The organism is Acinetobacter pollinis, from assembly GCF_015627175.1.
GTDB classification, from domain to species: Bacteria; Pseudomonadota; Gammaproteobacteria; order Pseudomonadales; family Moraxellaceae; genus Acinetobacter; species Acinetobacter pollinis.
This window is the reverse complement of the sequence record NZ_VTDQ01000003.1, coordinates 115,344-166,115: the sequence shown is the minus strand read 5'-3', so window position 1 is coordinate 166,115 and position 50,772 is coordinate 115,344. Positions and strand designations below refer to the sequence as shown.

65 protein-coding genes, 4 tRNA genes and 2 pseudogenes (1 of these 71 cut by a window edge) are annotated in these 50,772 nt (G+C 38.4%); 18 read left to right on the top strand and 53 right to left on the bottom strand.

From position 1 onward, the window contains the following. Positions 1 to 226: 226 nt before the first annotated feature. Genes I2F23_RS02660 through I2F23_RS02650 form a run of 3 tightly spaced genes read right to left on the bottom strand, consistent with a single transcriptional unit; the run spans position 227 to position 3,023 of the window. Entirely contained in the window at positions 227 to 1,279 is a 1,053-nt protein-coding gene (locus I2F23_RS02660; protein WP_195771023.1) for a hypothetical protein, read from the bottom strand. Between the two features lie 24 nt (positions 1,280 to 1,303). Continuing rightward, positions 1,304 to 2,131, bottom strand: coding sequence for a CDP-diacylglycerol--serine O-phosphatidyltransferase (pssA, locus tag I2F23_RS02655; RefSeq protein ID WP_195771022.1), 828 nt, complete (start codon positions 2,129 to 2,131; stop codon positions 1,304 to 1,306). A gap of 34 nt (positions 2,132 to 2,165) precedes the next feature. Continuing rightward, positions 2,166 to 3,023: a 23S rRNA (adenine(2030)-N(6))-methyltransferase RlmJ gene (locus tag I2F23_RS02650; protein ID WP_195771021.1), complete on the bottom strand. Its 858-nt coding sequence runs from the start codon at positions 3,021 to 3,023 to the stop codon at positions 2,166 to 2,168. 112 nt (positions 3,024 to 3,135) lie between these two features. Between I2F23_RS02650 and I2F23_RS02645 the strand changes: the two genes are divergently transcribed. Next, on the top strand, positions 3,136 to 3,738 hold the full coding sequence (locus tag I2F23_RS02645) for a 2OG-Fe(II) oxygenase (RefSeq protein ID WP_195771020.1): 603 nt from the start codon (positions 3,136 to 3,138) through the stop codon (positions 3,736 to 3,738). Between the two features lie 57 nt (positions 3,739 to 3,795). After that, positions 3,796 to 4,314: a hypothetical protein gene (locus I2F23_RS02640; RefSeq protein ID WP_195771019.1), complete on the top strand. Its 519-nt coding sequence runs from the start codon at positions 3,796 to 3,798 to the stop codon at positions 4,312 to 4,314. A 47-nt stretch (positions 4,315 to 4,361) separates the two neighbouring features. On the opposite strand, the gene I2F23_RS02635 is transcribed toward I2F23_RS02640, so the two are convergent. The 3 genes from I2F23_RS02635 to I2F23_RS02625 all read right to left on the bottom strand — a co-directional run bounded on the left by I2F23_RS02635 (position 4,362) and on the right by I2F23_RS02625 (position 8,185). Beyond that, entirely contained in the window at positions 4,362 to 5,348 is a 987-nt protein-coding gene (locus I2F23_RS02635; RefSeq protein WP_195771018.1) for a malate dehydrogenase, read from the bottom strand. Positions 5,349 to 5,495: 147 nt separating this feature from the next. Next, positions 5,496 to 6,170, bottom strand: a complete 675-nt coding sequence (locus I2F23_RS02630) for a ribonuclease T2 family protein (RefSeq protein WP_195771017.1) — start codon at positions 6,168 to 6,170, stop codon at positions 5,496 to 5,498. A 50-nt stretch (positions 6,171 to 6,220) separates the two neighbouring features. After that, a complete protein-coding gene (locus I2F23_RS02625) occupies positions 6,221 to 8,185 on the bottom strand; it encodes a lytic transglycosylase domain-containing protein (RefSeq protein ID WP_195771030.1) in 1,965 nt (654 codons plus the stop codon). Positions 8,186 to 8,423: 238 nt separating this feature from the next. On the opposite strand from I2F23_RS02625, the gene miaB reads away from it, so the two are divergent. Genes miaB through ybeY form a run of 3 tightly spaced genes read left to right on the top strand, consistent with a single transcriptional unit; the run spans position 8,424 to position 11,475 of the window. Continuing rightward, entirely contained in the window at positions 8,424 to 9,878 is a 1,455-nt protein-coding gene (gene miaB, locus I2F23_RS02620; RefSeq protein ID WP_195771016.1) for a tRNA (N6-isopentenyl adenosine(37)-C2)-methylthiotransferase MiaB, read from the top strand. Positions 9,879 to 9,918: 40 nt separating this feature from the next. Further along, complete coding sequence (locus I2F23_RS02615) at positions 9,919 to 10,986, top strand: PhoH family protein (protein ID WP_195771015.1); 1,068 nt, start codon at positions 9,919 to 9,921, stop codon at positions 10,984 to 10,986. 9 nt (positions 10,987 to 10,995) lie between these two features. Then, positions 10,996 to 11,475, top strand: a complete 480-nt coding sequence (gene ybeY, locus I2F23_RS02610; protein WP_195771014.1) for an rRNA maturation RNase YbeY — start codon at positions 10,996 to 10,998, stop codon at positions 11,473 to 11,475. A 4-nt stretch (positions 11,476 to 11,479) separates the two neighbouring features. Here ybeY and I2F23_RS02605 read toward each other — a convergent pair whose 3' ends face one another. Further along, positions 11,480 to 12,346 (bottom strand): energy transducer TonB, encoded by an 867-nt coding sequence (locus I2F23_RS02605; RefSeq protein WP_195771013.1) that lies wholly within the window; start codon positions 12,344 to 12,346, stop codon positions 11,480 to 11,482. A gap of 203 nt (positions 12,347 to 12,549) precedes the next feature. Here I2F23_RS02605 and I2F23_RS02600 point away from each other — a divergent pair, with 203 nt between their 5' ends. The 3 genes from I2F23_RS02600 to I2F23_RS02590 all read left to right on the top strand — a co-directional run bounded on the left by I2F23_RS02600 (position 12,550) and on the right by I2F23_RS02590 (position 14,641). Beyond that, positions 12,550 to 13,182, top strand: coding sequence for a hypothetical protein (locus I2F23_RS02600; RefSeq protein WP_195771012.1), 633 nt, complete (start codon positions 12,550 to 12,552; stop codon positions 13,180 to 13,182). Between the two features lie 94 nt (positions 13,183 to 13,276). Continuing rightward, a complete protein-coding gene (locus I2F23_RS02595; protein WP_195771011.1) occupies positions 13,277 to 13,969 on the top strand; it encodes a DUF3108 domain-containing protein in 693 nt (230 codons plus the stop codon). Between the two features lie 96 nt (positions 13,970 to 14,065). Next, a complete protein-coding gene (locus I2F23_RS02590; protein WP_195771010.1) occupies positions 14,066 to 14,641 on the top strand; it encodes a xanthine phosphoribosyltransferase in 576 nt (191 codons plus the stop codon). A gap of 27 nt (positions 14,642 to 14,668) precedes the next feature. Here the strand turns inward: I2F23_RS02590 and wrbA are convergent, their stop codons facing one another. Next, positions 14,669 to 15,265: an NAD(P)H:quinone oxidoreductase gene (gene wrbA, locus I2F23_RS02585; RefSeq protein WP_195771009.1), complete on the bottom strand. Its 597-nt coding sequence runs from the start codon at positions 15,263 to 15,265 to the stop codon at positions 14,669 to 14,671. 111 nt (positions 15,266 to 15,376) lie between these two features. Between wrbA and I2F23_RS02580 the strand changes: the two genes are divergently transcribed. Beyond that, positions 15,377 to 16,624 (top strand): YhjD/YihY/BrkB family envelope integrity protein, encoded by a 1,248-nt coding sequence (locus tag I2F23_RS02580; protein ID WP_195771008.1) that lies wholly within the window; start codon positions 15,377 to 15,379, stop codon positions 16,622 to 16,624. Between the two features lie 34 nt (positions 16,625 to 16,658). Here I2F23_RS02580 and I2F23_RS02575 read toward each other — a convergent pair whose 3' ends face one another. The 6 genes from I2F23_RS02575 to I2F23_RS02550 all read right to left on the bottom strand — a co-directional run bounded on the left by I2F23_RS02575 (position 16,659) and on the right by I2F23_RS02550 (position 18,513). Next, positions 16,659 to 17,294, bottom strand: a complete 636-nt coding sequence (locus tag I2F23_RS02575; protein WP_195771007.1) for a fumarylacetoacetate hydrolase family protein — start codon at positions 17,292 to 17,294, stop codon at positions 16,659 to 16,661. Positions 17,295 to 17,344: 50 nt separating this feature from the next. Further along, positions 17,345 to 17,848 carry a YcxB family protein gene (locus tag I2F23_RS02570; protein ID WP_195771006.1) on the bottom strand — a complete coding sequence of 168 codons (504 nt, stop codon included), beginning with the start codon at positions 17,846 to 17,848 and terminating at the stop codon, positions 17,345 to 17,347. A gap of 123 nt (positions 17,849 to 17,971) precedes the next feature. Further along, positions 17,972 to 18,048 (bottom strand) — tRNA-Arg (locus I2F23_RS02565). A 172-nt stretch (positions 18,049 to 18,220) separates the two neighbouring features. Continuing rightward, positions 18,221 to 18,297: transfer RNA gene (locus tag I2F23_RS02560), tRNA-Arg, on the bottom strand. Between the two features lie 38 nt (positions 18,298 to 18,335). Then, a tRNA-Arg gene (locus I2F23_RS02555) sits at positions 18,336 to 18,412 on the bottom strand. 11 nt (positions 18,413 to 18,423) lie between these two features. Further along, positions 18,424 to 18,513: transfer RNA gene (locus tag I2F23_RS02550), tRNA-Ser, on the bottom strand. Positions 18,514 to 18,766: 253 nt separating this feature from the next. Between I2F23_RS02550 and rnr the strand changes: the two genes are divergently transcribed. Continuing rightward, positions 18,767 to 21,187, top strand: coding sequence for a ribonuclease R (rnr, locus tag I2F23_RS02545; RefSeq protein ID WP_195771005.1), 2,421 nt, complete (start codon positions 18,767 to 18,769; stop codon positions 21,185 to 21,187). A 28-nt stretch (positions 21,188 to 21,215) separates the two neighbouring features. On the opposite strand, the gene I2F23_RS02540 is transcribed toward rnr, so the two are convergent. Next, positions 21,216 to 21,782 carry a TetR/AcrR family transcriptional regulator gene (locus tag I2F23_RS02540; RefSeq protein ID WP_195771004.1) on the bottom strand — a complete coding sequence of 189 codons (567 nt, stop codon included), beginning with the start codon at positions 21,780 to 21,782 and terminating at the stop codon, positions 21,216 to 21,218. A gap of 94 nt (positions 21,783 to 21,876) precedes the next feature. Here I2F23_RS02540 and I2F23_RS02535 point away from each other — a divergent pair, with 94 nt between their 5' ends. The 4 genes from I2F23_RS02535 (at position 21,877) to I2F23_RS02520 (ending at position 25,047) form a co-directional block, all read left to right on the top strand. Continuing rightward, positions 21,877 to 22,413 (top strand): HPP family protein, encoded by a 537-nt coding sequence (locus I2F23_RS02535; RefSeq protein ID WP_195771003.1) that lies wholly within the window; start codon positions 21,877 to 21,879, stop codon positions 22,411 to 22,413. A 74-nt stretch (positions 22,414 to 22,487) separates the two neighbouring features. After that, positions 22,488 to 24,524 (top strand): M3 family metallopeptidase, encoded by a 2,037-nt coding sequence (locus I2F23_RS02530; protein ID WP_195771002.1) that lies wholly within the window; start codon positions 22,488 to 22,490, stop codon positions 24,522 to 24,524. 37 nt (positions 24,525 to 24,561) lie between these two features. Next, complete coding sequence (locus I2F23_RS02525; protein WP_195771001.1) at positions 24,562 to 24,768, top strand: YheV family putative zinc ribbon protein; 207 nt, start codon at positions 24,562 to 24,564, stop codon at positions 24,766 to 24,768. Positions 24,769 to 24,783: 15 nt separating this feature from the next. After that, the gene (locus I2F23_RS02520; RefSeq protein ID WP_195771000.1) at positions 24,784 to 25,047 is read left to right on the top strand and encodes a hypothetical protein; all 264 of its coding nucleotides are present in this window, start codon (positions 24,784 to 24,786) and stop codon (positions 25,045 to 25,047) included. 525 nt (positions 25,048 to 25,572) lie between these two features. On the opposite strand, the gene I2F23_RS02515 is transcribed toward I2F23_RS02520, so the two are convergent. The 30 genes and pseudogenes from I2F23_RS02515 to I2F23_RS02370 form a co-directional block, all read right to left on the bottom strand. Then, a complete protein-coding gene (locus tag I2F23_RS02515) occupies positions 25,573 to 25,827 on the bottom strand; it encodes an FAD assembly factor SdhE (RefSeq protein ID WP_195770999.1) in 255 nt (84 codons plus the stop codon). Positions 25,828 to 25,896: 69 nt separating this feature from the next. Beyond that, positions 25,897 to 26,274, bottom strand: a complete 378-nt coding sequence (rplQ, locus tag I2F23_RS02510) for a 50S ribosomal protein L17 (protein ID WP_195770998.1) — start codon at positions 26,272 to 26,274, stop codon at positions 25,897 to 25,899. An 18-nt stretch (positions 26,275 to 26,292) separates the two neighbouring features. Beyond that, on the bottom strand, positions 26,293 to 27,300 hold the full coding sequence (locus I2F23_RS02505; RefSeq protein WP_195770997.1) for a DNA-directed RNA polymerase subunit alpha: 1,008 nt from the start codon (positions 27,298 to 27,300) through the stop codon (positions 26,293 to 26,295). An 18-nt stretch (positions 27,301 to 27,318) separates the two neighbouring features. Continuing rightward, complete coding sequence (rpsD, locus tag I2F23_RS02500) at positions 27,319 to 27,942, bottom strand: 30S ribosomal protein S4 (RefSeq protein WP_195770996.1); 624 nt, start codon at positions 27,940 to 27,942, stop codon at positions 27,319 to 27,321. A gap of 12 nt (positions 27,943 to 27,954) precedes the next feature. Then, positions 27,955 to 28,341 carry a 30S ribosomal protein S11 gene (gene rpsK, locus I2F23_RS02495; protein WP_023273382.1) on the bottom strand — a complete coding sequence of 129 codons (387 nt, stop codon included), beginning with the start codon at positions 28,339 to 28,341 and terminating at the stop codon, positions 27,955 to 27,957. 19 nt (positions 28,342 to 28,360) lie between these two features. Continuing rightward, complete coding sequence (gene rpsM, locus I2F23_RS02490) at positions 28,361 to 28,717, bottom strand: 30S ribosomal protein S13 (protein ID WP_023273383.1); 357 nt, start codon at positions 28,715 to 28,717, stop codon at positions 28,361 to 28,363. Between the two features lie 107 nt (positions 28,718 to 28,824). After that, positions 28,825 to 28,941: a 50S ribosomal protein L36 gene (gene rpmJ, locus I2F23_RS02485; protein WP_000867907.1), complete on the bottom strand. Its 117-nt coding sequence runs from the start codon at positions 28,939 to 28,941 to the stop codon at positions 28,825 to 28,827. A gap of 21 nt (positions 28,942 to 28,962) precedes the next feature. After that, complete coding sequence (gene secY, locus I2F23_RS02480) at positions 28,963 to 30,282, bottom strand: preprotein translocase subunit SecY (RefSeq protein ID WP_195771029.1); 1,320 nt, start codon at positions 30,280 to 30,282, stop codon at positions 28,963 to 28,965. A gap of 45 nt (positions 30,283 to 30,327) precedes the next feature. Next, a complete protein-coding gene (gene rplO, locus I2F23_RS02475) occupies positions 30,328 to 30,768 on the bottom strand; it encodes a 50S ribosomal protein L15 (protein ID WP_195770995.1) in 441 nt (146 codons plus the stop codon). Positions 30,769 to 30,771: 3 nt separating this feature from the next. After that, entirely contained in the window at positions 30,772 to 30,948 is a 177-nt protein-coding gene (gene rpmD / locus I2F23_RS02470; RefSeq protein ID WP_000849088.1) for a 50S ribosomal protein L30, read from the bottom strand. Between the two features lie 6 nt (positions 30,949 to 30,954). Further along, positions 30,955 to 31,452: a 30S ribosomal protein S5 gene (gene rpsE, locus I2F23_RS02465; protein WP_023273387.1), complete on the bottom strand. Its 498-nt coding sequence runs from the start codon at positions 31,450 to 31,452 to the stop codon at positions 30,955 to 30,957. A gap of 2 nt (positions 31,453 to 31,454) precedes the next feature. Beyond that, positions 31,455 to 31,805 (bottom strand): 50S ribosomal protein L18, encoded by a 351-nt coding sequence (gene rplR / locus I2F23_RS02460; protein WP_195770994.1) that lies wholly within the window; start codon positions 31,803 to 31,805, stop codon positions 31,455 to 31,457. A 14-nt stretch (positions 31,806 to 31,819) separates the two neighbouring features. After that, positions 31,820 to 32,353: a 50S ribosomal protein L6 gene (rplF, locus tag I2F23_RS02455; protein ID WP_195770993.1), complete on the bottom strand. Its 534-nt coding sequence runs from the start codon at positions 32,351 to 32,353 to the stop codon at positions 31,820 to 31,822. 13 nt (positions 32,354 to 32,366) lie between these two features. Continuing rightward, the gene (gene rpsH / locus I2F23_RS02450; RefSeq protein WP_195770992.1) at positions 32,367 to 32,762 is read right to left on the bottom strand and encodes a 30S ribosomal protein S8; all 396 of its coding nucleotides are present in this window, start codon (positions 32,760 to 32,762) and stop codon (positions 32,367 to 32,369) included. Between the two features lie 12 nt (positions 32,763 to 32,774). Continuing rightward, on the bottom strand, positions 32,775 to 33,080 hold the full coding sequence (gene rpsN, locus I2F23_RS02445) for a 30S ribosomal protein S14 (RefSeq protein ID WP_023273391.1): 306 nt from the start codon (positions 33,078 to 33,080) through the stop codon (positions 32,775 to 32,777). 9 nt (positions 33,081 to 33,089) lie between these two features. Continuing rightward, a complete protein-coding gene (gene rplE / locus I2F23_RS02440) occupies positions 33,090 to 33,626 on the bottom strand; it encodes a 50S ribosomal protein L5 (protein ID WP_023273392.1) in 537 nt (178 codons plus the stop codon). Positions 33,627 to 33,641: 15 nt separating this feature from the next. Further along, positions 33,642 to 33,962 carry a 50S ribosomal protein L24 gene (rplX, locus tag I2F23_RS02435; RefSeq protein WP_195770991.1) on the bottom strand — a complete coding sequence of 107 codons (321 nt, stop codon included), beginning with the start codon at positions 33,960 to 33,962 and terminating at the stop codon, positions 33,642 to 33,644. Positions 33,963 to 33,971: 9 nt separating this feature from the next. Beyond that, on the bottom strand, positions 33,972 to 34,340 hold the full coding sequence (gene rplN / locus I2F23_RS02430) for a 50S ribosomal protein L14 (RefSeq protein WP_023273394.1): 369 nt from the start codon (positions 34,338 to 34,340) through the stop codon (positions 33,972 to 33,974). A gap of 89 nt (positions 34,341 to 34,429) precedes the next feature. Further along, positions 34,430 to 34,687 carry a 30S ribosomal protein S17 gene (gene rpsQ, locus I2F23_RS02425; RefSeq protein ID WP_195770990.1) on the bottom strand — a complete coding sequence of 86 codons (258 nt, stop codon included), beginning with the start codon at positions 34,685 to 34,687 and terminating at the stop codon, positions 34,430 to 34,432. Beyond that, complete coding sequence (rpmC, locus tag I2F23_RS02420; protein ID WP_023273396.1) at positions 34,684 to 34,881, bottom strand: 50S ribosomal protein L29; 198 nt, start codon at positions 34,879 to 34,881, stop codon at positions 34,684 to 34,686. Before rpmC ends, rpsQ begins: the two co-directional genes overlap by 4 nt. Continuing rightward, a complete protein-coding gene (gene rplP / locus I2F23_RS02415; RefSeq protein ID WP_023273397.1) occupies positions 34,881 to 35,294 on the bottom strand; it encodes a 50S ribosomal protein L16 in 414 nt (137 codons plus the stop codon). The genes rpmC and rplP overlap by 1 nt, the downstream gene beginning before the upstream one ends. After that, a pseudogene (rpsC, locus tag I2F23_RS02410) lies at positions 35,234 to 36,047 on the bottom strand (30S ribosomal protein S3). The gene rplP and the pseudogene rpsC overlap by 61 nt, the downstream one beginning before the upstream one ends. A 1-nt stretch (position 36,048) precedes the next feature. Continuing rightward, positions 36,049 to 36,378: a 50S ribosomal protein L22 gene (rplV, locus tag I2F23_RS02405; RefSeq protein WP_195770989.1), complete on the bottom strand. Its 330-nt coding sequence runs from the start codon at positions 36,376 to 36,378 to the stop codon at positions 36,049 to 36,051. Between the two features lie 11 nt (positions 36,379 to 36,389). Next, positions 36,390 to 36,665 (bottom strand): 30S ribosomal protein S19, encoded by a 276-nt coding sequence (gene rpsS, locus I2F23_RS02400; RefSeq protein ID WP_004869548.1) that lies wholly within the window; start codon positions 36,663 to 36,665, stop codon positions 36,390 to 36,392. A gap of 20 nt (positions 36,666 to 36,685) precedes the next feature. Next, complete coding sequence (rplB, locus tag I2F23_RS02395; protein ID WP_195770988.1) at positions 36,686 to 37,510, bottom strand: 50S ribosomal protein L2; 825 nt, start codon at positions 37,508 to 37,510, stop codon at positions 36,686 to 36,688. A gap of 11 nt (positions 37,511 to 37,521) precedes the next feature. After that, the gene (rplW, locus tag I2F23_RS02390; RefSeq protein WP_023273401.1) at positions 37,522 to 37,842 is read right to left on the bottom strand and encodes a 50S ribosomal protein L23; all 321 of its coding nucleotides are present in this window, start codon (positions 37,840 to 37,842) and stop codon (positions 37,522 to 37,524) included. Next, positions 37,839 to 38,441, bottom strand: coding sequence for a 50S ribosomal protein L4 (gene rplD, locus I2F23_RS02385; protein WP_195770987.1), 603 nt, complete (start codon positions 38,439 to 38,441; stop codon positions 37,839 to 37,841). Before rplD ends, rplW begins: the two co-directional genes overlap by 4 nt. A gap of 11 nt (positions 38,442 to 38,452) precedes the next feature. Beyond that, the gene (gene rplC / locus I2F23_RS02380; RefSeq protein ID WP_195770986.1) at positions 38,453 to 39,091 is read right to left on the bottom strand and encodes a 50S ribosomal protein L3; all 639 of its coding nucleotides are present in this window, start codon (positions 39,089 to 39,091) and stop codon (positions 38,453 to 38,455) included. Between the two features lie 57 nt (positions 39,092 to 39,148). Next, on the bottom strand, positions 39,149 to 39,460 hold the full coding sequence (gene rpsJ / locus I2F23_RS02375) for a 30S ribosomal protein S10 (RefSeq protein WP_000070912.1): 312 nt from the start codon (positions 39,458 to 39,460) through the stop codon (positions 39,149 to 39,151). Positions 39,461 to 39,685: 225 nt separating this feature from the next. Beyond that, positions 39,686 to 40,421, bottom strand: a pseudogene (locus tag I2F23_RS02370) (type 1 glutamine amidotransferase). Positions 40,422 to 40,656: 235 nt separating this feature from the next. Between I2F23_RS02370 and yihA the strand changes: the two are divergent. Next, complete coding sequence (gene yihA / locus I2F23_RS02365) at positions 40,657 to 41,436, top strand: ribosome biogenesis GTP-binding protein YihA/YsxC (protein WP_195770985.1); 780 nt, start codon at positions 40,657 to 40,659, stop codon at positions 41,434 to 41,436. A 43-nt stretch (positions 41,437 to 41,479) separates the two neighbouring features. Here the strand turns inward: yihA and purU are convergent, their stop codons facing one another. Both purU and I2F23_RS02355 read right to left on the bottom strand, forming a co-directional pair. After that, positions 41,480 to 42,343: a formyltetrahydrofolate deformylase gene (purU, locus tag I2F23_RS02360; protein ID WP_195770984.1), complete on the bottom strand. Its 864-nt coding sequence runs from the start codon at positions 42,341 to 42,343 to the stop codon at positions 41,480 to 41,482. Positions 42,344 to 42,420: 77 nt separating this feature from the next. Further along, a complete protein-coding gene (locus tag I2F23_RS02355) occupies positions 42,421 to 43,113 on the bottom strand; it encodes a TetR/AcrR family transcriptional regulator (RefSeq protein ID WP_195770983.1) in 693 nt (230 codons plus the stop codon). A 588-nt stretch (positions 43,114 to 43,701) separates the two neighbouring features. Here I2F23_RS02355 and rpmB point away from each other — a divergent pair. The 3 genes from rpmB (at position 43,702) to I2F23_RS02340 (ending at position 45,922) form a co-directional block, all read left to right on the top strand. Next, positions 43,702 to 43,938 (top strand): 50S ribosomal protein L28, encoded by a 237-nt coding sequence (gene rpmB / locus I2F23_RS02350; RefSeq protein ID WP_000048256.1) that lies wholly within the window; start codon positions 43,702 to 43,704, stop codon positions 43,936 to 43,938. A gap of 12 nt (positions 43,939 to 43,950) precedes the next feature. Next, positions 43,951 to 44,106 carry a 50S ribosomal protein L33 gene (rpmG, locus tag I2F23_RS02345; protein ID WP_001205031.1) on the top strand — a complete coding sequence of 52 codons (156 nt, stop codon included), beginning with the start codon at positions 43,951 to 43,953 and terminating at the stop codon, positions 44,104 to 44,106. A gap of 109 nt (positions 44,107 to 44,215) precedes the next feature. Continuing rightward, complete coding sequence (locus I2F23_RS02340; RefSeq protein ID WP_195770982.1) at positions 44,216 to 45,922, top strand: cation:proton antiporter; 1,707 nt, start codon at positions 44,216 to 44,218, stop codon at positions 45,920 to 45,922. A gap of 51 nt (positions 45,923 to 45,973) precedes the next feature. Here I2F23_RS02340 and I2F23_RS02335 read toward each other — a convergent pair whose 3' ends face one another. From I2F23_RS02335 to topA, 6 genes are all read right to left on the bottom strand, one after another. Then, entirely contained in the window at positions 45,974 to 46,252 is a 279-nt protein-coding gene (locus I2F23_RS02335; RefSeq protein WP_195770981.1) for a hypothetical protein, read from the bottom strand. A 122-nt stretch (positions 46,253 to 46,374) separates the two neighbouring features. Continuing rightward, complete coding sequence (locus tag I2F23_RS02330) at positions 46,375 to 46,881, bottom strand: DUF6586 family protein (protein ID WP_195770980.1); 507 nt, start codon at positions 46,879 to 46,881, stop codon at positions 46,375 to 46,377. Positions 46,882 to 46,957: 76 nt separating this feature from the next. Next, positions 46,958 to 47,200: an RNA recognition motif domain-containing protein gene (locus I2F23_RS02325; protein ID WP_195770979.1), complete on the bottom strand. Its 243-nt coding sequence runs from the start codon at positions 47,198 to 47,200 to the stop codon at positions 46,958 to 46,960. Positions 47,201 to 47,260: 60 nt separating this feature from the next. Next, positions 47,261 to 49,225 (bottom strand): ATP-dependent helicase, encoded by a 1,965-nt coding sequence (locus tag I2F23_RS02320; RefSeq protein ID WP_195770978.1) that lies wholly within the window; start codon positions 49,223 to 49,225, stop codon positions 47,261 to 47,263. Positions 49,226 to 49,274: 49 nt separating this feature from the next. Beyond that, positions 49,275 to 50,030: a zinc metalloprotease gene (locus I2F23_RS02315; protein ID WP_195770977.1), complete on the bottom strand. Its 756-nt coding sequence runs from the start codon at positions 50,028 to 50,030 to the stop codon at positions 49,275 to 49,277. Between the two features lie 62 nt (positions 50,031 to 50,092). Further along, positions 50,093 to 50,772: the end of a type I DNA topoisomerase gene (topA, locus tag I2F23_RS02310; protein WP_195770976.1), read on the bottom strand. It continues 1,966 nt past the right edge of the window; the window shows 680 of its 2,646 coding nt (coding positions 1,967-2,646); its start codon lies off the right edge, out of view; it ends in the stop codon at positions 50,093 to 50,095.

Here is a 50,772-nt window from a genome sequence, read left to right as displayed (position 1 = left end):
GTAATCTGAAAGTTTTTTATCTTCTTCATCAAACCCCAACCTCAATCAATCTAAGAACTAAATCCTAAACCAATCAACTAAGTTATTGTTTATCAAGAAGTTTCTTTCAACATCACCGCCGATGGATACGCATTATAGACCAATCAATTCCAAACACAACCCCCTAAGCCATTTTATTTCTATTTTATTTGTCAATAGAGCTAAAAATATACAAAAACTAGTATTTTTACGTTTTTTTAATCGTTTTGACGGTATTTTTAGCCAAATAAGCTGAAGTAGATTGATTTGGTAATATCTTTTGCATATCTGACTCTTTGCTTTCCTGTAAAATTAATCCTCGGCTATCGATATATTCAACATAGCCTATCTTTCTTTCATATTTTTTTTGATTAATTATTACATCTACATATGCGCTATCAGTAATGCCTTGGGCAAAACCTAATTTGATATCTCTTTTTGATAATGCATTTACCTCAACAGTGTAATCATCTATTTGTAATTTCCACTGATACTCTTTAGGAATATATAAATCATGCTTCGTTAAGTTTTTAATTTTAGGGTGAACACTAAATAGTGAGTATGTTACTCCCTTTCTATATGTATTTGCTTTACCTTCTTTTAGATTGGTAACAGTGACTTTTTGAAGAGGAGCAATATCTTTCTTGTATTGTATTTGCTGAAAACAAATACAGAAATCATCAACTTCCACGATTAAGCGCATATAAAACGAAACGCTCAGAAAAGGAACATCTAAATATTTAGTCGTAAACAAGTAACCTTGCGTGTGTAATTCAAGCTTTTCATTTTTGTAGTAAAATAAACCCTTTAAAGCCAAGATGGATATAGATTGTTTTAAAAAATGCTGAACACCTTGCTCAGAAATAAGATTACATAATACGTTAACAATAAAGTTCGCTCGCATTACTTCATCATTTTTTTCAAAACAAAATTCATACTTGTTTATAGAGAGATTAAATAATTGGGACATCATTGTCTGGTTTGTTATTCCACTTTCTAAGAGTGAAATATAAGTATAGTGCTGGGCAAGTTGCCCGCTTGTTGTTATAAATAAATGTAATCTATTCTTATGATTTTGTAGAGGGGTATAAATTGGGGATGTTGATCTCCCACTAAGAAAATGAATAGATAAATAATGTAATGGACTAGGAAGGTTTAAGAAAACCAAACTTAAGTGTTTAATAAATAATGGCGAATAATTTAAATCAATAACTGAATTATTTTCTAAAGATATAGGGGAAGGTTGAGATTTAATATTCATAGCCTGCCCCCTGTTATTTATTATTTATTCATCTTCCAATGCTTCTTCTTTATGTGCAAAGAATGTCGTAATAAACCCTGACAGTACATAAAGTGTAGATACAATGAGAATACCAACAGGTATATTGTAAGTCATCGCTGCTAAAACAAGCACAACTGGCAGCATAACAATAAAGGGCACTCTTTTTCTATCCATTTGCTTAAATGAATAATATTTCATATTTGAAATCATGAGTAAGCCAGTTACCACCATAAATACCGCGTAACCAATCTGAATTGCTTTATCTTTAACATGGAAAATTGTTGAGTAATCTTTGCTTACCCACACCAAACAAACCACAAGTATTGCAGCCAGTGGACTAGCAATACCAATAAAATAGCGTTTATCTACAACACCAATTTGTACATTAAAGCGCGCCAATCGAAATGCGGCACATGCAGCATAGACAAAACAACACGCCAATCCGATACGCCCTAGGCCATGTAAGCTCCAGCTGTACATTAAAATTGCAGGAGAAATACCAAATGCAATCAGGTCAGATAGCGAGTCGAGTTGTTCACCAAATGGACTCTGTGCTCCAATTGCACGCGCAACACGACCATCTAAACCATCTAACAATGCAGCCAAGAATATGGCATAAATTGCCTGTATATAGTGGCCATCCATGCTTGCAACAATGGAATAAAAACCTGACAATAAAGCAGCAGTTGTGATGAGATTAGGCCATAGATAGATCCCACGTTTTTTTACACGCTGACCTTCATTTGTATCCTCTTCCTCTATGACTTCAAATGTTAAACCATCATGAACATCATCAGAATAATCGCCATTGCGCTTTGGTGTCTTGGTCATATATTTAGTTCCTAGATATCCAGATTGGGGGTCATTATTCACCAACAAGCCACTTTACTGCAAATGATCCACCTGTTTCATGCATTTTCAAGTGTGGAAATAACCACTTTAACGCCTCTTCAGCTTCTTGAGCAAACTTCCAAGGTGGATTAATCACAAGTAGGCCACATCCATTTAAACCAATCGGTGTATCATCTGGCCAAACACAGATTTCACAAACCAGTTGACGGCGAATCCCTGTTTTTATCATTTTCTTTTCAAAACGCTGAATCATGGCACGATCTTTAATTGGATACCAAACTGCAAATACGCCTGTTGGCCATTTGTTGTATGCATTTTGAATAAGCTCTACCAATTGTGGAAAGTCTTTTCTCTCTACTTCATACGGTGGATCAATCATAACCAAACCACGCTTTTCACGCGGAGGAATAACACCAAGCAATCCTTCATAGGCATCACGTTCATGCAAGCCCATCTTTTTGTCACGAATATTATGGCGTAGTTGTTCAAATACATCGCTTTGCATTTCAAAAACGGTTGCCTTATCTATTTCACGTAACCCTTGTAATGCCACCCACGGCGAACCTGGGTAAGCACCTTTCCCCTCTTGTTCACGTAGTTCTTCTACAAGTTTTAAGTACTGTTGCACGCCCTCAGGAGATTTTTTAATCTGACCTGGTTGTAACTGCATAAGACGATGAATACCCGATAAAAACTCGCCTGACTTTTGCGCGGGTGCTTCAGACAGATCATACTTTCCTGCACCACCATGTGTATCAATGTAGCGGTAAGGCTTATCTTTCAAGTTTAAGCGTGTAAGTAATTGAAGTAGTAAAACGTGCTTCATTACATCTGCAAAGTTACCTGCATGAAAGTGGTGACGATAATTCATATATATGTATGTTCCTCATTTCTACAAATATATTAACATGAAAAAAAACATACATGCTCAATCATAATTTGCTCTAGAATAAGTTCCCTTTATTTTTATTGTTATTTCTAAAATGACAACCCTTTCTCTCCCGCTTCATTGGGATATGGATAAAATCATTCATTCACTAGATGAATATGGTTTTAGCATTATTCCAAACGTCTACGATGACCTATATTTTGATGCATTAAATCGTGAATGTTTATCTCAGCTTGATCATTTTCGTGAGGCTGGTATTCAAAATGGTGTTATCAGCAAAATTCGTAGCGACCATATTTTATGGATTAATGACACAGAGTCTCTTGCTCAGACGCACTTATCGACCTTGAATTTATTTTCTGAAATACTTAATCAAACCTTCTTTTTAGGAATTAAAAATGTAGAAGCACATTTTGCTTGCTATCACGAAGGTGAGTTTTATGCACTACACCGAGATAATCCACAACAAAAAAATCATCGAATAATTTCTACTGTTTTTTATTTACATCGCACTTGGCATCAAAATTTGGGTGGACAACTACGCTTGCAAGATAAACAAATGAACTGGCATATTATTGAGCCCACGCCAAATAGTCTTGTTGTTTTTGACAGTAATTTACTGCATGAAGTGTTGATATCTAAAGCAAATCGTCTTTCTATTACCGCATGGCTTAGAAACGACCATACATTATGGTAACCTTTAATTTTAATAAAAACCCCTCATATCATAAAATAAGTAAATTAGGGTGCGATTATGAGCAAAGATATTATTCAAAGAATTGGTGAAACTGACCAATTATATCTAGAGGAAAACTCTGCTGAGCTTGCTTCGGAGCGTGCAGATTTGCGTCTTCAACTAGTTACACTCAGTCGCAACAAACAAGAGCAAATTCACTTCTTACATGAAGCAATTGTTTTATTGGAACAAGCAAGAATTGAATTTGAAGATCAATCAACAGCAAATTATATAGATCTTTCACTTCAACTCGTGAAAGCATATATGATCTACTACGAGTTATCTCAAGATCAAAAATTTGCACTTATTACACAGCAAATTCTTAAGCCATTAGCACACTTCCAAGATGGTAATATTTATTTTTATCTTGCTTATGCATCAGCGGTAAAAGATGAAACTGCCATGACTCGACATTGGCTGATTAAATACGCAAATACAGATTGTTTTGATCTACATCTATTAAAGCAACATCACGCTTTCCGTTTACAGCAAAAAGAGCGGTGGTTTACAGATATACTCAATAAAAAATTAAATTAACTTGGCACAAAAAAAGCACCTTTATAGGTGCTTTTTTCTTATATTTTTTATTTGAGAAGATGAGCAATTGCACTACGCTCTTCTTCTAACTCTTGTAATGTAACATTCATACGTTCACGGCTAAAGTCATCGATTTCTAAACCTTCAACACGTGTATACTCACCGTTTTCACAAGTAACAGGTACACCATAAATAACACCTTCTGGAATTCCATAAGAACCATCAGATGGGATACCCATTGTCACCCATTGACCATTTGTACCTAACGCCCAATCATGAATATGATCAATTGCTGCATTTGCCGCTGATGCCGCTGAAGATAGACCACGTGCATTAATAATTGCTGCTCCACGCTTCCCTACTGTTGGTAAGAAATCGTCTTTGTTCCAAGCATCATCATTAATTTTATCTTTTAGACTTTCACCATGAACTGTAGCAAAACGATAGTCTGCATACATTGTTGGTGAGTGATTACCCCATACTGTTAATTTTTCAATATCTGCAACAGCCACATTTGCCTTCTGTGCAAGCTGTGTTAACGCACGGTTATGATCTAAACGTAACATTGCAGTGAAATTTTTTGCTGGTAAATCTGGTGCTGACTTCATTGCGATATATGCATTGGTATTTGCAGGGTTCCCTACAACCAATACTTTCACATCACGGCTTGCGTGATCATTTAACGCTTTACCTTGTACTGTAAATATTTTTGCATTTTCTTGTAATAAATCTGCACGCTCCATACCTGGACCACGTGGACGCGCACCTACTAACAAGGCATAGTCAGCATCTTTGAATGCTACATTTGGATCGTCTGTACAAATGATTTCGCTGAGTAAAGGAAATGCACAATCATCCAATTCCATTTTTACGCCTTGTAGCGCTTGTTGAGCTTTCTCAACTGGAATTTCAAGAAGTTGTAAAATAACTGGTTGATCTTTCCCTAACATTTCACCGCTTGCGATACGGAATAGTAAGCTATATCCAATTTGACCTGCAGCGCCAGTTACGGCAACACGAACGGGTTGCTTCATGTAATTATCTCCATTTGAGGTGCGTTAATATGATTAAACAGCGAGTTTCTATTTAATCTTTTTAATCATAAACGACCAATATTGTACTCCAATCTTTTTGTTGTTGCATGGTAAATCATCGCCATTTAAGACGAAAGAATTGTTCTATTAATACGTTCCTTGAATATTAAATTGACTTGGACAATTCGATGTCACATTGACTGGACATGCCTTAAATTGGCCATTATTTTTATAGCAAACGCTAATATGCGTTAAAATATTATTTCTACCATCTTTTTGGCAGTTTAACTGTATTCCTCGGGCAGGGAGTCCGCGATTGAGCCCTAGAAACTGCTCCTCTAAAGATTGTTTACCAATTGCATGAGAAACTGTATCTGTGAGTACCGCAGGAATTTTTAGATTTTGAGCATAATTAATAATGGTTCTAAAATATTGCGATGCATTCATAGGTACACAGCCACCAACTGCATGCCAAAGCTGGATTCGATAAGATTCATCAGGAATAACACGCGCCACAACTTTTGCTTGTAATGGAGAAAGTATAGGTGAAGTTTCTGTTTCACAAGCTTCACTTTTATTAAAACTCTCTGGGACAAGACTACCAATCGTAAGCGCATACCCTTCTAAGCACTTTCTTTGTTTTTTCTGATTCGGATCAAATGCACAAACGGCGGGTGTCATTTGTATATTTAAGATATAACCCTCAGGCATATCAATTTTTGCTGCATAACTGATAGATGATAGCGTATACATGCTAAAAGCACTTACGATAATCATGAAACCATATGTCGAAAAATACTGTAAAGATTTACTCTTAGACATAGACTCTACCAATCAATTTTATAACCCTACTGACCATTGTATATTTCTTTCTATTGACCACGTAATGGAATTATTTTCATCCATTTACTCATGTATTGCTGTCCCTGTCCCAATATAGCACCATAATGAATTGTATTTGTCATTACATTCTTCACGTAGTTACGTGTTTCATCAAATGGAATACTTTCTATGTACTGATCTGCTGGGAGAGGCTGATCGGTAGGTTGCCAACGTAATGCACGATTCGGCCCAGCATTATACCCTGCTGTTGCAAGCACTGCATTTCCGTTGAGTTGCCCTTGTATCATGGACAAATAGTATGTGCCATAACGAACATTGGTATTCATATCACTCAGTGCTGCAGGATTATAAGTTTCACCCATTTGTCTCGCAACCAATTTGGCAGTATTTGGCATAATCTGCATCAAACCACCGGCGCCCACATTTGAACGTGCATTTGTTACAAATCGACTTTCTTGGCGCATAAGACCATATGCCCATGCAGGATCTAAGCCAACGTTTCCACTGTGTAATACAACGGCGCTCTGATGAGGCGTTAAATATCTTAAGGTGTAGTTATGCTTGTTGGTTGTTCTTTCTGCTGCATAAATTGCACGATCATACCAAGCAATATTTGAGGCTCTTTGTGCTGCCGCAAGTAGTAAGCCATCGTCTTTTCTCAAATAAGCTTGCCTGACTGCCCAATTCCACTCGCGATTTGCGTAAATTGCAGGCGCACCAATATTACGTAAAGCAAAAGCACGGCTAAAATTCACATCTTGGTTCACGCGCTGTAAATCATCCGCTAAGGGTTGAGCATTATCTACACGATTATATTTTTGTCCAATTCTTTCTTGAGCCAATAAATTATAATAATCGTCTCCACTTTCAGCCAGACTATCGTAAATTGTAGTAGCCTGTTTTTTATAGCTCGAATCGGCCTGTTGCTCATCTGCTCTTGCCAACCAATACTGCCAGCGACTTTCTTGTTGTTGGGTCACACCCATTACAGAAATAGCCCGAATTAAACTATCCCATGCTCCAAAACGAATGGCCTGACGTGCATAAATTTCTGCTTCTTCTTGGCTAAATGGAATACCATAACTTGCATCAAAATAGTTTAAAACAATACGATTGAAATTATTTTTTAAAACTGTTGTACCGCCTATATACGCTACAGTTCGATATAAATATTTCTGGACAGCAGGAGGAACCCCCTCCGCCGCACGGTTAGCAGCCGTTAAACCTGCTGTTAAATCACTTTCTGCAAGTCGACCAAGTGCAAAAATTAAATATGCATAATCTGTATCATTTGCTTTGGGTGCAGACCATAAGTACCCCAAAGGATTGGTCTGAATTTGTGTTAATTGTGCGATAGAAATATTTAGACCTAAAGACTGAGCAGTTGAAGCAGCTAACCCAATTTGTCCAGCTCTAAGCTGAGTCCATAATCGTTGTTGCTTATCTTCTGTTGTCATCAATGGGCTTGATGACATCATACGATTAAGTCCCATACATGCATCAGGCATATTACTGTTTGTACTTAGCCATAAATCTTTATACTCAGCAAACACCAAAGAATCACCCGACTTTGCACGTACTTGGGCAATCGCGCAATCTTCTGCTGTATCTGCATTAGTAACATATGGTAAAACAGGTTGAGCATCTAAATAATTAGCTTGCTTTACCTTTTCCTCAACATAATCGGCAGCTAACTTCTCTGCCATTGCAGAATTTGGATATTTTTGTGCAAACTGAACAATACTTGATGATGGTTGCATCGCTAAATTAGTATTTAACTTAAAATACTCTGGATAGTATCCTAATACATCATTTTGCATGGCAAGTGTATATTGGTCTAGCTGAGCCACGTTGCCAGCATTCGCTGCAGAAAGTGCATCATTAAACTGTTCATTTGATGCATACGCCATAGACGTTGTACAACCTAAGGACAAATGAAATAAAGCGATACCAAGATAGCATTTATTTTTTTTCTGACTCACACACCCACCCATAAATTGCACATAAAAAACACACCACTCAATGCTAAACTTTTTAATCTTAGTTTAATGTGAACACTTCTCTTATTCTTGTTATGTTGTGTAATTATTTACCATTTTTCATACGATCCAACAATCACAGGCATTGACTACTTGTTTGCTTAGAAAAATGGTAAAATAACGCTCCACTTTTTTACTGTTGTGTGAAGCCAAATTTAGCTTTCATGCTTAACCTTTTGTATCAGGAGCCTACATGACGGTTCAAACTTTCACTCCTTCGCGTGACGAAGCTGCCTCAGAAAACACTGTTCACCAGCCTTTACACACTCCAGAGATGTCTTCGATTAAGAAACTGTATATCGAAACTCAAGGGTGTCAGATGAATGAGTATGACAGTCATCGTATGGCAGACCTCTTAGGTGATTCACACGGATATGTACTTACACAGAATCCGAAAGAAGCAGACATCTTACTCATGAATACATGCTCTATTCGTGAAAAGGCCCAAGAAAAAGTATTTAGTGAACTTGGCAGATGGCGCAAGTTGAAACAACAAAATCCAGATTTAATTATTGGTGTCGGTGGCTGTGTTGCATCGCAAGAAGGCGACAATATTCAAAAACGTGCGCCGTATGTAGACATGGTATTTGGGCCTCAAACCTTACACCGTTTGCCACAATTACTTGACCAACATGAAGGCCAAGTACAAAAACCCAAAAAAGAAAAAATTAAACTGGTAGATATCTCATTTCCAGATATTGAGAAATTTGACTTTTTACCTGAGCCACGCGTAGAGGGACACAAAGCCTTCGTTTCAATCATGGAAGGTTGTTCGAAATATTGTTCTTTCTGTGTCGTACCATATACACGTGGTGAAGAAGTATCTCGCCCACTCGATGATGTACTTGAAGAAATCTCTAGTCTTGCAGAAAGAGGAGTGCGTGAAGTTTCATTACTAGGTCAAAACGTCAATGGTTACCGTGGTGAAACATTCGATGGAAATGTATGTACATTTGCAGAACTACTTCGTTTAGTGGCTGAAATTCCAGGAATTGGTCGTATCCGTTACACCACTTCTCACCCGCTTGAGTTTTCGGAAGCACTCATAGAATGTTACAGAGATCTACCACAGATGGTTTCTCATTTACATCTACCTGTGCAAAGTGGTTCAAATGATGTATTGCAAGCCATGAAACGTAATCACACCATTGATGTATACATCAAAAAAATGGAAAAATTACGTCAAATTCGTCCTGATATGCATCTTTCAAGTGATTTTATTATTGGCTTCCCCGGTGAAACTGATGAAAATTTTGCAGAAACATTACAGTTTATTAAAGATTTAGACTTTGATCATTCATATAGTTTTATCTATTCAAAACGCCCAGGAACACCTGCCGCTGAACTTGAAGATACCATTCCTGAAAATGTAAAGAAAGAACGTCTTAGCCAAGTGCAGCAAGTCATTAAGCGCTCAAGTATCGACAAAACGGATGCCATGAAAAATACGGTTCAACGTGTTTTAATCGAGAAAGTTTCAGATAAAGATCCAAATATGCTGATTGGAACGGCGGACAATACTCGCTTAGTTACTTTAGCTGGAGATACTTCTTGGATTGGGAAATTTGCAGAGGTAAAGATTACTGAAATTAAAACATTAAATTTAGTTTACGGTGAACTCTTGAATCTTGAACCTGACGTAGCGTAATGTAGAGGAATAATCAAACAACCAAAAAAAAGGAACTCTCTTGACTGCATCTATTCGACGTACAGTAGCTTTTCCTGGTATTTCAATGGAGCATACTAAAAATATGCTTGGCGCTTATAATGGACATTTAAAACAAATTGAACAGCGCTTAGATGTAAAAATTAATCATCGAGGCGATGTTTTTTATATTGATGGTGAACTTGATGCAGTTGAAAGAACTGAATCACTTTTGAAAAAGTTGTATGAAGAAGCCACATCTGCACAAGTCAGTGCAGATGCGCTACATTTAATGATTCAAGGTAGTCAAACAGATCGGAGTACAAACCAAGAACACACGGGTCTAGATGATGTTTGGCTACAAACCCGTAAAGGGCGTATTAATCCAAGAGGTTCGAACCAAAAACGTTATGTACAACGTATATTGCAAAGCGATATTTCTTTTGGTGTAGGGCCGGCTGGAACAGGGAAAACTTATCTTGCTGTTGCAGCCGCTGTAGATATGCTTGAACGCAATGAAATTCAAAGAATTTTATTGGTTCGTCCTGCTGTAGAAGCGGGTGAAAAGTTAGGATTTCTTCCAGGTGATTTAACCCAAAAGATCGATCCTTACTTACGCCCATTATACGATGCTTTATACGAAATGCTTGGCTTTGAAAAAGTTGCCAAACTTATTGAACGTCAAGTGATTGAAGTCGCACCTCTTGCGTATATGCGTGGACGAACACTCAATCATTCATTCGTTATATTAGATGAAGCGCAAAATACGACGCCTGAACAAATGAAAATGTTCCTCACACGTTTAGGGTTTGGTTCACGTGCCGTAATTACAGGTGATATCACGCAGGTAGACTTACCGCGTGGCCAACAATCTGGCCTTGCACATGCGCTTCGTGTTCTTGAAAATGTAACAGAAATTCATATTACTCACTTTCACTCACGCGATGTTGTCCGACATCAACTGGTACAAAAAATTGTTGAAGCCTATGATGGTTGGGATGATGCACAGCAACGTCTCAATGCACAAGAACGTGCTGAACGCAAAGCGAAACAAGAAGCGCTTATTGCTGAAAACGACTCTGCTGCAGATCAGCAACATCAATCTAGTTAAGGATTTGTTTTGAAAATTAGTATTTCACTACAACAAGATGTTTTAGCACCTGAATTGGTGCTAAAACGCGCTTATATCAAAAAAGTTATTGAAACGACACTACGTCATATTCAACTTGCACAAGATTGTGAAATTGGAATTGCATGTGTGGGTATCGATGAAAGCCATCAACTCAATTTTCAGTACCGCCAAAAAGATAAACCCACCAATGTCTTGTCATTTCCAAGTGACTTACCAGAAGATGTATTAAATGTCATTGACTGCCTCCCTCTAGGCGATCTGGTCATTTGTATTCCTGTTGTTTTACAAGAGGCCAATGAACAAGTTAAAACACCAATTGAGCATTTCACACACATGCTTGTACACGGTACATTACACCTAATTGGCTATGACCATGAAACGAGTACTGAAGATGCAGAAGAAATGGAAGCGCTTGAAATAGAGATTCTTGCTAAGCTTGGTTTAACAAACCCTTATCTTAGTGAGTAATAACCTACTGAGCTTTAACCTCAGTTTCTCCTGTATGAAAACGCCATGTTCTTATAATTCTTAATTCTGAAAGCATATTCATTTTTGAATAGAACTTTCCAAATGGTGCGCCACGGCGTACCGATTTTTTTGCAGCCTCATCAAGTACTTTAAAGCCGGAACTTTCTAATAAGTGAATTGCCTTTACCTGTCCATCAGGTTCTAAAACCACCATTAATCGAACATCGCCAGATAGCCCTCTTTGCTTTGCTGCTTGGGGATAGTCACGATTACCAAAAAGCTCTACTTTTTCTCTGAATTGTTCTAAATATTTTGCAGTAATATCTTGCTTCGCTTCAATAGAATCTACAGTCTTCGTATGTTTTAACTTTGCATATTCTTGTTGTTCTTGTAGATACTGTGCCTCTAGACTCTTAATCATGGTTTCTTTTTCAGCTTGACGACTTTCAAAATGGTCTCTTGCTGTCATTTGCTCACGACTTTCAACTTGTTTTCTCCAACTTAAAGTTGTTACAAGCATCCGCTCTTGAGTTTCACTTACCGACTCTTGTTGTAAAAAATTATCTTTGCTCACCTGAGCTTGTCCTGCACTTTGTGTATCTTCTATAGGTGGGACAATACTTGAAATCTTTTTTTTCTCTTTAAGTTGTCCACTTCCCTCTTGACTATTTTCGGCCAAGAAATCAGATTCTGTTAACTTTTGATGTGTGGGGTTCAAAACAACCGTAATATCCTGTGAAATATTATTATGATATTCTGGCATTCTAAATGAAATGAGCAACAATCCTATGTGTAGCAATATAGCAGCAACAGCGGAGAATGCTAAAACTTTATCTTTCCCTAAAGAAATATATCTAATGTATTGCCCCATATGCCGTTATTCTATATCTTTAAAAAGTGAAAAAGGTTAAAAGTACAAACTATAGCAAAGTATTGACACAATGCGAAAAAAATATGTATTTGTGCGACGTTACATCATTTTGATTAGAAAGTGTATATTTAATCTCTAGCGAAAAAAATTATTTTTTGATCTAATTTATTTATATTGTTACCCATATTTTGGAACATTTTACTATGCAAACGCTTATTACTCATATCTCTAACTATATACAAACAGTATATCAAAAGGCTGGAGGGTTTATTGAGGAGGAGCGAGAGTTTGCATTATCTCAAGTATTCCTAAATGCCACACTCAAACGCTTCGTAACAGATAATGTTGGCTTACTTAAAGACCTGCATGCCGACGTACATGATGATTGGCTACGCCTCTATGCAACGATTGATGTACAGGGTTTACATACCACCCTTTCTGTCGACTTAAAATTGCTTAAAATGGAGTTAAACAATACAGTCCAATTAATTGTCTTTGAACAAATTAGTAATACTCAAATTGTCAGTGCGAAATTTAAAAATAAACTACAAAAATGGGCCATTCATACGGCGCTTTTCTTTTACCAAAAAGTATTAAAAAAAGATCCTTTAGGGAAAATATTACAACACTTTAATGTGCTAGAGGTTAAAGATGGATTATTGCATTTAGACTTAAATAAGTGGCTAGGAAAAAACCGCTCAGTTATTGAGACACTGAGTAAAGTAAACATTAATCATGCAAAACTTAAAGAAACTGAACTTGTGGTCATGGGGAAAGTGAACTTAGAAGCAATTATGCGTATGAAAAACATGGCAAAAGAAGAACCAATGAACTAAACAGAACATACATATTCTGCACAAAACGGCTCTATCCACGTATTAATATATAAAATTGATTTTTAACGTCTGCTGAAAAAGGAATGAGATTATCATGCGCCTTCAAAAACTGATCAAAAGCACATTGTTTATTGGTAGTGCTCTACTCTCTATACACACTTTTGCACTTACACCATTTCAAGCAACGTATCAGTTTTCTTATAATGGGCACAACATCAGTACAGCAACAAGATCATTACAATCTTTAGAAAATAATCGCTGGGTTTATAAATTTTCAGCAAAGGCAGGTATTCTCGCCTCTGCAAATGAGACTAGTCAATTCACTTTCAATAACCAAAATGTGACCTCAAACAGTTTTACACGTGCTACAAAATATCTTGGCATGTCTGATGCATTAACGATTAACTTCAATCAGAGTGAAAAGAAAGTTTCTACAAATAAAGATGGTACATCACGTAGTTTCAAACTTGAAAATAATCCGCTAGATGAATTAAATGCAGAAATACAGATCAGAGAAGATCTAAAAAATAATCATTTAAAGCCTGTTTACTATATTACAGATGCTAAAGGAATTGATGCGAGGAAATTTGTTAACCTAGGCGAAGAAACCATAAAAACACAATATGGTACGTTTAAAACAATGAAGTTTAAGCTTGAGCATAACAAACCAGAGCGTAATACCTTATTTTGGCTTGCACCTGAACTTGACTATTTACCAGTAAAAGTTGCACACAATGATGGCTCCAATTCTTATGGAATCTCATTAATTAACTATAAATGGCAATAAAATAGCCACTTCTTTAAATTTTGACTTGCAATTTTTAGGATGCTTTTTAAAATACGCTTTTGCTTAAAAAGCATCCAATTTGTAGAGGTTCCGCCCGTGCAAGCACTAGAACAGAAAATCTTAACTGAAGGTATCGTTCTATCTGATAACGTTCTCAAAGTCGACGCTTTCTTAAATCACCAAATTGATCCTGTGCTCATGCAGCAAATTGGTAAAGAATTTGCGGCACGTTTTAAAGACCAAGGGATTACTAAAATCATTACCATCGAAGCATCAGGTATTGCTCCTGCCGTTATGGCTGGCTTAGAGCTTGGTGTGCCTGTCATCTTTGCACGTAAATACCAGTCGCTCACTCTTAAAGATGACCTCTATCGTTCGAAAGTTTATTCTTTTACCAAGCAAACAGAAAGTACCATCGCAATTTCAAATAAGCATATTCATAGTAGTGACCACGTGCTTATTATTGATGACTTCCTTGCCAATGGCCAAGCTGCTCTTGGATTAGCAGATCTTATTCATCAAGCCAATGCAAATATTGTAGGTATCGGGATCGTAATTGAAAAATCTTTCCAAACAGGAAGAGATCTCCTCATTGAAAAAGGATATCGCGTAGAATCACTTGCTCGTATCCAATCATTAAATGATGGCAAAGTGACTTTTATCCAAGCATAATTTTAAAAGACCGCAAAGCGGTCTTTTTTATGCTCGTTGCAATTTAAGCGTAACTTGTGCGAGTCGCTCACCTTGCGTAATACATAATTGTTTTTCATCTTCTGAAATAGGTTGATCATGGCGTGTGCCGCTGACATGTGTCGCGCCATATGGCGTTCCACCTGTTTTCGTATTTGACAATGCAGGCGTTGCATTGGTCAACCCAAGAATCATCATTCCATGATGAAGTAATGGTATATACATACTAAGCAATGTACTCTCTTGGCCTCCATGCATTGATCCTGAAGCTGTAAAGACGCATGCAGGTTTATTATGAAGTGCTCCACTTAACCATAGACTGGTCGTTTGATCCCAAAAACACTTCATTTCACTGGCCATATTTCCAAATCGGGTTGGAGAGCCCAAGGCAAGCCCTGCGCATTCCTCTAGATCTTCTAAAGTACAATAGATATCTCCTTCATCTGGAACACTCGGCTCTGCGACATTCACTACAGTAGATATATTGGGTACAGTACGAATTTTTGTAGCCGTCCCTGTACGCTCGATACCATCTGCGATCAAATGAGCCATGTCTTTTGTCGTGCCATACTTACTGTAATAAAGCACCAAAATATAAGGTTGCATTGTCTTTTCATTCATTTTTTAAAAAATAAACTATACGGTATTTTTTACTATTTTTGTTGAAGACTATAAACTAGGGAACAATTCGTATTAAAAAAACCTAGGCAAAGATCTATGTTACTGCAATATTTAAAAAAACTACCCTTTTATGATAAGACATGGTTTCAATTCCTGCTTTTTGTCATCATGCGCTTCGAATCAGACCGCTGTAGAGATAAATCTGCATCTCTAACCTATACAACGCTATTTGCAGTTGTACCCATGCTGACGGTATTTTTAGTAATTATTTCATCTATTAAGGCATTAGAACCTGCACGCCAACAGCTTCAAGAACTCATTTATAGTAACTTTCTGCCTAAGAGTTCCATTGCTTTTGACCAAACACTTAACTCTTTTACCGAAAAATCGAGTAACTTAACAGCGATAGGAATTCTCTTTCTATTTGTCACTTCTGTCATGATGCTCAATAGCATTGAAGATGTATTTAACCGCATTTGGAGAATTAAAGACAAGCGCAGTGGTATTATTGGTTTTATGCGCTATTGGACGATTATTTCATTAGGGCCAATTCTTTTGGGAAGTGCCTTTGCACTCTCTTCTGCTGTTGCATCGTTGAATGTCCTTCACAATAATTTTACTGGCTATGAAATAGACAGCACTTACTTTTTAGGTTTACTGTCTTATGCTTTGACCGTCCTCGGATTTTTCTTCATTTATTGGACAATTCCTAATAGAGAAGTTCCTTTACGTTCTGCAATTGCGGGTGCAATTTTCAGTGGAACAATTTTCCAATTACTAAAATCATTTTTCGGCTATATTATGTCGAACTTTACCAGCTATGAGTTGGTCTACGGTGCCTTTGCTGCTGTTCCTATTTTCCTACTTTGGATCTTTCTTTCTTGGAATATTGTACTACTTGGTGTTGAAGTCAGTTTTGCATTAACGTCGTTTAGCACAGGGAAAGCCCAAAAACGCCACCCTATGGTAATGATGCTAGACATATTAGAATTATTCTATAAAAAGCAACTCACTGGTGAAACAGTTACCGAAAAAGAAGGACTCAAAATATTAGGTCATGGAGAGGTCGGTCGCTGGCCTACATATATTGAAATTTTAGAAAAACAACAAATCATTCGCAGAACAGACACTGATGAATATGTATTAGCAAGGAATCTCGATCATATTGATTTTTGGGATTTTTATACTGAGCTTCCTTTCGATTTACCTCTAAAAAAAGATATTGGCAATATTCATCCTGATGATGAATGGATGAAACGTCTAAGCCCTATTCTGATTGATACGGATGAATATCTATCAGCAAAACTATCTATTCCACTCGCATCACTGTTTGAGAGAAAATAAAAAAAAGACCGCTAAAGCGGTCTTTTTTAAAACCCTATTTGACATGTGTATGCCATATAAAGTCTTGATGCTTTCCTTCGAGTACCATTTTCAATTGATCACCCGAATTTAAAGCTGCAACGCCCTCAGGAGTTCCTGTCATCACAACATCACCTTCCTCAAGTGTAAATGCTTGACTCATGTCGCATAACATTTCTGCAATAGGAAAAAGAAGTAAACCAGTCTGCCCTTGTTGACGTATTTGATCATTCACATATAAACGATAAGAAATCTGGTCCCATTCAGGAACTTCTTGGATATCAACCCAGTTACCCAATACACAAGATCCATCAAAAGCCTTGGCACGTTCCCATGGTTGGCCTTTTCCTTTCAAATCTGCTTGTAAATTTCTCAACGTCAAGTCTAAACCCAATGTGACTGCACCAATCGCTTCTAAAGCGACTTGAGGATCGGTTTCTTTCGAAAGTTTTTTATCTATCCTCAAAGTCAGTTCACACTCATGATGACAACTTCCTAAGCTTGTATTCCAATCAATACCTTCATCCAAAGTAATAAGACTACTTGGCGGTTTAATGAAAAGTACAGGTACCGTTGGCACTGCATTACCCAGTTCTTTTGCATGTGCAGCATAACTTCTTCCTACACACACAATTTTTGATGGTCTTTGCATTTTCTTTCCCTATTTATTATTTTGTTACTGTCAAAGATAATAAAAATAAATCAACGATGTAATTTATTAAACGTATTCTCAAACAGTACACGATCATTTTTATCTAATACACGTTTTGGAACGATGTAAACCACTCGCGTTTTTAATTCAATGACGTATGTCAATTTACCTTCAGCAAAATGCTTTACTTCTTGATAGCTAAACTCTCTATCACGTCCATGAGAGCTCATTACTGCATAGTCTTGATAAAGTGTAAGCTTTTGTTCACTCTTACCAAGTTGATAGCGTACAAATTGGCGTTTAAAAATCATAGGTAATAACCAATATCGCACAGCCAACTGTATACATAAAAAGAGTGCGCCCAAGCCGACGTAATAGCGACCTGCTCCATTAAAGCCAACATAGAATCCAAAAACAATAAGACCTATACTAATTAATGGTGTAATAAATTGAGTAAATTGTTTTCTGCCCAGTGTAATTAGCTTGAAGCCATCATGTGACTCTTCTAAATTTAATATATATTGAACAGATAAAGCAGGTTTTTGCACGGTCATAACAAGTCATTTCGTTTAAATACAACTTGTTTTATTAGACCATAAAGAGAAGAACTTTAGAACGAAGATCTGATTTTACAGACACAAAAAAACCGCTCTTTATTTAGCGGTTTCTTTTTAAGTTGGTGCGCTCAGAGAGATTCGAACTCCCGACCCCTTAGTTCGTAGCCAAGTGCTCTATCCAGCTGAGCTATGAGCGCATCGTCTTAATGGAGACACATTATACGCACTTTACAGCAATTGATAAGTCTTTTTTTAAATTTTAGTGTTGAGTGTGCTTTTATTAATCAAATTTGCTTTATTTTTAGATACTTAGCTTAATTTGTCAATTTTAGGCACAAAAAAACCGCATTTAAGCGGTATTTTTCAAATTGGTGCGCTCAGAGAGATTCGAACTCCCGACCCCTTAGTTCGTAGCCAAGTGCTCTATCCAGCTGAGCTATGAGCGCATTAATTTGTTTGCTTGAGGCATGTTCATTTCTTTACTTGGTGCGCTCAGAGAGATTCGAACTCCCGACCCCTTAGTTCGTAGCCAAGTGCTCTATCCAGCTGAGCTATGAGCGCGTTAAGTAAAGTGGCGGTGAGAGAGGGATTCGAACCCTCGATACAGTTACCCGTATGCATCCTTAGCAGGGATGTGGTTTCAGCCACTCACCCATCTCACCGGAACGACACGAATAATACAAAGGAAATGACAGTTACGCAAGTGAAGTCTTCAATTTTTTATAAAAATAATGAACAGTTAATTACTTTTTAAGCAATTTTAGCTTTTTTGTTGTATTTATAAACAACCACTTGTGTTTTTAAAAAGATATTTTAACAATAGGAAAGATATCATACAAATTTGCAATCTATCACGTGCAGTCTTTCCTTGTATGAATTATGCTAAACCTAATTGCGATAAGAAGCTAAATATATATGAAAAACTGGGTCGATCCTGAAGCAAAAGCTGAAGCTGAACGCTATGATAATCCAATTCCAAGCCGTATTCTCATTTTAGAAACACTGACTAAACTAGATAAGCCACTTTCACATGCCGAACTTGTAGACCATTTCGACATTAAAGACGAGAAAAGTATAGAAGCACTTAGCCATCGACTAAGTGCAATGATTCGTGATGGTCAATTAGGCAAAGAAGGTCAAAAATATTCTATATTGCCTGAACAACCTGCACACGATGCGACAATATATATTAATAATAAAGGTCTAGGGTCTGCCAATATTGATGGTCAAAATGACCTACTTCTGCCTGAAAGAGAAATGCGTTTAGTCTTTAACGGCGATCGTATTAAAGTACGTCAGACATCAGTTGACCGTAAAGGTAAAGCGTGGGGATATATTGAGGAAGTTACACAACATCGTGTAAAACAAGTTATTGGAAAATTGTCTATCCATGATGATGAATACTTTATCCAACCTTCCACACCCAATCAACATCAACCGATTACTTTAGAAAAAGAACTGATTGAGCATGCAAAAGCGAAAGTTGGTGATGCGATTCGAGTAGCAATCGATGACTACCCAACGCGAGATACTTTTGCTACTGGTCATATCGTTCAATCCATGGCAGACAAAGCTGATACTGAAATTATTATCCCTCAAACAATTTTAGAATTTGGCTTACCTTACGAATTTCCTAAAGAAGTGGTTGAAGATGCTGAAAGCTTTAAAGAACCAACGGCAACAGACCGAAAAGGGCGCGTAGACCTACGTGACTTGCCTTTAGTAACGATTGATGGTGAAGATGCAAGAGACTTTGATGACGCAGTGTACGCTGAGAAACGCCCAGGTGGTGGTTATCGCGTTGTTGTGGCAATTGCTGACGTTAGCCACTACGTGCGTACAGACAAACCGTTAGATAATGAAGCACAAGATCGTGGAACGTCTGTTTATTTTCCACATTTTGTTTTGCCGATGTTACCTGAGGCACTTTCAAATGGATTGTGCTCATTAAATCCTCATGTAGATCGGCTTTGCATGGTATGTGATCTAACACTCTCGCGCTTAGGCCGTGTAACAGGATATGAATTTTACCCTGCAGTGATGCACTCCAAAGCACGGCTAACCTATACACAGGTCGGTTCATACTTTAATGGTGACTCTGATGCTGTGCCACAAGACCGTAATATTCAAAAATCTCTAAATACACTATTCCAAATGTATCAAGTGTTAAAATCTCTGAGAGAACAACGCCATGCAATGGAATTTGAAACCACTGAAACCTATATGACGTTTGATGAATTAGGTGGTATTAAAGAGATTCTTCCTCGTTCTCGAAATGATGCACATAAACTTATTGAAGAGTGTATGTTATTGGCCAATGTCGCTGCTGCTGATTTCTCATTAAAAAATGAGATCCCGATGCTTTATCGCGTACATGAAGCGCCTGAACATACAAAAATACAAAAAGTACGCGACTTTGTGAAAATGCTTGGTTTACATTTTCCAGAACAACCTACCCAAGAAGACTATCAACGTGTCATTGAAGCAACTAAAGACCGCATAGATGCACAAAGTATTCATGCTGTACTTCTCCGCTCTATGATGCAAGCCTATTATGGCGCAAAAAATGCAGGTCACTTCGGACTTGCCTATGATGCCTATACACACTTTACGTCACCGATCCGACGTTATCCTGATTTGTTATTGCATCGTGCAATTAAAGCAAACTTACAAAAGAAAGCTTACCCTATTTCAGGAGCTGCTTTAGACGATGCAGGTGAACATTTCTCTCAGACAGAGCGCCGTGCAGATGAAGCCTCTCGTAGCGTTACATCATGGCTCAAATGTCATTACATGAAACAGCATTTAGGCGATGAGTTCATTGGCCATATTAGTGCTGTAACTGAATTTGGTCTCTTTATCACGCTAAAAGACTTATATGTAGATGGGATGATTCACATCAGCCAACTGGGCGATGACTTTTTTGTCTATGATGTTGGCAGTCAAACACTGATTGGCCAAAATAGAGGTCAAATCTTTGGATTGGGTGATGAGGTCAAAATTAAAGTCGCGGGTGTGAATTTAGATGAACGTAAAATCGATTTTGAGCTTCTTAAACAAGTTACGCATTCAGGTCGTCCTATACGCGAACGTGCGCCACGAGTAACAAAGCCTACTGTTAAAGAAGAAGTTTTCACACCGACACGTACGGAAGAAGCACCGCAAAATACTTCTTCAAAGGAGCAAAAGCCGAAGAAAAAGAAAAAATCGAGTAAACCTAGTGCTTACAGTAAGAAGGCCAAATCATCTGCCAAACAAGATGTAAAAACTGATAAGAAAGCTAAGGTAAAAAAGAAAAAAAAGAAATCAAACGCAAAACCTAAAATAGCTGACTAATCACTCTATTCCGAGTATGAGATCAGTCTCATACTCGGGGTTTCCAAGATTCAAGCGAAGAAATCATGGTATTCATATTGATATATGCTTGCTCAGCAACATCAGCATCGTAGTCCTCAACGAGAAAGCGACTAATCAAGCCTTCTAAAATATGATAAATCAAGTCTGCAATTATTCTATGATTTTCAAATGACTCACATGCCTGATAAATATAGCTTCTTAACCACACCTTATGTTGACGTGCACACTCAATGATTTCCTCTTGGGTTTTCACTGACTCACCTACAGCACGTACAAACATACAGCCCTTAAACGTTTTGGACTGAAACCACTCCATATGCCATTTTAAAATACCATTGATTTTCTCTTCACTTGTATGACTGTCAACATAAGTCATTAAGCTACGTCTATATCTTTCATCTCTTACACTAAGCACCTGTTTTATAAGTTCATTTTTATTTTTAAAATATGTATAGAGTGTCGTTTTTGAACAACCTGATACATCACGAATAAGATCTACACCTACACCTGTAAAGCTTTGTTCATTAAAAAGTTTTTCTGCTGTATCTAATATTTTTAAAGCTGACTTTGACATAATACCTCAATAGTACAGACCTGTACTTTTTAAAATGATATGACTATACTTCACATAATAGTACAAATCTGTACTCTCATATAGAGATATGTTTATGTTTTTTATATTTCACGGTAAAGAAAAAGTTCCTGCAAAATCATCTAATAAAGAAATTATGGTTGGTTTTTTAGGAGGAATGATGAGTATTCTTTGTTTATTATTTATTACCAAATTATCTGGACATCTTCTCATTATGGCGCCCTTTGGTGCAAGCTGTGTTCTATTGTACGCTGTTCCCCAATCACCTTTAGCTCAGCCACGAAATATTATTTTCGGACACTTTATTTCAGCTACAATTGGTTTAATTTTTCTTCATTTATTCGGAACATCTATCTTAAGTATTGCATGCGCGGTTGGTTTGTCTATTGCATGTATGCAGTTTTTCCAGTGTATTCACCCACCAGCTGGGGCAAACCCTTTAGTTATTCTACTTACTGCCCATGAAATTACATATCACTGGAGCTTTTTATTCTTCCCAGTATTGTTAGGGTCTATTATCTTAGTTATGGTTGCCTACGCGACTCACCGAATAAGTAAAACTCAATGGCCGAACTATGGTTTAGGCTTATTCAAAACACCTTCCCAAAAATAATCTAATACTTAACCTTGATTTTTCACGTAATCAGACATACATCTAATAAATAGAGACAATTTTTGGTGAATTTAATGACATTACAACAAGCAACACTACCTACCCCCGATTTTTCTAATATTGAACTTCCTGTATTAAAAACTCAAATTGAACATGCAATTCATCAGGGTCAAAACTTTTTAGACCAATTACATGCCGTTCCTCAAGCAAATTCAGATCAGCTTAACGTCATTAATTCACTTGATGAATTGAGTAATGAGCTTGATGAGGTATTTGGATTACTCTCCCATCTGAATGCTGTAATGAATAATAATGAAACACGGGAAATCTATCAGGCTGTTTTGCCTCAATTAAGTGAATACTATACAAATATGGGACAACATACTGTTCTGTATCAGACTTATCAGCAACTCCACGATAGTAAAGTTTTCGCAACGCTATCAGAAGCCCAACAAAGTGCCATCCGTCTTGCCTTAAGAGATTTTAAGCTCTCAGGCGTTGCATTAGAGGGTGAGCAAAAGAAACGTTATGCAGAAATTTCTGCAAGACTTTCACAACTATCTTCTGACTTTTCCAATCATGTACTCGATGCCACACAAGCTTACTTTAAACCACTTCACGATGATGAATTGCTAGGACTTCCTGAAAGTAGTATTGAATTACTGAAACAATATGGGACACAAAGAGAGTTAGAACAACCCGTAGCTACTCTCGATTTTCCATCTTACTTAGCCATAATGACTTATGCAAAAGATCGTAAATTGCGTGAAACACTTTATCATGCGTATACCACCCGAGCCTCTGATCAAGCAGATCAGCCTAATCTAGACAATACTCAGATTATGGAAGAGATTCTAAAATTGCGTCAGGAGAAGGCAAAACTTCTTGGTTTTGAAAATTATGCAGATCTTTCTCTTGCTAGTAAAATGGCACCTGATGCACAAACAGTAGAAAAATTCCTATTTGATCTCGCTGAACATGCAAAAAAACCTGCTCAACAAGAAGTGAATGAACTTAAAGCGATTGCTTTAGAAGATGGCATTGAAGATCTTAAGCCATGGGATACCACTTACTACTCTGAGAAACTTAAGCAACAGCAGTTTAATCTTTCACAAGAAGAGCTTAAGCCATATTTTCCTGCACCGAAAGTAGTTAGTGGACTATTTAGTATTGTTAAAAAACTCTATAACCTTAACATTGTTGAGCGTACTGCACCTGTATGGCATCCAGATGTCAAATACTATGAAATCGAAGATAATAATACTGTAGTTGCTGGATTTTATTTAGATTTATACGCACGTAATGGTAAACGTGGTGGTGCATGGATGAGTGGTTTCAGAGCACGCATGCAAACAAATAAAGGCTTACAAAAACCAATTTGCTATATGGTATGTAACTTTACCCCACCTGTAGGTAATCAACCTGCATTGTTAACCCATGACGAAGTCATTACGCTGTTCCATGAGTTTGGCCATGGCTTACATCACATGCTTACAGAGGTCGATAATATTTCTGTTTCAGGTGTTAATGGTGTTGCATGGGATGCTGTTGAACTACCAAGCCAATTCATGGAGTTTTGGGCTTGGGGTAAAGAATCTTTAGATCAACTTACAGAACATGTGGATCATAAAGAAACTCTCCCACAAGAGTTATTAGATGCCCTACTTAACGCGCGATTCTTCCAATCTGGTATGCAAACACTTCGTCAACTTGAATTTGCATTATTTGATTTTACTATTCATCAGAAATCAGCGTTAAATGCTGAAGCGATTCAACATGTCTTAGATAATATTCGTAATCAAATTGCTGTTTTGCCAACCACTCGCGAAAATCGATTCCAACATGGATTCAGTCATATTTTTGCAGGAGGCTATGCTGCTGGATATTACTCATACAAATGGGCTGAAGTCCTCGCAAGCGATGCATTCGATCGATTTGAACATGAAGGTATTTTTAATACTGAAACAGGACAAGCTTTTAGATCGTCAATACTTGCCGTTGGGGGTCAATATGATGCATTAACCGCATTTACACACTTCCGTGGTAGAGCACCTAAAATTGATGCATTACTTCGTCATCAAGGTTGGACACCAAGCCTACAAAACGCTTAAACTGGCAAGCACACGTTCATTCATGAGTTACGCTAATATGAAGATAAAGAAAAGATTTATTGCAGGGGTTCGATGCCCAAAATGTAATAGCTTAGATCGAATTATTATGTTAACTCATGAACAGCGTGAATGGATTGAATGTATCGAGTGCGATTATTCAGATAATCGCCCTACACCTGAACAAATACATCCAAATACTCAAGATGATATTGGTGTGATACAGTTTAAGCCTAGAAACTATTAAATATGGAATATAAGAATGGGCTATTATAAGTCGTTTATCCTGATGATTATGGGATTATTTTTTTGTGTAAGTCATATACAGGCTCAAAGTTTACAACATGATAAAATCAGTGTTTTCAAAAAAGAACAACAAGATAAAATTAAAGATGAAATACTGAGATTAAAGGAAAGAAAAAAACAATTATTACAGCAAGAAAAAACTATTAATAAACTTATTCGATTAAAAGAAGAACAAATTACTGAGCTAGAAAAACAGTTAAGCATAAAAAAAGTAGCATGAACGACGGTTTTGCTCATGCTACTATAAACTGAGTATTTAGAAATATATTCTTTAGCTCGTAATTAAGATATTAATAAATTGCATTTCTAAAAACATTCGCCCAAATTACATTACTTCATGTCATTTAGGTCATATAATGTAGAGTTATTATATAACTTGGAAAAATTAATTATTTGTTTTAAACTTTCAGGAGATATTTGATCACGCCAGATAATAAAATTATCTTTAGAATCATTAGCATAAATAGAAAAATATAAATAATGGTTTAAAATGCATGTAACTTTAATTTTTTTAATATCATTATTTTCAAATAACATTGTCCAAGTTGAATTATCTAATTGAGCAATTTCTAAAATATTTTTATTATTGTTTTCATATAATATATAAGTCAAAAACAATAGGAGGTTCAGTGCTAAAACATATGAAATTTCTAGCAACTGATATATTGTATAAATAGTGATAAATAATATGACACTCCAGAAAAATCTTTTAATTTTACTTTTCTGATAAATTTTCCAACAATAGTTAGCCATGTAAATATTTTTTTAATTGCCAAATCAAATGTTTTATTTCGATATTTGGAGCATTGGATACTTCCATAAACCAATCTAAAATATCTGGATCTTCATATTCAATTAACTGTTCGAAAATTCTTTGTTCTTCACTAGACGCTTTTAAATAATATTGTTTTACATATAAGTCAAAGTATACATCTATTTCCTTAAGCCCTCTTCTTGCTCGGTAAATTGTTTTTCTCTGTACTAAACTTAATTCTTCCATGTGATGATCTTCCATTATCATTAAGCAAATAAAAAAGGCCGGAGTTCCGGCCTTTTATCAGAATAAATATTATTCTGCTGAAGTATTCACTTCACGGTCTACTAACTCAACGTAAGCCATAGGTGCTGCATCTCCAGCACGGTGACCTGCTTTAAGTACACGTAGATAACCGCCGTTACGTTCTTTATAACGAGGGCCTAGAACGGTAAATAATTTACCAACAGTTGCTGCATTACGAGTACGAGCAAACGCAATACGACGGTTTGCTACTGTATCGTTTTTAGCTAAAGTGATTAAAGGCTCAGCAACGCGACGAAGTTCTTTCGCCTTAGGCAAAGTTGTTTTAATTAACTCATGCTCAACTAGAGCATTTGTTAAGTTTTGGAACAACGCCTTACGATGGCTGCTTGTACGGCCTAATTTCACACCACTATTACGATGACGCATGGTGATAGTCCTACTTAATTAGCGGCTACGATAGGCAAAACGGTCGTCCATACGAAGACTAGCAGGTGGCCAGTTTTCTAGACGCATTCCGAGTTGTAAACCTTTCGATGCCAAAACATCTTTGATCTCAGTTAACGATTTTTTACCTAAGTTTGGAGTTTTTAATAACTCAACTTCTGTACGTTGAACAAGATCACCAATGTAGTAAATATTTTCTGCTTTTAAACAATTCGCAGAACGAACAGTAAGCTCTAGATCATCTACTGGACGAAGCAATATTGGATCAACTTCTTCGCGAGGTTCTTGAGCAACAGGTGTTTGGTCTTTCTGAAGATCAACAAAAATTGCGATCTGTTGTTGCAAGATTGTTGCAGCTTTACGAATCGCTTCTTCAGGATCAACCGTACCATTTGTTTCAAGATCGATGACCAACTTATCAAGGTCAGTACGTTGTTCCACACGTGCATTTTCTACAGTGTATGAAACACGATTGATTGGGCTATAACTTGCATCTAATTGTAAGCGACCTACAGGGCGAGTTTCGCCTTCAGGAAAGCGTGAATCAGATGTTTCATAACCACGACCTTGTGCGACTTTCAGGCGCATTTTTAATGAGCCTGTAGCGCTTAAAGTCCCGATCAAATGCTCAGGGTTAACCAATTCAACATTGTGCGGTAAACGAAGGTCAGCAGCTGTTACATCTCCTGGACCTTGTTTTTCTAATGTCAAATATGCTTCATTTTGATCGAACAGCTTAATCGACAATCCTTTAAGGTTCAGCAAGAGCTCGACGATGTCCTGCTGCAAGCCTTCTAAAGTACTGTACTCGTGCTCGACGCCTTCTATTTCTACTTCCACCACAGCTGCGCCAGGTAAAGAAGAAAGTAGGATGCGACGTAAAGCATTACCAAGAGTATGGCCAAAACCACGCTCTAAAGGTTCAAGAATCACTTTTGCCGAGGTCCCGCTTGCCGCTTCGACCTTGATCGCTTGCGGAGTTAGAAACTCGTTTGCAGTACGCGTCATTTATTGCTACCTCAAGGATTATTTAGAATACAATTCTACAATCAAGCTTTCATTGATTTCAGCAGGTAGATCAGAACGATCAGGTGCAGCTTTGAACGTACCTTCAAACTTAGAGTGATCAACTTCAACCCAAGCAGGAATACCACGTTGGCTTGCTAGCTCAACTGCATTTTTAATACGCAATTGTTCTTTCGCACCTTGATGTACAGCAACTACATCACCTGGTTTTACTTGAATAGACGCGATATTTACGCGACGGCCATTCAAAGTAATAGAACGGTGACTTACTAGCTGACGAGCTTCTGCACGTGTAGAACCAAAGCCCATGCGATAAACAACGTTATCTAGACGGCTTTCAAGCAGTTTCAACAAGTTTTCACCTGTTGCGCCTTTAACACGAGCAGCTTCTTTATAGTAATTACTAAATTGACGTTCTAAAACACCGTACATACGACGTACTTTTTGTTTTTCACGTAATTGTAGTGAATACTCTGATTGCTTAGCACGTGATTGACCGTGTTGGCCTGGTGCTTTCGCGTGTTTTTTAGTTTTGACGTCAAATGGTTTAACGCCAGATTTAAGTTGCAGGTCAGTCCCTTCGCGACGAGAGAGTTTGCATTTTGGACCAATATAACGAGCCATGAATGTATCTCCTTAGACGCGACGTTTTTTAGGTGGACGGCAACCGTTGTGAGGAATTGGAGTCACATCGGTAATGCTGCTAATCTTATAACCCACTGCTCCTAATGCACGAACCGCAGACTCACGACCTGGACCAGGTCCTTTTACAAGGACTTCCAAGTTTTTCAAACCGTAATCTAAAGCTGCTTTACCAGCAACTTCAGCAGCTACCTGAGCAGCAAACGGAGTTGATTTACGTGAACCACGGAAGCCTTGTCCACCTGAGGTAGCCCAAGCCAATGCATTACCTTGACGATCGGTAATCGTAACAATGGTGTTATTAAAAGACGCGTGAATGTGTGCAACACCTTCAGAGACGGTACGTGTGACCTTCTTGCGTGTGCGAGTATCTTTAGCCATCTTTTAGCTTCCAGAAATCTTACTTTTTAATCGGTTTGCGCGGACCTTTACGGGTACGTGCGTTAGTTTTTGTGCGTTGACCACGGACAGGCAAGCTACGACGATGACGAAGGCCACGATAGCAACCTAAATCCATTAAACGTTTAATGTTCATGGAAATTTCGCGACGTAAGTCACCTTCGGTTGGTACCTTAGCAACTTCTGCACGAATCGCATCAAGCTGAGCATCATCCAAATCACGAACTTTAGTAGTGTTTGCAATGCCAGCAGCTGCTAGAATATTTTCTGCAGTGTGACGACCAACACCAAAAATGTAAGTGAGGGAGATAACAGCATGCTTGTTATCCGGAATGTTTACACCGGCAATACGAGCCATTCACTTTCTCCAAAAAGGCAGTTGAGTTGATTAACCACCCATTAAATTCTTAAGGGGCGGATATTAACTCAATTCGCCTACTGAAATCAACAGTCTAAGTTATTTTATTAACCTTGACGCTGCTTATGACGAGGTTCAGCGCTACAAATTACGCGAATAACCCCATTACGACGGATAACTTTACAGCTACCACAAATTTTCTTTACAGAAGCTTGTACTTTCATGATGAAAACCTCTAAGTGCGCTTATCCCTTAGGATGAGCAGTCGTTTTTTTCATCAATGTTTGATTATCATACTGGTGAGATGTCAAATGTGACTGTAATTGAGCCATAAAATCCATCACAACGACTACTACAATAAGTAGTGAAGTACCACCTACATTCATTGTCATACCAAATGAACTTTGAAGAATCATTGGCATTAAACAAATAAAAGTAATGTAGATTGCACCAATAAATGTCAAACGATTGAGAATATGATCTAAATAACGAGCAGTTTGCTCACCTGGGCGTATACCAGGCACATAAGCTCCGCTGCGTTTCAAATTTTCTGCAACTTCTTTTGGACTAAATACTAGTGCTGTATAGAAATAACAGAAAAAGATAATTAACGCACCAAAGAGCACCAAATACAAAGTATGTCCAGGCGATAAAACAAGTGCCAAATCTTGCAATGAGCGTTTAAGCATGCCAGCATTTGGATCAGCACTCCCAACCCACTGACCAAGACTTGCTGGAAATAACAGCAATGAACTTGCAAAAATAGCTGGAATTACTCCGGCCATGTTTATCTTTAGTGGTAAATGAGTTTGCTGTGCCGTAAAAATACGACGACCTTGTTGCTTTTGCGCATAATTAACTGCAATTCGACGTTGTGCTTTTTCAATAAATACAATAGCAGCCATAACAGCTAATGCAATTAATGCTAAAACCACGACCCCAATTAAGCTTGTCTGACCATTTTCAACTGCTGAGAAAGATTGCAATGCAATATTTGGCAAATTAGCCACGATTCCCGCAAAAATAATCATTGAGATACCATTACCTACTCCACGTTCAGTAATTTGTTCTCCAAGCCACATCAAGAACATTGTACCAGCAACTAAAGATGTGACTGCAGGAATATAAAATTCTAATCCAGAAGTCAAAGTAATCCCTTGACTAATAAGACCTGCACACATACCTACGGCTTGTACAACACCTAATATAAGTGTTCCTTGACGCGTATACTGGTTAATTTTACGCTTACCTTGCTCACCTTCTTTTTTCAAAGCTTCGAGCGAAGGAATTACTGTTGACATTAACTGCACAATAATTGAGGCAGAAATGTATGGCATAATCCCTAAAGCAAGAATAGACATTCGTTGCAATGCACCACCTGAAAACATGTTAAACAAACCAAGAATAGTACCTTGGTTTGCATTAAACAGATGTTCAAGTGCTGCATTATTAATGCCTGGTACGGGAATATGCGATCCTAGTCGAAAAACCAATAGTGCACAGATTAAAAACACCATGCGACGGATGATTTCACGATATTTCACATGAAACGGTTGGCCTTTCATCATGTGAACATGACCTGAAGAACTAGGAGACATAGACACTCGTAATTACTCCTCGACTTTACCGCCAGCAGCTTCAACAGCAGCTTTAGCGCCTTTAGTCAATGCAACACCCTTAACAGTGAATGCGCGAGTTACTTCACCAGAAAGTACGATACGAGCGCGTAATTGGTCACGACGCACAACGTTTGCAGCTTTTAAAGTTTCAAGGCTAACAATATCGCCTTCAACTTTATTTAATTCAGAAACACGTACTTCAGCAGTTTTAAGTGCCATTTGGCTAGTGAAGCCAAATTTTGGTAAACGACGATAAATCGCTGTTTGACCACCTTCAAAACCTGGACGAACACCACCACTTTTACGTGAGTTTTGACCTTTAATACCGCGACCACCTGTCTTACCGACACCAGAACCGATACCACGGCCTAGGCGGCGGTGTTCACGTTTAGCACCTTCTGCAGGTGATAATTCATTTAAACGCAGAGTCATGGCTTATTCCTCTACACTAACCATATAGTAGACTTTATTGATCATACCACGGTTAGAAGGAGTATCTTGCACTTCTACAGTATGACCGATGCGACGCAGACCCAAACCTTGTAGGCAAAGTTTGTGATTTTTCAAACGATGCGAAGAAGATTTAGTCTGGGTAACTTTAATCGTTTTCATGATTGATTACCCTTGAATTTCTTCTACAGTTTTACCACGTTTCGCAGCGACTTTCTCAGGAGAAGTCATATCACGCAAACCATTAAAAGTTGCGTTTACTACGTTAGCAGCATTTGTAGAACCATAACATTTAGCAAGTACGTTATGTACACCTGCAGCTTCTAGAACAGCACGCATAGCGCCACCAGCAATTACACCAGTACCTTCAGAAGCAGGTTGCATATAAACACGACTCGCACCATGACGAGCATTCACAGGGTGTTGTAAAGTGTTTCCGTCTAGATCTACAGTAATCATATTACGACGAGCAGCTTCAAGTGCTTTAGAAATAGCAGCTGGAACTTCACGCGCTTTACCACGACCAAAACCAACACGACCGTTACCATCACCTACCACAGTTAATGCTGTGAAAGAGAAAATACGACCACCTTTTACAACCTTGGCTACACGATCAACGGCAACCAGCTTCTCAACGAGACCTTCGTTTTGTTCAACTTTCGCCATGATTAGAACTCCAAGCCGCCTTCACGGGCAGCATCAGCCAAGGCTTTAATACGACCATGATATTTAAAACCAGAACGGTCAAATGCAACTTTTGTAATACCAGCTGCTTTAGCACGCTCTGCAATTAAAGCACCAACTTTAGTTGCTGCTTCAACATTACCAGTAGTAGTACTACGTAAAGATGCATCTAAAGTAGAAGCTTGTGCTAATACTTTTCCACCATCTGCTGAAATAACTTGAGCATAGATGTGACGCGGAGTGCGGTTTACACACAAACGAGTCGCACCCAATGCACGGATGTGCAAGCGTGTGCTTTTCGCACGACGCAAACGGGATTGTTTCTTTTCGTTCATAAGAACCTCGCGCCTTATTTCTTCTTAGCTTCTTTACGAAGAATAACTTCATCCGAATAACGAACACCTTTACCTTTATATGGTTCAGGAGAGCGATATGCACGGATATTTGCAGCTACTTGACCTAACAACTGTTTATCTGCAGATTTAAGCAGAATTTCAGTTGGAGTTGGAGTTTCTGCAGTTACACCTTCAGGCAATGTATAGTCGATTGGATGTGAAAAACCTAAGCTTAGGTTCACAACAGTTCCTTTAACTACAGCTTTATAACCAACACCTACAAGTTGTAGCTTACGTTCGAAACCTTCGCTTACACCTTTAACAAGGTTGTTTAATACAGCGCGAGCAGTACCAGCTTGCATCCAAGCATCTTGCGAGTCTTTTACTGGAGCAAGGTGAAGTTTACCTTCTTCCTGTTTTAGCTCGACCAGCGCATGCAGGTTGAAAGACAGCGTACCTTTACTGCCTTTCACTACGACCTGCCGGCCGTTCTGAGTAACTTCTACACCACTTGGTAGAGCTACTGGGGCTTTAGCCACACGAGACATGAGGAATCACCTATTAAGAAACAAAAGCAATAACTTCACCACCGATACCTGCAGCACGTGCAGCGCGATCAGTCATGATGCCTTTGCTTGTAGAAACAATTGCAATACCTAAACCTTGCTTAACGCTAGGAATTTTATCTTTACCGCGATACTGACGCAAGCCTGGACGACTTACACGTTTCACAGTTTCGATAACTGGTTTGCCTTCAAAATATTTTAGGGTAATTGTCAAAGTAGCTTTGCCTTCGTTATCAGCAACTTCTACATTTGAAATATAACCTTCTTGCTCTAATACGTTTGCAATAGAAACTTTTAGCTTAGAGCTTGGCATAGAAACAGTTTCTTTCTTAGCCATTTGTGCGTTACGAACACGTGTTAGCATGTCGGCAACGGTATCTTGCATACTCATTATAGTCGCCCCTTACCAGCTAGCTTTCACAACGCCCGGTACATCACCTTGCATTACAGTATCACGTAGTTTATTACGGCTTAAGCCAAACTTACGGAAGTAACCATGAGGACGACCAGTTAAACCACAACGGTTGCGAAGACGTACAGGAGATGCGTTACGTGGCAATGCTTGTAATTTCAACATCGCTTCAAAACGCTCTTCATCGCTAGCATTTACATTTGCAATAGTTGCTTTTAATTCAGCACGTTTTGCAGCAAATTTAGCAACTGTTTTTTCGCGTTTTAATTCGCGATTAACCATACCTTTCTTAGCCATATCGACCTCTTATTTGAACGGGAAGCCGAATGCACGCATAAGCGCACGGCCTTCGTCATCGGTGCGAGCAGTCGTAGTAATAGTAATATCCATACCACGAATACGATCAATCTTGTCAAAATCGATTTCAGGGAAAACGATTTGTTCTTTCAATCCCATTGAGTAGTTACCACGACCATCAAATGATTTCGCTGAGAAACCACGGAAGTCACGAATACGAGGGATTGTGATTGAGATCAAACGATCCAAGAATTCGTACATATGTTCGCCACGTAAAGTAACTTTACAACCGATTGGCCAACCATCACGGATTTTGAAACCTGCGATCGATTTACGTGCAAGTGTTAGTACTGGTTTTTGACCAGCAATTGCTTGCATATCTGAAAGTGCGCCATCTAATAATTTTTTATCAGCTGCGGCAGCACCTACACCCATGTTTAGAGTGATTTTAGTAATGCGAGGAATTTCCATCACATTCGAAAGGCCAAGTTCTTCTTTCAACTTTGCCTTAAGTTCGTCGTTATAACGTGTTTTAAGTCTGGCCATTGCCTTTTCAACCTATTACTTCGCTACCGCCACTGATTCACCATTTGATTTATAAACACGATTTTTCGTGCCATTTTCATCACGTTGGTAACCAACACGGTCAGCCTTTTGGGTTGTAGCATTTAAAATTGCCACGTTTGAGATATGAAGAGAAGCCTCTTGAGTAACAATACCGCCTTCAGCGCCAGTTACACGGTTTGGCTTTTGGTGTTTCTTCACTAAGTTAAGGCCTTCAACCTTAACACGGTCATTCGAAACAGACAAAACAGTACCTTGTTTGCCTTTTTCTTTACCTGCGATCACTATAATTTGATCGCCTTTTCTGATCTTAGCCATGATTGCCTCTTATAGAACTTCAGGAGCCAATGAAATAATTTTCATGAACTGTTCAGTACGAAGTTCACGAGTCACTGGTCCAAAGATACGGGTAGCAATCGGAGCTTTGTTTGTATTCAACAAAACTGCAGCGTTGTCATCAAAACGGATCAAAGAGCCGTCTGGACGACGAATACCGAATTTTGTACGAACTACAACCGCATTCATCACGTCGCCTTTTTTAACACGGCCACGCGGAATTGCTTCTTTTACAGTAACTTTAATAATGTCGCCAACAGAAGCATAACGACGATGTGAACCACCTAGTACTTTAATACATTGTACGCGGCGTGCACCACTGTTGTCTGCTACGTCGAGCATCGTTTCGGTTTGAATCATTGCCCTACTCCAAAACCGAGCATCACCGGTCACAATTTCGAAAGACGCATAGCGTACTCGAAATTGACCAATGATGCAACAAGAACTAATTACTCAGCAGCTGCTTCAACTACTTCCACTAAAGTCCAAGCTTTAGTTTTAGAAATTGGGCGGCTTTCTTTAATGGTTACAACATCACCGATTTTAGCAACATTGTTCTCATCATGAGCGTGTAATTTTGTTGAACGGCGAAGTGATTTGCCATACAACGGGTGTTGAACTCGGCGTTCAATAAGCACAACAATAGATTTCTCCATTTTGTCACTTACAACTTTGCCAGTTAACGTGCGGACTGTATTTTCACTCATTGTCCGTTCCCCTGTTTTTCGGTAAGGAGTGTCTTTATGCGAGCAACTGTCTTACGAGCAACCCCAACTTCGTGTGATTTACCCAACTGACCAGTTGCTTGCGCCATACGAAGACGGAATTGATTTAACTGTTGCTCATCAAGCAAAGTTTTCAACTCTTCTACCGATTTTTCACGTAGATCTTTAGTTTTCATTACATTACCGTCCGAGTCACGATAGCGGTTTTAAACGGAAGTTTAGCAGCAGCTAAAGTAAATGCTTCACGCGCTAATTCTTCGCTTACACCTTCCATTTCGTACAGGATCTTACCTGGCTTAATCTCGCTAACCCAGTATTCAACACTACCTTTACCTTTACCCATACGAACTTCTAAAGGCTTTTCAGTAATTGGCTTGTCTGGGAATACACGAATGTAGATTTTACCACCACGCTTAACGCGACGGCTAATAGTACGACGTGCAGCTTCGATCTGACGTGCAGTCATACGACCACGTTCTACAGATTTCAATGCAATAGTACCAAATGATACTGTACTTCCGCGATGTGCTAGACCAGTATTACGGCCTTTTTGCACTTTACGGAATTTCGTACGTTTAGGTTGCAACATGAATTATTCTCCTTTAGCAGCAGAACGATCATTGCGACGACCACGACGCTCTTGACCTTCACGACCACGACCACGTTTAGCTGGACGCTCTTCTTGTGGCGCAGGGTTCATGACTTGTTTCATGCCACCTAAGATTTCACCGCGGAAAATCCAAACTTTAACACCAATCGTACCGTAAGTTGTTTCAGCACGCATAGTCGCATAGTCAATGTCTGCACGAAGTGTATGCAATGGAACACGTCCTTCACGATACCATTCTGTACGTGCGATTTCAGCACCGCCTAAACGACCAGAAACCTCAACTTTGATACCTTTAGCACCAGCACGCATTGTATTTTGAACCGCACGCTTCATAGCACGACGGAACATTACACGTTTTTCTAATTGAGAAGCGATACCTTCAGCAACTAGACGCGCGTCAAGATCAGGGCGATCAACTTCATTGATAACTACTTGCGCAGGAACACCCATAATTTGAGTAAGTTCACGCTGTAATTTCTCAATATCTTCGCCTTTTTTACCAATAACGATACCAGGACGGGCTGTGCTAATTGTAATTTTAGCAGCGCCTGTAGGACGCTCGATAAGAATTTTACTTACCATCGCGCTCTTAAGTTTTTTAGTTAAAAACTCACGAACTTGTAGGTCTTTTAGTAAATATTCTGAATATTGTTTCGGATTCGCATACCAGTTAGCGTTATGACGTTTCACAACACCTAGGCGGATACCGATTGGATGAACCTTCTGACCCATATCAAACCCCTACCTTAACGGTGATGTGACAAGTACGCTTAGTGATACGATCCGCACGACCTTTCGCACGAGGCATGATACGTTTTAGGCTCATACCTTCATCAACAAAGATTGTTGTAACTTTCAGATCATCAACATCTAAGCTGTTGTTATGTTCAGCGTTTGCGATTGCAGACTCTAGTGCTTTTTTCACTAGTGTAGCCGCTTTCTTGTTGCTGAAGTTTAAAATGTCAAGCGCACGCGCAACTGATTTACCACGGACTTGATCAGCAACTAAACGCGCCTTTTGTGCCGAGATAGCGGCACCGCGTAGTTTTGCAGTAACTTCCATCATAGCACCTATTAACGTTTAGATTTCTTATCAACACCGTGACCACGATAGGTACGAGTTGGCGCGAATTCACCGAGTTTATGACCAACCATATGTTCAGAAACAATTACTGGAACATGGTTACGGCCATTGTGAACAGAAATTGTTAAACCAACAAAGTCTGGGAGGATCATCGAACGACGAGACCAAGTTTTGATCGGCTTGCGAGAATTACTAGCAACAGCCGCTTCAACCTTAGCGAACAAGTGCGCATCGACGAATGGGCCTTTTTTCAATGAACGAGGCATTAGTCAGATTCCTTTACTTGTTACTTAACGCGACGGTCGCGAATAATCATCTTAGTCGTACGCTTATTGGTACGTGTTTTGTACCCTTTAGCTTTTTGACCCCATGGGCTTACAGGTTGAATACCTTTATTACGCCCTTCACCACCACCGTGTGGGTGATCAACCGGGTTCATTGCCATACCACGTACGGTAGGACGAACACCGCGCCAGCGAGAAGCACCAGCTTTACCTAGAGAGCGCAAGTTGCTTTCTTGGTTAGATACTTCACCGATAACAGCACGACATTCAACATGAACTTTACGCATTTCGCCTGAACGTAGACGAATAATTGCATAAGAACCATCACGACCCAGTAATTGTGCAGAAGTACCAGCAGAACGAACTAATTGCGCGCCCTTACCAATCTTCAACTCAATGTTGTGAAGTGTAGAACCGATTGGCATATTACGAAGTGGTAAGCAGTTACCTGGACGAATTGGAGCATCGTTTCCAGATTGTACTTTATCACCAGCACGTAAGCCCTTAGGAGCAATAATATAACGACGCTCACCATCAGCATATTTCAATAAAGCAATATGAGCTGTACGGTTAGGATCGTATTCAATACGCTCTACAGTAGCAGGAATACCATCTTTGTTACGTTTAAAGTCAACAATACGGTAATGTTGTTTATGACCACCGCCAACGTGACGAGTAGTAATATGGCCGTTGTTATTACGACCACCAGTTCTTTTTTTGCTTTCTACCAACGCAGCAAAAGGGCGACCTTTGTGAAGGTGGTCATGAACCACTTTCTCTACAAAGCGACGTCCTGGAGACGTTGGCTTACATTTTTGAATCGGCATAATTTTCGTCCTTATTCCGCTGTGTTTTCAGCGGTATCGCCCAAGTCAGCCATTTCAACATCTTGGCCAGCTTTCAGGGTGACGTATGCTTTTTTAACATCAGAACGACGTCCTAATGTTTTACCAAAGCGTTTTGTTTTACCTTTAGTGATTGTTGTATTTACTTTAACAACTTCAACACCAAAAAGTTGCTCAACTGCTTTTTTAACTTCAAGTTTAGTTGCATTTAAATCAACTTTAAAAACTTGAACACCAGCAGTTTCACCTAAAACTTGTGCTTTTTCTGAGAATACTGGTCCACGTAGGACTTGATAGATACGTTCGTTGTTCATCCGAGTTCTACCTCAATTTTCTTAGCAGCAGCCACAGACATTACAACTTTATCGAACGCGATCAAGCTAACAGGATCGATTGCAGTTGCATCTACCACATCAACATGCGGTAAGTTGCGAGCTGCAAGGTATAAGTTCTCTTCTACTGCATCAGTTACGATCAATGCACGAGGAGCGTTCAACTCGTTTAGTTTAGCTAGCAATTCTTTAGTTTTAGGCGCAACAACCTGCACATCTTCAACCAATACTAAGCGTTCTTGACGAACAAGCTCAGCAAGAATACATTGCATAGCACCGCGATACATTTTACGGTTAACTTTTTGAGACCAGTCTTGTGGACGAGCAGCAAATGTTTTACCACCGCCAACCCAGATTGGGCTACGAATAGAACCAGCACGCGCACGGCCAGTACCTTTTTGACGGAATGGTTTTTTACCACCACCAGAAACTTCGCCACGTGATTTTTGAGCACGAGAACCTTGACGGCCACCAGCTAAGTAAGCTGTTACCACTTGGTGTACAAGTGCTTCATTAAATTCACGTCCGAATGCAACTTCAGACAACTCAACAGCAGAGCCGGAAACAGTTTGTAAATTCACGTTATTTCCCCTCAAGCCTTGATAGTAGGACGAACTACAACGTCACCACCAGTTGAACCAGGGATAGCACCCTTAACAACAAGTACTGAGCGTTCAGCGTCAATAGATACAATCTCAAGACCTTGAACTGTTACGCGATCGTCACCTAGGTGACCAGGCATTTTTTTGCCTTTAAATACGCGTCCAGGAGTTTGGTTTTGACCTGTAGAACCTAAAGCACGGTGAGATACAGAGTTACCGTGAGTTGCGTCTTGCGTACGGAAGTTCCAACGCTTAACACCACCTTGGAAACCTTTACCTTTTGATTGTCCAGTAATGTCAACTACTTGACCAACTGTAAACAAATCAACACCGATAGTTCCACCAATTTCGCGACCTTCAAGCTCAGCTTCCGTTACACGGAATTCTTTCACTAAACGACCAGCTGCAACACCAGCTTTTGCAAAGTGACCTTTTTGAGCGTTTGTTACGCGTGATTCACGACGTTCGCCAGTTGTTACTTGAACAGCTTGATAACCATCAGTTTCAAGTGTTTTGATTTGAGTGATACGGTTCGCATCAACTTCAATCACTGTAACTGGCACAGAAACGCCGGCTTCCGTAAAGATACGGGTCATACCGCACTTACGACCGACTAAACCAATAGCCATGTGTGTAAACCTCTTAAAATGCGGCTTAATTAACAGAGTTAATCAACCGACAAGCCTTTATCCCAATGCGATCTGAACGTCAACACCAGCTGCAAGATCTAATTTCATCAATGCATCAACAGTTTTGTCTGTTGGTTGAACGATATCGATCAAACGTTTGTAGGTGCGGATTTCGTACTGGTCACGCGCATCTTTGTTTACGTGCGGTGAAGTAAGAACGTTGAAGCGTTCGATGCGAGTAGGCATCGGGATTGGACCACACACTTGTGCGCCAGTACGCTTAGCGGTTTCTACGATCTCTTGAGCAGATTGATCAATCAGACGATGATCAAAAGACTTAAGACGGATACGGATTCTCTGGTTAGACATACCAGTAAACTCCAAGCCAAAATATGTAAAGAATCACCCATGACGCATCTCACCTATTTATGGGTAAGTGTCAAGGGCAGTGAAAATCACTAAGGTCATGATCGATGCCATGACTGTCACGATATGGCTATCTTACCTAGAAGATAAGCCACCCTTCTTTTTGAAGGTGGCCTATTATAACCATTGTCTAACGATTAAGCAAATTTTTTTTAGGATTAAATCTATTTAGAGTTCATCGCGTACAACAAAACTAATGGCATCTTCAACAAGCTTATGACCCTGCCAAAAGTTAGAATCTAAGATCGTTTTCTCTAAATCATCTATTTCATGAGAGGTTAACATTCCTGTACCAATGTCAGCCTCATCATCTAAAAACAGTTTTAATGAAGATGCTGTAATTTCAGGATGAAATTGAAAGCCAAGTACATTATGACCAATCTGAAATGCTTGATTATGACATTGTATACTTGACGCCAACTGCACTGCACCTTTTGGAATCTCAAAATACTGTTTATGCCAAGATATTACTTGAATTTCCTCAGGAAAATTGAAATGAGGCTCCCCTACATCATTTACTTTTACTACCTGAATCCATCCTACTTCACTAGAATCACAATTACCCACATAGCCCCCTAAAGCATTTGCAATTAGCTGCCCCCCCTAAACATAATCCTAAAACAGGTTTTTTCTGTGCTAAGTAGCGCCTGAGCCACCTTTTTTCAACTTTTAACCAGGGATATAGTGCTTCATCGTGTACACTCATTTTTCCACCCATAATAATAAGCAGATCAACTTCCTCTATTGCTGGTAGTGCTTCAATTTCTATGTATGTTTCAATAGGTAGTGCAAAAAACTCAGTCGCCGTAATAACAGCATCATGTTGTTTTAGAAAATCGTAGAAACTCCCAAACCCCTCACCAGCGATATGCTGAAAGTAGTGAACTCTTAAATTTTTTTTCATATATACTATCCATTCTTTTCCCCTCTATTTCCTTGCAAAAAGAACGCCAATAATTTATAAAACCACAGAGCCATCACAGAATTAAAAAACAATAACAAATAATTTACATCCAACCTACATATGTCTACAGACTCTCACCTACTTGAAAATATCCTAGTCATTTTATAAGAAGTTCACAGCGTGTTATTAATTTGCTTTATACTAAGCATAAATTGTTAATTGCCGTGAACTGTATATGCACCGCTATGCGAAGTCGAAAGACACCAAAGCAAAATTAGCCCCTAAACAAAAAATCAGTTATGAAAAGAAGTCAGATCCTGCTCTTACAGAATATGCAACACAGAGTTTGAACTGGCTAAGAAAAGCTGAGTTTTTAATGAGTGCACCAAAACTCAATCTCTGTGTAGAAGATAGTGGTTATGAAATTGCATTTGCAGGTCGCTCAAATGCAGGAAAATCGAGTGCAATTAACGCACTAACCAATCAAAGACAGTTGGCTCGTGCATCCAAAAAACCAGGTCGCACACAAATGATTAACTTTTTTAGTCTTGGCAATCCAGATCAACGTCTTGTTGATTTACCAGGCTATGGATATGCTGCTGTTCCAGAAGCAATGAAAATTGTTTGGCAAAAAGAGTTAGAAAACTACTTAATTCACCGTCAGAGTCTACAAGGTCTCGTACTTCTCATGGATATCCGACATCCATTACAGCACTTTGACTTAATGATGTTAGAGTGGGCGTACTCAAGAAAATTGTTTGTCCATATTCTCTTAACTAAAGCCGATAAGTTGAATCGCGGTCCTGCAAACAAAGCACTTCTTGAAGTAAAACAGCATCTTAAAAAAATGAAATTGAGCTTCTCAATCCAACTTTTCTCTTCTTTAAATAAACAAGGTTTAGAAGAACTTGCTTCAGTTATGGCAGGTCGACTTAACTTTACACTAGACAAAAATCTAGACGGAATAGATATTAGTGAAATTCCACTTGCAACTGAAGAAGATAGTGAAGGTTAAAAAAAAAGGCATGCTTTAAAGCATGCCTTTTTTAACGATTTTCTTAAAAAACAACCGTTTTATTTCCATCAACAATAATGCGGTCTTCCAAATGCCAGCGAACCGCTCTTGCAAGCACATTACGCTCTACGTCTTGGCCAAGTTCACGCAATTGTTCTACGTTATACTCATGACTCACACGCTCTACATCTTGCTCAATAATCGGACCCTGATCTAGATCTGCAGTAACATAGTGCGCTGTTGCACCAATCAGCTTCACACCTTTTTCATGCGCTTGCTTATATGGATTTGCTCCAACAAATGCAGGTAGGAAGGAATGATGAATATTAATCACTTGCATTGGCCATTTCGACACAAACTCTTCACTTAAGATTTGCATATATCGAGCAAGAACTAATAAATCGTTGCCTTGCATAAGCTCATTAATTTTAGCTTCAGCTTCTACTTTATTTTCTTTTGTGACATTTACTACAGTAAATGGGATGCCAAACTGCTCTACGGAGTCACGCAATGCTTCATGATTAGAAACAACATGTGTAATTTCACATGGCAATGTTCCTCTTGCGTGGCGCCATAATAATTCAAGTAAAGCATGATCTACTTTTGAAACCAAAATACCAACTTTCTTCAAGTCGCCAACAAAAGCGAGACGCCATTGCATCTCATAACGTTCAGCAACATTTGTTCCAAATGTTTTTAATAATGTCTCTTTACGGCTTTCAAGATGATCAAGCTCAAACTCAACACGCATAAAATAGCGCCCACCCTGAGCTTCAGTTGCATATTGATCAAGTGCAGTAATATTTGCACCCTGATGATACAAAAAGCTCGATACAGCTTGCACAATGCCCGGCTTATCTTCACACTTGATAAGCAAACGGGCTGTATTTGCAGTGGTCATATTCATGTTGATCTATATCACTTATACATAGAAAAAAGTCAGCCAAATATAATACCTGTTTTTCAAAGCATGACACAATATTTTTATGTACTCGCCGTTTGAGTAACGCTCGAAAATAGATTTCCATTATCAATAGAAGCCAATAACTTTTCATATGTAGCTTTGCTCTCACCTGCCAAATAAGGCGATTCAAGCAATACTAACTGTCTTAAAGCAAGGAGTGACCATTTCTCTTGCTGATGATTTTCATCATTAATATGCCCCGACATAAACAGAAAGTTTGTCCAATTGGTTAAGATAATCCAAATATTAACAATCAACGCTTCCATTTCTATAGCATTAAGTTTCATCAAACCCACATCTACAAAAGACTGATAAAGCCGTTGCACCTTTTGCATGACTTGACTAGAAAACTGAGCATAGTCTTGATTAAAAGTATCATTTTTTTCGACAAGATGATAAACATCTCTATGAAGAAAACGATATTTCCATAATTGCTCACTTAAAAGTTGGAAATATCTGATTTTATCTTCGGCAGTCACTGTTCTATCTATTGGTAATTCAAGCATTTGCAATGTTTCATACTGATAATGATGAATCAACTCTTGAATAATATCTTCTTTATTTCGATAGTGGTAATACAAGTTACCAGGACTCATTTCAAGTGCAGCAGCAATATGATTTGTTGTTACAGATCGCTCACCCTTTTCATTAAAGAGCATCAGACTGGCATCCAATATACGCTGTTTTGTTTTCGAAGTTTTGTTTTTTAGCATGCACTTATCCTTTACTATTTTACCAATAGAAGTCCATACCATTATGATAGATTCAATCAATTTTATCTAGAGTTATTGCTCTAAATTAGATTTTATATATTTTTTTATTAGCCAAAGTAATTTTTTTTAATTATAATATTGCCACTCTTATTTTTGCTTTTGAATTTACGTTTCACTATCTAATACTCAATAGATAGTTTGATCATAGTATACCTGCATTTTTTCTGTATCCATACTACACGGCAGTCTATTTCAAAAGCAATATAGTGCTATTTTTAACATATGTGTTTCTATATTTAACAGAGAAGATAATCTATATCTCTCTTATTAATTATGACACTCAACTTAAATTGTATATTGTTATTGCCTACTTTAGACAATCTACGATATAAACTTTAAGTCGTTATAAATAACACTATACGAAATGATCAAGGCATGATCTGTTACTGCAAATCATGACGTGTTTTATACAAATTCGCTTGTCTTTTAATCGCATTTTTGATATAAAACGCCCCTTGAATAAATTCAATCTGTTTGTTTTATGACTGGCCACAGATTTGCTGTTGGCTAAATCAATGGAGTTCCACCATGTCTAAGGTTTGCCAAGTTACCGGCAAGCGTCCAGTCGTTGGTAACAACGTCTCACACGCAAACAACAAAACCAAGCGCCGGTTCGAGCCGAACCTGCATCACCACCGTTTTTGGTTAGAAAGCGAAAAGCGTTTTGTACGTCTTCGTTTGACAACTAAAGGTATGCGTATCATCGACAAATTGGGCATTGAAAAGGTTGTAGCTGATCTTCGTGCTCAAGGCCAAAAGATCTAAGGAGTCATTGCAATGCGTGACAAAATTCGCCTAGTTTCTTCTGCTGGTACAGGTTATTTCTACACTACTACGAAGAACAAACGTACAATGCCGGAAAAAATGGAAATCAAAAAGTTTGATCCAAAAATCCGTCAACATGTGATTTTTAAAGAAGCTAAAATCAAATAATTTTAGTTTTGAAAATTCGGCTCCAAATGGAGTCGTTTTTTTTGCTTTTTATTTACAATCTCACTAACATTCCTCAAAACAATATTGTATTTATTTGAGGAACCTGCCTATGCCACATCATGTCGATCTTATTGTATTGCTGGCACTGGGTTTTGGCCTCGCCCTTTTCTTTGGATATATTGCAGCACGCCTGAGACTCCCTCCCTTGGTTGGCTACCTTATTGCTGGCATTGCAATTAGTCCCAATACCTATGGCCCAGTCGGAGAGTTAGCACTCGCCAATCAATTGGCTGAATTGGGTGTCATGTTTCTGATGTTTGGTGTGGGTATGCACTTTTCATTAAAAGATTTATTAGAAGTGAGACGTATTGCACTGCCAGGTGCTATCTTACAAATTCTAGTTGCAACCATTCTTGGCATATGTGTGACATCTTTTTGGGGATGGTCTTTTGGTTCATCATTGGTTTTCGGATTAACACTATCATGTGCAAGTACAGTTGTTCTTTTAAAGGCGCTGAGTGATCGCGGTTTACTCGACTCTGTTAATGGAAAAATTGCAGTCGGATGGCTATTGGTCGAAGACCTTGTAATGGTCTTAGTTTTAGTACTTTTACCTGCTGTTGCTGTTTTACTCGGAGGTAAATCTCTTGCTGGTCAAGAAAATGCCTCTTCTTTACTTTGGATTATCATACTGACATTGCTTAAAGTCGCTGGTTTCATTGCTTTTATGCTAATTATAGGCAAGCGCCTTGTACCTATGATTATGAGTTTTGTTGTCCGTCTAGGCTCAAGAGAATTATTTACCTTAACTGTCGTTGCCTGTGCGGTCTCTATTGCTTATGGTGCATATGCCGTTTTTGGTGTTTCAATGGCGCTCGGTGCTTTCTTTGCAGGTATGGTTGTTAAAGAATCTGATTTTTGTCACCGTGCAGAAGAGGAATTACTGCCTTTACGCGAAGTTTTTGCAATCTTATTCTTCGTTTCTGTAGGTATGTTATTTGACCCAAGAATTATTATAGAACAACCCCTACACATTCTAAGTGTTATTGCTATTATTACCATTGGTAAAACACTTGCAGCAATGGCACTCGTACTGTTCTTTAGATACCCTTTAAATACAGCACTGACAGTTGGTGCAAGCCTAGCACAAATTGGGGAGTTTTCGTTTATTTTAGCTGCACTTGGTATTTCTTTAGGTTTACTTACCACAGAGGCACAAAATCTTATTTTGGCAGGTGCACTCTTTTCAATTACTTTGAACTCATTTATGTTTTATGCGATAGAACCTGTTCAAAGCTGGATCCGCGCACGTTCATCTCTTGCACGCTTGCTTGAAAGAAGTAGTGACCCTTTAGCTATGTTACCTGACGAAGTAGATCAATCTTACTTACGTGATCAAGTCGTTATTGTTGGTCATGGAGAGGTAGGTAAACGTATCACCGAAACTTTAATGCAGCAAAATATAAAAGTCGTTATCGCAGAAGAAAATCGTGAAATTGTGGAAGGCCTTCGAGAAAAAGGAATTGCTGCAGTAAGTGGTTTAGCAACCGAACCTAGCGTCCTTATTCAAGCCCACATTCAACATGCCCGCCTATTGGTCATTTCTCCGATGGATCTTTTAGATATACATCGAATCGTTGACATTGCAAAACAATTAAATTCAGAAATTCAGGTCTTAATTTGTGCTGAAAATAAAGAAGAAGCAGAGGTTATCCGTACAGACAATATTGGCGATGTTTTTTATGCAAAAGAACAAATGGCAATTAATATGAGCCAACATATTCTTCATGAAATTCATAAAGCACATGTAAAATAAATACATGCAAAGAAGGGTAAGCTAAGCTTACCCTTCCTTATAAAAAATACATTAACTTAAATATTTAGGTTGTTCATCTACAATTTCGGCATCAAGCTGATTAACCTGTTTCTCAACCAGTCCCATTAATGCTGCTTGAATCATATTTTGGGCAACCATATTCGTTGTATCACCCAAAAGTTGTTTAATTTCATCATTAAATTGAATGGTCACTAATGGTTCCTCTTCAGATTGAGCATTCCGTAGAGCAAGTTCACCACTTTCAAGTTGTACCAATTCAAGTACAGCATCTTGATTACCAAATAACTCTTTTAACTGCTGTATAGACATGGAACCTCCATCCGCACATCAAAACGATGTACCCAATAAAAAAATACGAAACCTTTATTTTATATCTGTGCTAGAAATAAAATTTCAAGTCGTTTGAAAATGTATAACAGCGACACTGTGCATTAAAATTCAACCATCTCTGCACGAAAACCATCTATAAGTTCTAAAAGTTCTTGATACCACTCTCTTAGAATCTCAGTATTTGGCAACCATGACTGTGTACCTTGTGTTACTTTTATAATTAGATTTGATGAAGTCTCACTCTCAGCTTCTGGTAAAGTTGGCTCAGGTGCATACTGACATGCCCGAAAAGCACGCTGTAATTCGCCAAGAAAACCATTACTCGACAATTGCTTTAATATTTCAACTTCAGGAGACACTTGGCCTTTATCAGACATATGCATTTCTATCGAATGCAACGTAGGTTGAAAATCATTTAAACGGTAATAACGGACAAGCTCTTGTAAAAATGCAAGAAATGCGCCGTGTAAATGAAATACAGCAGACTCTCTATGAGCTTGTATAATTTGGATATTGTCAGGAGCTTGCTCTGCTTGTCCGCAGGCTAAACGTGCGAAATACAATTTCTGATTTGTTCGATCTGCGTGATAACGAGCAACTCTAGACATAATTTTCCTACCTATACAAACAATCCATAGCAATTACAGATTAGCGTATGTTGTCAGATTTAGATAGATTTTTACTTTATTTTTCTTCGGCAGCTTTTACACGAATACCAATACCTTTCACTTTTAAAGTATTTAAACCTTTAATCGCTTTTACAGCTTCGCGCCCATGTGGCATTTCAACAAAAGCAAAACCTTTAGACTTACCAGTGGTCTGATCCAAAATAATCGTACAGCTTTCTACTTCACCATACGGTAAAAATAATTCTTTAAGCTCTTGCTCACCAATAGATCTTTCTAAGTTACGCACTAAAATTTTCATTCATTCACCTTATATGACACAAAGAAGTAGTGTATCTCTTCTTTTCTAGGGTTGCCGAGTTTAATCTAAATCTATCCCAAAAGAGATCTTTTTTATAGGTTTCTTCTTATTTTCAAAAAACTCATCTCTTTTATGTATCGTCACATCCAATAAATGAGAGGGGACTTGATTAAAGAAATAACTGCTCACTGGTCTACCCTGATCATCAATTTGATCCATTGCCCATGTTGTTAAGTCTTGCTTTGTAAGAACCAACTCATTTTGTGCACGCGTTAATGCCACATATAAAACACGGCGCTCTTCCTCTACAGCATCGAAATCCCCTTGCGCTCTCGCATGTGGATACTGATTTACCGTAAGATGTGGTACATAGCATACTTTTCTTTCTGTACCCTTTGCAGAATGTATTGTAATAAGCGTGACAATATCGTGGTCTGCCGATTGTTCAACTTCTGAAGTTGAAATAGGATCTAAAACATACGCCTCTAAAAATTCGCTGATTTGAGCATGCTTTTGTGCCAATTGTTTTACAAGTTTGAAATCTTTTTCTCGACGTGACCAGTCTTGCTTTTGGTATTTTGCAGCAAGTTGTTCATGTAATGCCTCGAAAGCAAGCTCAATACATGCCACAACCGTATCGGTTAAAACTGACATTTGCTTTAAAATAAGCAATACATGTTGTGGTACTCTGCCATGATGCTCTAAATGATTACAACATTCTTCCAAGGTCTGACATTTTATTAAATTTACTGCAAGCTTACTTGCACCGACATCACCAATACCATCCCAAAGTGTAAGAAATCGCATCCATGCAATATCATCTTGAGTGTTAGACACGACCCGCAACATACTCAGTAAATCTTTCACATGTGCCGACTCTAACAGCTTTGTCCCACCTATAAACTGATAAGGAACTGACATATTAATCAGTGCTCGCTCAATATGTCTTGCTGCATAGCCAGACCGAACAAGCACCATATGGTCGTTCCAATGAACATTATTTTGTTTTTTACGAAAAATAAGATCTTGTGCAATCCAATTTGCTTCTTCAAATTCATTAGAAAAAATATGAAAATGTGGCCGGCTATTCTGAGATTTTGCAGCAATTAGATGTTTATCGTACTGTATAGGACTGACATCTAACAACCAGTTTGATAAGTCTAGAATGCCTTGTGTAGAACGATAATTCTTCTCAAGTGTATATATAACTGCATTAGATACGTTATCTTTAAAATAATGAATGTTTTCAAAATCTGCACCACGGAAACCATAAATAGATTGTGCATCATCACCAACACAAAATAATTGGCTTTTTCCAATAAAAGGTGACAGCAATGCCCATTGCAATGGATTAGTATCTTGCATTTCATCCACTAAAAATACACGACAAAATTGGCTAACCCAATGCACAAGTGTAGGAGATGATTGTAAATTTACAGCGACAATGCTTAGAATATCATCATAATCTAAAAATGAACGCTCTTGCTTACGCTGTTCATAAGTTTTCATTACCTCTGCAATTTCAGATTTAAATTCCATAGCTTCAGGTAAGACTTTTTCTATTGCTACCGACAACTTACACTGAGTATTTCTTGCAAATGAATATATATCACAAAGTTCAGCCGCTTTAGGTAATATATTATCTTTACCTCGAAGTAAGCGAAAAATCATGATCTGATCATCACGATCAATAATACTAAAGTTTTCTAATCCAAAGGCTTGACGGTTACGGCGTAATAAATACATACAGAATGTATGAAAAGTTGAAGCACGTAAACCTTGTGCGGATGTACCCAAATACTGCTCGACGCGCGTCACAATCTCACTAGCGGCCCGACGTGTAAAGGTTAAAATTTGAATTTGATTTGCAGGTATTCCCTGAGAAATTAGATATGCTGCTCTTGCAACAATGGTCTTTGTTTTTCCACATCCTGCACCCGCCAAGACCAAACAATTTTGTGCTGTGGTCGTTGCTGCCTGATGTTGCTGATCGTTTAACTCAGCCATAAAAGACGTAGAACTCATTATTGCTGTATCCCAAAATTTTAATATTGCTGTATAAATAGTAGAGGTACTATTTTACCCATCCGATTTCACGTGCTGTTAAGTTTCCAATAACAGTTTGTTGTAAGCTGAGCGGTATTTTACTTTGTGTTTCAGTAATAGGAATATAACCCGCCATAAGCTCTGCCTGATGTTGCGGTAAGCGTGGTTGTTGAGCTGGATTCACATACCCTTGTGGATAAATGGGTTGTCCTGTATTTAGGTCATACTTATCTGTTGCACCGAATGCATGTAATAATTCATGTGCCGTTACCACTTGATTTTCTTCATTTTGCTTTACGTCAGAAAATAAATTTACGACTCCTATACGCCCTTTCTCTAATGCTGTGGAGTGCTTTAATACTTTATATTTATTTGAGTCATAATAATTTAAATATAGTGTAACGGTAGCATAACCATCTACAGATTGAGTTTGTTTCCATGCATAATAACGAAATTTTAGACTCCATAAAATTGCGTTGAAAGCACTGCCATTTTCAGGGGGCTCAGGTGGTAATTGTTTTAACTCACGCCCTATTTTAAAAATAAAATGCGTATTTCGCTGATAGTTTTTTGCATTTGCAGTTAAGTACTCACTTGTCTCTATAAAAGACTGTGCATTTAATTGCTGAATATAATTTTCCGTATTTTGTGAGCCATCTGCATTGATAGGATGAACTAATACAACAATGCTTTGATCCCAGTTTTGATTTAAGTCTTTCCATGCATCTATAGCAACATACCCTAGAACCAAAAGTAGAATGAACACTCTGACCTTTTTCCACATAGATTTTGCTCACATGTATGAATGCATAAAAAAATGCCGATCTTTGATCGGCATTTTAAGACTTATTGCTCGACCCATTGGCCATCTGTATAAACCAGTCCCCATTTTGTGGTTTTGCCTTCCGCATTCTCAGAACCAATATATTGGCTTTGATTTTTTCGGCTAAAACGAATAATCGTTGCATTACCTTCTGGATCTTGATCTGGTGCCTTCAATAAGAATTGATACTTCTCATCAAGCTGGTCTGCCACAGTACGAAGTTCTGCAACTTTCGGAGCACGTGTTTCACGAATTTTTGGAAATTTGCTGGCTGCCAAGAAAAGTCCTGCCGCACCATCTCTCAACACAAAATAATCATCATTTTTGGTTGAACGTACATGTTCCATTTTAATTGGATCGACACGTGGTGGCGCAGGCTGGCCATTTTTCAAAACTTTACGCGTATTATCACATGAAGTACACGCAAAGTATGGTCCAAAACGTCCCATTTTCAATTGCATTTCTGCATCACACTTATCGCATGGGATAGTTGGACCATCATAACCTTTAATTTTGAACTCGCCTTCTTCAACCTCAAAGCCGTCACAATCAGGGTTATTTCCACAAATATGTAACTTACGTCCGCCATCAATTAAATAACTGTCCATTGCTGTACTACATTTTGGACAACGGCGTTTTGACATTAAGTCGGCTGTTTCTGCCCCTTCATCATCCGATAAAATAGCCAATGACTCTACAGGAG

What these genes read in the sequence shown, in the direction of transcription:
- I2F23_RS02325 (WP_195770979.1), bottom strand. Translation starts at nt 47,200, where the DNA reads ATGAAAATTTTAGTGCGTAACTTAGAAAGATCTATTGGTGAGCAAGAG.
- secY (WP_195771029.1), bottom strand. Translation starts at nt 30,282, where the DNA reads ATGAAAGGCCAACCGTTTCATGTGAAATATCGTGAAATCATCCGTCGC.
- rplO (WP_195770995.1), bottom strand. Translation starts at nt 30,768, where the DNA reads ATGACTCTGCGTTTAAATGAATTATCACCTGCAGAAGGTGCTAAACGT.
- I2F23_RS02580 (WP_195771008.1), top strand. Translation starts at nt 15,377, where the DNA reads ATGTTACTGCAATATTTAAAAAAACTACCCTTTTATGATAAGACATGG.
- I2F23_RS02355 (WP_195770983.1), bottom strand. Translation starts at nt 43,113, where the DNA reads ATGCTAAAAAACAAAACTTCGAAAACAAAACAGCGTATATTGGATGCC.
- miaB (WP_195771016.1), top strand. Translation starts at nt 8,424, where the DNA reads ATGACGGTTCAAACTTTCACTCCTTCGCGTGACGAAGCTGCCTCAGAA.
- rplW (WP_023273401.1), bottom strand. Translation starts at nt 37,842, where the DNA reads ATGAACAACGAACGTATCTATCAAGTCCTACGTGGACCAGTATTCTCA.
- I2F23_RS02605 (WP_195771013.1), bottom strand. Translation starts at nt 12,346, where the DNA reads ATGGGGCAATACATTAGATATATTTCTTTAGGGAAAGATAAAGTTTTA.
- rpmG (WP_001205031.1), top strand. Translation starts at nt 43,951, where the DNA reads ATGCGTGACAAAATTCGCCTAGTTTCTTCTGCTGGTACAGGTTATTTC.
- I2F23_RS02320 (WP_195770978.1), bottom strand. Translation starts at nt 49,225, where the DNA reads ATGAGTTCTACGTCTTTTATGGCTGAGTTAAACGATCAGCAACATCAG.
- I2F23_RS02570 (WP_195771006.1), bottom strand. Translation starts at nt 17,848, where the DNA reads ATGACCGTGCAAAAACCTGCTTTATCTGTTCAATATATATTAAATTTA.
- rpmJ (WP_000867907.1), bottom strand. Translation starts at nt 28,941, where the DNA reads ATGAAAGTACAAGCTTCTGTAAAGAAAATTTGTGGTAGCTGTAAAGTT.
- rpmB (WP_000048256.1), top strand. Translation starts at nt 43,702, where the DNA reads ATGTCTAAGGTTTGCCAAGTTACCGGCAAGCGTCCAGTCGTTGGTAAC.
- purU (WP_195770984.1), bottom strand. Translation starts at nt 42,343, where the DNA reads ATGAATATGACCACTGCAAATACAGCCCGTTTGCTTATCAAGTGTGAA.
- I2F23_RS02600 (WP_195771012.1), top strand. Translation starts at nt 12,550, where the DNA reads ATGCAAACGCTTATTACTCATATCTCTAACTATATACAAACAGTATAT.
- I2F23_RS02535 (WP_195771003.1), top strand. Translation starts at nt 21,877, where the DNA reads ATGTTTTTTATATTTCACGGTAAAGAAAAAGTTCCTGCAAAATCATCT.
- rpsH (WP_195770992.1), bottom strand. Translation starts at nt 32,762, where the DNA reads ATGAGTATGCAAGATACCGTTGCCGACATGCTAACACGTGTTCGTAAC.
- rpsM (WP_023273383.1), bottom strand. Translation starts at nt 28,717, where the DNA reads ATGGCTCGTATTGCCGGTGTAAACATTCCGGATAACAAGCATGCTGTT.
- I2F23_RS02595 (WP_195771011.1), top strand. Translation starts at nt 13,277, where the DNA reads ATGCGCCTTCAAAAACTGATCAAAAGCACATTGTTTATTGGTAGTGCT.
- rpmD (WP_000849088.1), bottom strand. Translation starts at nt 30,948, where the DNA reads ATGAAAACGATTAAAGTTACCCAGACTAAATCTTCTTCGCATCGTTTG.
- I2F23_RS02330 (WP_195770980.1), bottom strand. Translation starts at nt 46,881, where the DNA reads ATGTCTAGAGTTGCTCGTTATCACGCAGATCGAACAAATCAGAAATTG.
- rnr (WP_195771005.1), top strand. Translation starts at nt 18,767, where the DNA reads ATGAAAAACTGGGTCGATCCTGAAGCAAAAGCTGAAGCTGAACGCTAT.
- yihA (WP_195770985.1), top strand. Translation starts at nt 40,657, where the DNA reads ATGCACCGCTATGCGAAGTCGAAAGACACCAAAGCAAAATTAGCCCCT.
- rplX (WP_195770991.1), bottom strand. Translation starts at nt 33,962, where the DNA reads ATGGCTAAGATCAGAAAAGGCGATCAAATTATAGTGATCGCAGGTAAA.
- I2F23_RS02515 (WP_195770999.1), bottom strand. Translation starts at nt 25,827, where the DNA reads ATGGAAGAATTAAGTTTAGTACAGAGAAAAACAATTTACCGAGCAAGA.
- rpmC (WP_023273396.1), bottom strand. Translation starts at nt 34,881, where the DNA reads ATGAAAACTAAAGATCTACGTGAAAAATCGGTAGAAGAGTTGAAAACT.
- rplE (WP_023273392.1), bottom strand. Translation starts at nt 33,626, where the DNA reads ATGGCCAGACTTAAAACACGTTATAACGACGAACTTAAGGCAAAGTTG.
- rpsN (WP_023273391.1), bottom strand. Translation starts at nt 33,080, where the DNA reads ATGGCTAAGAAAGGTATGGTTAATCGCGAATTAAAACGCGAAAAAACA.
- rpsJ (WP_000070912.1), bottom strand. Translation starts at nt 39,460, where the DNA reads ATGTCTAACCAGAGAATCCGTATCCGTCTTAAGTCTTTTGATCATCGT.
- I2F23_RS02340 (WP_195770982.1), top strand. Translation starts at nt 44,216, where the DNA reads ATGCCACATCATGTCGATCTTATTGTATTGCTGGCACTGGGTTTTGGC.
- rpsS (WP_004869548.1), bottom strand. Translation starts at nt 36,665, where the DNA reads ATGCCTCGTTCATTGAAAAAAGGCCCATTCGTCGATGCGCACTTGTTC.
- rpsQ (WP_195770990.1), bottom strand. Translation starts at nt 34,687, where the DNA reads ATGAGTGAAAATACAGTCCGCACGTTAACTGGCAAAGTTGTAAGTGAC.
- I2F23_RS02520 (WP_195771000.1), top strand. Translation starts at nt 24,784, where the DNA reads ATGGGCTATTATAAGTCGTTTATCCTGATGATTATGGGATTATTTTTT.
- rplP (WP_023273397.1), bottom strand. Translation starts at nt 35,294, where the DNA reads ATGTTGCAACCTAAACGTACGAAATTCCGTAAAGTGCAAAAAGGCCGT.
- I2F23_RS02635 (WP_195771018.1), bottom strand. Translation starts at nt 5,348, where the DNA reads ATGAAGCAACCCGTTCGTGTTGCCGTAACTGGCGCTGCAGGTCAAATT.
- I2F23_RS02335 (WP_195770981.1), bottom strand. Translation starts at nt 46,252, where the DNA reads ATGTCTATACAGCAGTTAAAAGAGTTATTTGGTAATCAAGATGCTGTA.
- I2F23_RS02660 (WP_195771023.1), bottom strand. Translation starts at nt 1,279, where the DNA reads ATGAATATTAAATCTCAACCTTCCCCTATATCTTTAGAAAATAATTCA.
- rpsK (WP_023273382.1), bottom strand. Translation starts at nt 28,341, where the DNA reads ATGGCTAAAGATACTCGCACACGCAAGAAGGTCACACGTACCGTCTCT.
- rpsE (WP_023273387.1), bottom strand. Translation starts at nt 31,452, where the DNA reads ATGGCGAAAGTTGAACAAAACGAAGGTCTCGTTGAGAAGCTGGTTGCC.
- I2F23_RS02650 (WP_195771021.1), bottom strand. Translation starts at nt 3,023, where the DNA reads ATGAATTATCGTCACCACTTTCATGCAGGTAACTTTGCAGATGTAATG.
- I2F23_RS02630 (WP_195771017.1), bottom strand. Translation starts at nt 6,170, where the DNA reads ATGTCTAAGAGTAAATCTTTACAGTATTTTTCGACATATGGTTTCATG.
- I2F23_RS02645 (WP_195771020.1), top strand. Translation starts at nt 3,136, where the DNA reads ATGACAACCCTTTCTCTCCCGCTTCATTGGGATATGGATAAAATCATT.
- I2F23_RS02640 (WP_195771019.1), top strand. Translation starts at nt 3,796, where the DNA reads ATGAGCAAAGATATTATTCAAAGAATTGGTGAAACTGACCAATTATAT.
- I2F23_RS02315 (WP_195770977.1), bottom strand. Translation starts at nt 50,030, where the DNA reads ATGTGGAAAAAGGTCAGAGTGTTCATTCTACTTTTGGTTCTAGGGTAT.
- wrbA (WP_195771009.1), bottom strand. Translation starts at nt 15,265, where the DNA reads ATGCAACCTTATATTTTGGTGCTTTATTACAGTAAGTATGGCACGACA.
- I2F23_RS02575 (WP_195771007.1), bottom strand. Translation starts at nt 17,294, where the DNA reads ATGCAAAGACCATCAAAAATTGTGTGTGTAGGAAGAAGTTATGCTGCA.
- rplV (WP_195770989.1), bottom strand. Translation starts at nt 36,378, where the DNA reads ATGGAAGTTACTGCAAAACTACGCGGTGCCGCTATCTCGGCACAAAAG.
- rplN (WP_023273394.1), bottom strand. Translation starts at nt 34,340, where the DNA reads ATGATTCAAACCGAAACGATGCTCGACGTAGCAGACAACAGTGGTGCA.
- pssA (WP_195771022.1), bottom strand. Translation starts at nt 2,131, where the DNA reads ATGACCAAGACACCAAAGCGCAATGGCGATTATTCTGATGATGTTCAT.
- I2F23_RS02525 (WP_195771001.1), top strand. Translation starts at nt 24,562, where the DNA reads ATGAAGATAAAGAAAAGATTTATTGCAGGGGTTCGATGCCCAAAATGT.
- I2F23_RS02505 (WP_195770997.1), bottom strand. Translation starts at nt 27,300, where the DNA reads ATGACGCGTACTGCAAACGAGTTTCTAACTCCGCAAGCGATCAAGGTC.
- rplB (WP_195770988.1), bottom strand. Translation starts at nt 37,510, where the DNA reads ATGCCGATTCAAAAATGTAAGCCAACGTCTCCAGGACGTCGCTTTGTA.
- rplC (WP_195770986.1), bottom strand. Translation starts at nt 39,091, where the DNA reads ATGGCTATTGGTTTAGTCGGTCGTAAGTGCGGTATGACCCGTATCTTT.
- I2F23_RS02625 (WP_195771030.1), bottom strand. Translation starts at nt 8,185, where the DNA reads ATGGGTGGGTGTGTGAGTCAGAAAAAAAATAAATGCTATCTTGGTATC.
- rpsD (WP_195770996.1), bottom strand. Translation starts at nt 27,942, where the DNA reads ATGGCTCGTTATATTGGTCCAAAATGCAAACTCTCTCGTCGCGAAGGG.
- rplQ (WP_195770998.1), bottom strand. Translation starts at nt 26,274, where the DNA reads ATGCGTCATCGTAATAGTGGTGTGAAATTAGGCCGTACAAGCAGCCAT.
- rplR (WP_195770994.1), bottom strand. Translation starts at nt 31,805, where the DNA reads ATGAACGAAAAGAAACAATCCCGTTTGCGTCGTGCGAAAAGCACACGC.
- I2F23_RS02540 (WP_195771004.1), bottom strand. Translation starts at nt 21,782, where the DNA reads ATGTCAAAGTCAGCTTTAAAAATATTAGATACAGCAGAAAAACTTTTT.
- rplF (WP_195770993.1), bottom strand. Translation starts at nt 32,353, where the DNA reads ATGTCTCGTGTGGCTAAAGCCCCAGTAGCTCTACCAAGTGGTGTAGAA.
- I2F23_RS02530 (WP_195771002.1), top strand. Translation starts at nt 22,488, where the DNA reads ATGACATTACAACAAGCAACACTACCTACCCCCGATTTTTCTAATATT.